Source organism: Citrobacter sp. EC_71 (assembly GCF_019584005.1).
In the GTDB taxonomy this organism is placed as follows: domain Bacteria; phylum Pseudomonadota; class Gammaproteobacteria; order Enterobacterales; family Enterobacteriaceae; genus Citrobacter; species Citrobacter werkmanii.
Map to the genome: position 1 here is coordinate 229,666 of NZ_VDAY01000004.1, position 57,671 is coordinate 287,336.

At 47.9% G+C, this 57,671-nt stretch carries 57 protein-coding genes, 1 pseudogene and 1 other annotated feature (2 of these 59 only partly in view); of the genes and pseudogenes, 31 read left to right on the forward strand and 27 right to left on the reverse strand.

The genetic code is table 11. The features are described 5' to 3' along the window. Both FHD02_RS06190 and FHD02_RS06195 read left to right on the forward strand, forming a co-directional pair. On the forward strand, positions 1-630 hold the 3' portion of the coding sequence (locus tag FHD02_RS06190) for a hypothetical protein (RefSeq protein ID WP_220393695.1). 48 nt of this gene lie to the left of the window's left edge; only the last 630 of its 678 coding nucleotides appear in the window; its start codon lies beyond the left edge, outside the window; its stop codon occupies positions 628-630. Between the two features lie 328 nt (positions 631-958). Further along, complete coding sequence (locus FHD02_RS06195; RefSeq protein WP_220393696.1) at positions 959-1,663, forward strand: DUF724 domain-containing protein; 705 nt, start codon at positions 959-961, stop codon at positions 1,661-1,663. On the opposite strand, the gene FHD02_RS06200 is transcribed toward FHD02_RS06195, so the two are convergent. Further along, the gene (locus tag FHD02_RS06200; RefSeq protein WP_220393697.1) at positions 1,664-2,209 is read right to left on the reverse strand and encodes a recombinase family protein; all 546 of its coding nucleotides are present in this window, start codon (positions 2,207-2,209) and stop codon (positions 1,664-1,666) included. Positions 2,210-3,659: 1,450 nt separating this feature from the next. On the opposite strand from FHD02_RS06200, the gene FHD02_RS06205 reads away from it, so the two are divergent. From FHD02_RS06205 to FHD02_RS06240, 8 genes are all read left to right on the forward strand, one after another. Next, positions 3,660-4,217, forward strand: coding sequence for a hypothetical protein (locus FHD02_RS06205; protein ID WP_220393698.1), 558 nt, complete (start codon positions 3,660-3,662; stop codon positions 4,215-4,217). 1 nt (position 4,218) lies between these two features. Continuing rightward, positions 4,219-4,497 (forward strand): hypothetical protein, encoded by a 279-nt coding sequence (locus FHD02_RS06210; protein WP_220393699.1) that lies wholly within the window; start codon positions 4,219-4,221, stop codon positions 4,495-4,497. Further along, the gene (locus FHD02_RS06215; protein ID WP_220393700.1) at positions 4,497-4,712 is read left to right on the forward strand and encodes a hypothetical protein; all 216 of its coding nucleotides are present in this window, start codon (positions 4,497-4,499) and stop codon (positions 4,710-4,712) included. Before FHD02_RS06210 ends, FHD02_RS06215 begins: the two co-directional genes overlap by 1 nt. 177 nt (positions 4,713-4,889) lie before the next feature. Further along, the gene (locus tag FHD02_RS06220; RefSeq protein WP_220393701.1) at positions 4,890-5,198 is read left to right on the forward strand and encodes a hypothetical protein; all 309 of its coding nucleotides are present in this window, start codon (positions 4,890-4,892) and stop codon (positions 5,196-5,198) included. Positions 5,199-5,743: 545 nt separating this feature from the next. Further along, positions 5,744-6,466 carry a transposase gene (locus FHD02_RS06225; RefSeq protein WP_220393702.1) on the forward strand — a complete coding sequence of 241 codons (723 nt, stop codon included), beginning with the start codon at positions 5,744-5,746 and terminating at the stop codon, positions 6,464-6,466. A 27-nt stretch (positions 6,467-6,493) separates the two neighbouring features. Further along, positions 6,494-6,712 carry a hypothetical protein gene (locus tag FHD02_RS06230; protein WP_220393703.1) on the forward strand — a complete coding sequence of 73 codons (219 nt, stop codon included), beginning with the start codon at positions 6,494-6,496 and terminating at the stop codon, positions 6,710-6,712. Positions 6,713-6,817: 105 nt separating this feature from the next. Further along, a complete protein-coding gene (locus tag FHD02_RS06235; RefSeq protein ID WP_220393704.1) occupies positions 6,818-8,911 on the forward strand; it encodes a tape measure protein in 2,094 nt (697 codons plus the stop codon). Between the two features lie 141 nt (positions 8,912-9,052). After that, positions 9,053-9,820 (forward strand): phage baseplate protein, encoded by a 768-nt coding sequence (locus FHD02_RS06240; protein WP_220393705.1) that lies wholly within the window; start codon positions 9,053-9,055, stop codon positions 9,818-9,820. Between the two features lie 33 nt (positions 9,821-9,853). Here FHD02_RS06240 and FHD02_RS06245 read toward each other — a convergent pair whose 3' ends face one another. Then, entirely contained in the window at positions 9,854-11,371 is a 1,518-nt protein-coding gene (locus FHD02_RS06245) for a recombinase family protein (protein WP_220393706.1), read from the reverse strand. 90 nt (positions 11,372-11,461) lie between these two features. Between FHD02_RS06245 and tonB the strand changes: the two genes are divergently transcribed. Next, positions 11,462-12,178, forward strand: a complete 717-nt coding sequence (gene tonB, locus FHD02_RS06250; RefSeq protein WP_204562032.1) for a TonB system transport protein TonB — start codon at positions 11,462-11,464, stop codon at positions 12,176-12,178. An 87-nt stretch (positions 12,179-12,265) separates the two neighbouring features. Here the strand turns inward: tonB and yciA are convergent, their stop codons facing one another. From yciA to FHD02_RS24350, 4 genes and pseudogenes are all read right to left on the reverse strand, one after another. Next, entirely contained in the window at positions 12,266-12,667 is a 402-nt protein-coding gene (gene yciA / locus FHD02_RS06255; RefSeq protein WP_038640996.1) for an acyl-CoA thioester hydrolase YciA, read from the reverse strand. Between the two features lie 164 nt (positions 12,668-12,831). Continuing rightward, positions 12,832-13,371, reverse strand: coding sequence for a septation protein A (locus tag FHD02_RS06260; RefSeq protein WP_200006285.1), 540 nt, complete (start codon positions 13,369-13,371; stop codon positions 12,832-12,834). A gap of 54 nt (positions 13,372-13,425) precedes the next feature. Then, on the reverse strand, positions 13,426-14,169 hold the full coding sequence (locus FHD02_RS06265; RefSeq protein ID WP_220393707.1) for a YciC family protein: 744 nt from the start codon (positions 14,167-14,169) through the stop codon (positions 13,426-13,428). A gap of 28 nt (positions 14,170-14,197) precedes the next feature. Next, a pseudogene (locus FHD02_RS24350) lies at positions 14,198-14,284 on the reverse strand (YkgJ family cysteine cluster protein); the annotation flags it as partial. Positions 14,285-14,567: 283 nt separating this feature from the next. On the opposite strand from FHD02_RS24350, the gene ompW reads away from it, so the two are divergent. Beyond that, positions 14,568-15,206 (forward strand): outer membrane protein OmpW, encoded by a 639-nt coding sequence (ompW, locus tag FHD02_RS06270; RefSeq protein ID WP_220393708.1) that lies wholly within the window; start codon positions 14,568-14,570, stop codon positions 15,204-15,206. Positions 15,207-15,258: 52 nt separating this feature from the next. Here the strand turns inward: ompW and FHD02_RS06275 are convergent, their stop codons facing one another. Further along, positions 15,259-16,893: a phosphoethanolamine transferase gene (locus FHD02_RS06275; RefSeq protein ID WP_309241688.1), complete on the reverse strand. Its 1,635-nt coding sequence runs from the start codon at positions 16,891-16,893 to the stop codon at positions 15,259-15,261. A gap of 648 nt (positions 16,894-17,541) precedes the next feature. Here FHD02_RS06275 and FHD02_RS06280 point away from each other — a divergent pair. Next, a complete protein-coding gene (locus FHD02_RS06280; RefSeq protein WP_042308060.1) occupies positions 17,542-17,814 on the forward strand; it encodes a hypothetical protein in 273 nt (90 codons plus the stop codon). A gap of 194 nt (positions 17,815-18,008) precedes the next feature. Beyond that, positions 18,009-19,397 (forward strand): GGDEF domain-containing protein, encoded by a 1,389-nt coding sequence (locus tag FHD02_RS06285; protein WP_220393709.1) that lies wholly within the window; start codon positions 18,009-18,011, stop codon positions 19,395-19,397. Positions 19,398-19,429: 32 nt separating this feature from the next. On the opposite strand, the gene trpA is transcribed toward FHD02_RS06285, so the two are convergent. From trpA to trpL, 6 genes are all read right to left on the reverse strand, one after another. Beyond that, on the reverse strand, positions 19,430-20,236 hold the full coding sequence (trpA, locus tag FHD02_RS06290) for a tryptophan synthase subunit alpha (RefSeq protein WP_042308062.1): 807 nt from the start codon (positions 20,234-20,236) through the stop codon (positions 19,430-19,432). Next, positions 20,236-21,429: a tryptophan synthase subunit beta gene (gene trpB, locus FHD02_RS06295; RefSeq protein WP_042308063.1), complete on the reverse strand. Its 1,194-nt coding sequence runs from the start codon at positions 21,427-21,429 to the stop codon at positions 20,236-20,238. The genes trpA and trpB overlap by 1 nt, the downstream gene beginning before the upstream one ends. Before the next feature lie 10 nt (positions 21,430-21,439). Beyond that, complete coding sequence (gene trpCF, locus FHD02_RS06300; RefSeq protein ID WP_220393720.1) at positions 21,440-22,798, reverse strand: bifunctional indole-3-glycerol-phosphate synthase TrpC/phosphoribosylanthranilate isomerase TrpF; 1,359 nt, start codon at positions 22,796-22,798, stop codon at positions 21,440-21,442. 3 nt (positions 22,799-22,801) lie between these two features. After that, positions 22,802-24,397, reverse strand: a complete 1,596-nt coding sequence (trpD, locus tag FHD02_RS06305; RefSeq protein ID WP_137370627.1) for a bifunctional anthranilate synthase glutamate amidotransferase component TrpG/anthranilate phosphoribosyltransferase TrpD — start codon at positions 24,395-24,397, stop codon at positions 22,802-22,804. Further along, a complete protein-coding gene (locus FHD02_RS06310) occupies positions 24,397-25,959 on the reverse strand; it encodes an anthranilate synthase component 1 (protein ID WP_042308066.1) in 1,563 nt (520 codons plus the stop codon). The genes trpD and FHD02_RS06310 overlap by 1 nt, the downstream gene beginning before the upstream one ends. A 23-nt stretch (positions 25,960-25,982) precedes the next feature. After that, positions 25,983-26,077 (reverse strand) — a sequence feature (Trp leader region). Next, entirely contained in the window at positions 26,054-26,098 is a 45-nt protein-coding gene (trpL, locus tag FHD02_RS06315) for a trp operon leader peptide (protein WP_012905981.1), read from the reverse strand. Its footprint overlaps the feature before it by 24 nt. A gap of 123 nt (positions 26,099-26,221) precedes the next feature. Here trpL and rnm point away from each other — a divergent pair, with 123 nt between their 5' ends. The 5 genes from rnm to FHD02_RS06340 all read left to right on the forward strand — a co-directional run bounded on the left by rnm (position 26,222) and on the right by FHD02_RS06340 (position 30,377). Continuing rightward, positions 26,222-27,112 carry an RNase AM gene (gene rnm / locus FHD02_RS06320; RefSeq protein ID WP_087856124.1) on the forward strand — a complete coding sequence of 297 codons (891 nt, stop codon included), beginning with the start codon at positions 26,222-26,224 and terminating at the stop codon, positions 27,110-27,112. Next, positions 27,109-27,729 carry an L-threonylcarbamoyladenylate synthase gene (locus FHD02_RS06325; RefSeq protein WP_042308069.1) on the forward strand — a complete coding sequence of 207 codons (621 nt, stop codon included), beginning with the start codon at positions 27,109-27,111 and terminating at the stop codon, positions 27,727-27,729. Before rnm ends, FHD02_RS06325 begins: the two co-directional genes overlap by 4 nt. Positions 27,730-28,059: 330 nt before the next feature. Beyond that, a complete protein-coding gene (locus FHD02_RS06330) occupies positions 28,060-28,626 on the forward strand; it encodes a hypothetical protein (RefSeq protein ID WP_220393723.1) in 567 nt (188 codons plus the stop codon). Positions 28,627-28,649: 23 nt separating this feature from the next. Further along, the gene (locus FHD02_RS06335) at positions 28,650-29,147 is read left to right on the forward strand and encodes a hypothetical protein (RefSeq protein ID WP_057067333.1); all 498 of its coding nucleotides are present in this window, start codon (positions 28,650-28,652) and stop codon (positions 29,145-29,147) included. A gap of 651 nt (positions 29,148-29,798) precedes the next feature. Further along, positions 29,799-30,377 carry a recombinase family protein gene (locus FHD02_RS06340; protein WP_220393710.1) on the forward strand — a complete coding sequence of 193 codons (579 nt, stop codon included), beginning with the start codon at positions 29,799-29,801 and terminating at the stop codon, positions 30,375-30,377. A gap of 283 nt (positions 30,378-30,660) precedes the next feature. On the opposite strand, the gene FHD02_RS06345 is transcribed toward FHD02_RS06340, so the two are convergent. The 3 genes from FHD02_RS06345 to FHD02_RS06355 form a co-directional block, all read right to left on the reverse strand. After that, a complete protein-coding gene (locus tag FHD02_RS06345) occupies positions 30,661-31,383 on the reverse strand; it encodes an inovirus-type Gp2 protein (protein WP_220393721.1) in 723 nt (240 codons plus the stop codon). Positions 31,384-31,638: 255 nt separating this feature from the next. Continuing rightward, positions 31,639-31,872: a hypothetical protein gene (locus FHD02_RS06350; RefSeq protein ID WP_164562737.1), complete on the reverse strand. Its 234-nt coding sequence runs from the start codon at positions 31,870-31,872 to the stop codon at positions 31,639-31,641. Further along, positions 31,848-33,554, reverse strand: coding sequence for a tyrosine-type recombinase/integrase (locus tag FHD02_RS06355; RefSeq protein ID WP_063940817.1), 1,707 nt, complete (start codon positions 33,552-33,554; stop codon positions 31,848-31,850). Before FHD02_RS06355 ends, FHD02_RS06350 begins: the two co-directional genes overlap by 25 nt. A 113-nt stretch (positions 33,555-33,667) precedes the next feature. Here FHD02_RS06355 and rluB point away from each other — a divergent pair, with 113 nt between their 5' ends. Continuing rightward, positions 33,668-34,543, forward strand: a complete 876-nt coding sequence (gene rluB, locus FHD02_RS06360) for a 23S rRNA pseudouridine(2605) synthase RluB (protein WP_038640972.1) — start codon at positions 33,668-33,670, stop codon at positions 34,541-34,543. Positions 34,544-34,626: 83 nt separating this feature from the next. Here the strand turns inward: rluB and cobO are convergent, their stop codons facing one another. Both cobO and FHD02_RS06370 read right to left on the reverse strand, forming a co-directional pair. Then, positions 34,627-35,217 (reverse strand): cob(I)yrinic acid a,c-diamide adenosyltransferase, encoded by a 591-nt coding sequence (gene cobO, locus FHD02_RS06365; protein WP_061381239.1) that lies wholly within the window; start codon positions 35,215-35,217, stop codon positions 34,627-34,629. Further along, positions 35,214-35,975 carry a YciK family oxidoreductase gene (locus FHD02_RS06370; RefSeq protein ID WP_079223959.1) on the reverse strand — a complete coding sequence of 254 codons (762 nt, stop codon included), beginning with the start codon at positions 35,973-35,975 and terminating at the stop codon, positions 35,214-35,216. The genes cobO and FHD02_RS06370 overlap by 4 nt, the downstream gene beginning before the upstream one ends. 222 nt (positions 35,976-36,197) lie before the next feature. On the opposite strand from FHD02_RS06370, the gene sohB reads away from it, so the two are divergent. Then, entirely contained in the window at positions 36,198-37,244 is a 1,047-nt protein-coding gene (sohB, locus tag FHD02_RS06375; RefSeq protein WP_220393711.1) for a protease SohB, read from the forward strand. A gap of 108 nt (positions 37,245-37,352) precedes the next feature. Here sohB and FHD02_RS06380 read toward each other — a convergent pair whose 3' ends face one another. After that, a complete protein-coding gene (locus FHD02_RS06380) occupies positions 37,353-37,604 on the reverse strand; it encodes a YciN family protein (RefSeq protein WP_003020616.1) in 252 nt (83 codons plus the stop codon). Positions 37,605-38,002: 398 nt separating this feature from the next. Between FHD02_RS06380 and topA the strand changes: the two genes are divergently transcribed. From topA to acnA, 5 genes are all read left to right on the forward strand, one after another. After that, positions 38,003-40,600 (forward strand): type I DNA topoisomerase, encoded by a 2,598-nt coding sequence (gene topA / locus FHD02_RS06385; RefSeq protein WP_220393712.1) that lies wholly within the window; start codon positions 38,003-38,005, stop codon positions 40,598-40,600. A gap of 208 nt (positions 40,601-40,808) precedes the next feature. Continuing rightward, the gene (gene cysB, locus FHD02_RS06390) at positions 40,809-41,783 is read left to right on the forward strand and encodes an HTH-type transcriptional regulator CysB (protein ID WP_042308079.1); all 975 of its coding nucleotides are present in this window, start codon (positions 40,809-40,811) and stop codon (positions 41,781-41,783) included. Between the two features lie 312 nt (positions 41,784-42,095). Next, a complete protein-coding gene (locus tag FHD02_RS06395; RefSeq protein WP_213083790.1) occupies positions 42,096-42,236 on the forward strand; it encodes a YmiA family putative membrane protein in 141 nt (46 codons plus the stop codon). Positions 42,237-42,239: 3 nt separating this feature from the next. Next, positions 42,240-42,407 carry a hypothetical protein gene (locus tag FHD02_RS06400; RefSeq protein WP_170975145.1) on the forward strand — a complete coding sequence of 56 codons (168 nt, stop codon included), beginning with the start codon at positions 42,240-42,242 and terminating at the stop codon, positions 42,405-42,407. A 309-nt stretch (positions 42,408-42,716) separates the two neighbouring features. Continuing rightward, entirely contained in the window at positions 42,717-45,392 is a 2,676-nt protein-coding gene (acnA, locus tag FHD02_RS06405) for an aconitate hydratase AcnA (RefSeq protein ID WP_220393713.1), read from the forward strand. A gap of 53 nt (positions 45,393-45,445) precedes the next feature. Here the strand turns inward: acnA and ribA are convergent, their stop codons facing one another. Further along, positions 45,446-46,036, reverse strand: coding sequence for a GTP cyclohydrolase II (gene ribA, locus FHD02_RS06410; RefSeq protein ID WP_038640958.1), 591 nt, complete (start codon positions 46,034-46,036; stop codon positions 45,446-45,448). A 201-nt stretch (positions 46,037-46,237) separates the two neighbouring features. Between ribA and pgpB the strand changes: the two genes are divergently transcribed. The 5 genes from pgpB (at position 46,238) to yciH (ending at position 49,890) form a co-directional block, all read left to right on the forward strand. Beyond that, on the forward strand, positions 46,238-47,002 hold the full coding sequence (gene pgpB, locus FHD02_RS06415; protein WP_042308084.1) for a phosphatidylglycerophosphatase B: 765 nt from the start codon (positions 46,238-46,240) through the stop codon (positions 47,000-47,002). Between the two features lie 149 nt (positions 47,003-47,151). Then, on the forward strand, positions 47,152-47,460 hold the full coding sequence (locus FHD02_RS06420; RefSeq protein ID WP_006684318.1) for a LapA family protein: 309 nt from the start codon (positions 47,152-47,154) through the stop codon (positions 47,458-47,460). A 6-nt stretch (positions 47,461-47,466) separates the two neighbouring features. Further along, the gene (gene lapB, locus FHD02_RS06425; RefSeq protein ID WP_038640951.1) at positions 47,467-48,636 is read left to right on the forward strand and encodes a lipopolysaccharide assembly protein LapB; all 1,170 of its coding nucleotides are present in this window, start codon (positions 47,467-47,469) and stop codon (positions 48,634-48,636) included. 189 nt (positions 48,637-48,825) lie between these two features. After that, positions 48,826-49,563 (forward strand): orotidine-5'-phosphate decarboxylase, encoded by a 738-nt coding sequence (pyrF, locus tag FHD02_RS06430; RefSeq protein ID WP_137350304.1) that lies wholly within the window; start codon positions 48,826-48,828, stop codon positions 49,561-49,563. Then, entirely contained in the window at positions 49,564-49,890 is a 327-nt protein-coding gene (yciH, locus tag FHD02_RS06435; protein ID WP_137370632.1) for a stress response translation initiation inhibitor YciH, read from the forward strand. It begins immediately after the preceding gene. Between the two features lie 88 nt (positions 49,891-49,978). Here yciH and osmB read toward each other — a convergent pair whose 3' ends face one another. The 7 genes from osmB to fabI form a co-directional block, all read right to left on the reverse strand. Beyond that, positions 49,979-50,197, reverse strand: a complete 219-nt coding sequence (gene osmB / locus FHD02_RS06440) for an osmotically-inducible lipoprotein OsmB (protein WP_038640946.1) — start codon at positions 50,195-50,197, stop codon at positions 49,979-49,981. Between the two features lie 268 nt (positions 50,198-50,465). Next, complete coding sequence (locus tag FHD02_RS06445; protein ID WP_042308090.1) at positions 50,466-51,218, reverse strand: DNA-binding transcriptional regulator YciT; 753 nt, start codon at positions 51,216-51,218, stop codon at positions 50,466-50,468. An 81-nt stretch (positions 51,219-51,299) separates the two neighbouring features. After that, on the reverse strand, positions 51,300-51,482 hold the full coding sequence (locus FHD02_RS06450) for a hypothetical protein (RefSeq protein ID WP_042308514.1): 183 nt from the start codon (positions 51,480-51,482) through the stop codon (positions 51,300-51,302). Positions 51,483-51,665: 183 nt separating this feature from the next. Next, positions 51,666-53,657 carry a cyclic di-GMP phosphodiesterase gene (gene pdeR / locus FHD02_RS06455; protein WP_220393714.1) on the reverse strand — a complete coding sequence of 664 codons (1,992 nt, stop codon included), beginning with the start codon at positions 53,655-53,657 and terminating at the stop codon, positions 51,666-51,668. A gap of 264 nt (positions 53,658-53,921) precedes the next feature. Beyond that, entirely contained in the window at positions 53,922-55,856 is a 1,935-nt protein-coding gene (locus tag FHD02_RS06460; protein ID WP_137370635.1) for an exoribonuclease II, read from the reverse strand. A gap of 89 nt (positions 55,857-55,945) precedes the next feature. Then, positions 55,946-57,088 carry a carboxymuconolactone decarboxylase family protein gene (locus FHD02_RS06465; RefSeq protein ID WP_220393715.1) on the reverse strand — a complete coding sequence of 381 codons (1,143 nt, stop codon included), beginning with the start codon at positions 57,086-57,088 and terminating at the stop codon, positions 55,946-55,948. 210 nt (positions 57,089-57,298) lie between these two features. Beyond that, on the reverse strand, positions 57,299-57,671 hold the 3' end of the coding sequence (gene fabI / locus FHD02_RS06470; protein ID WP_042308097.1) for an enoyl-ACP reductase FabI. The gene runs 416 nt beyond the window's last position; the window shows 373 of its 789 coding nt (coding positions 417-789); its start codon lies beyond the right edge, outside the window; its stop codon occupies positions 57,299-57,301.

Genomic DNA, 57,671 nt, shown 5'->3' on the forward strand with positions numbered 1-57,671 from the left:
GCTGGTACTGCTGTATGGGCTGCATTAAAAGCTAATGATTGGTTAAAAAATAAAGGATTGGATAATGCTGAATCTTTCTTTAGAGAGGTTCATGACCTGCATAAAAGATACTCAAAAATCCTGCGTTATGCTGAAGAGTCGAATCGAGTATTCCAGAATCAGGAAGGTCTGATGTCACCCAATCCTGAAATCATAAGTAATGAGCAATTCTGGGAAGTGAAAGCAAATCTCTACAAGACCAAAGAAGAGTTTGACCATTTTGTATCCTCATATCTGCTAATGGATGCAATGGATATTAAGTTAAGTCCAGCCTCTGCTGAACTGGTTGAGAAGCAGATGAATGCACACAGTGAGTTTTGGAAAAACGCAAGAGATTTTAACAACGCAATATCTGAGATTGTTAGGCGTGGTGTGTTGTCTGAAGACATGCAGCGTGTAAGGGATGAAGTGACAGTTAGATATAATATGGTGTACCTAACTCTCGATACTTCTATGGATATCAATGCTGAGTTGAAGAAGATTAAATTTAAAGACTTCTACACACTTTCAAAGCCTAGACCTTTTATGAGGATTTATGACTCTATGAGTGGTCTGATGGTCAGGTTGAAGGAGCGATTGCGTCAACTTTAAGTTACCTGTTATTTACAGGTCTTATCAGGTGAATGTTTATGCAATTTAACGGTATATTTCCAAGTATCTAAGCAGTTTTCTACAGTATCTATGCAGTATTTTCCAAGCCCCTACACCAACGCTAAGTAACCTAAGTTATTGATATCTTTAAAGAATCCGTACAGCCTCTGTTTAGGGAACTGTAGCGGGTGTTAGTCGTCCCTCTCTCGACTCTTAAAAAGTGTCATATACAGGTCTATATAACGATTGCTGCAATAAAATTCACTCCCTAAATTAAGCTGTTCACTATAACATTACCCTCGATTTCAAAACTTTAAGTGGTGATAAGATGAGTGAAGATAGTGTTGTGGGTTCAACTATGCAGGGACTAAAAGAGAGACTGTCAAGCCCATTATGGGGATATATCATTCTTTCGTGGATAGGATTTAACTGGAAACACATTGCAGTGATGTGCCTTAGCAAGGCTCCGGTGGAAGTCCGTATTCACCAGATTACCGCATCTGATTTTTTCTACATTAGGTACTTAATTCTCCCATGCTTGGTTGGATTCGTGTTGTCGTCTATCTTCCCGTACATAAATCAAGCCTCTATGTGGCTTCAGTCAAAAGCGCTTGAAATAAAGATAAAGAGAAAAGTTAAGGCTGATAAGCTGGAAGAGATGGAGTTAGCAAAGCAGAATCTGGAAATCGAGAAAGTCGTGCAGGAGAAGGAGAGGGAAAAAATAAATACTAAAGAGATGGAAGAAAGAGTGGAATCTTTACGGGAGGACATGATGAGCATTGAAGTGGAAGTTGCTCAATTGAAATCAGAACGTTCACAGATTCAAAGTCAGATAGAAGCATCTCTTCAGTTGATTGTCCAAATAGAGGACATTGTTAAAGGTGTGGATTCCGGCAAGTATACAGACGAAGATTTTAGGTCATTGGTCAAAGAATCAGTGAACAAAAGTCTTCTTGATGAAGCCAGAAGCACTTATCAAACACAAAAGTCTCTTGATGAAATGGGTAAAGCATCAAGCCTTGAAAACGAATAGTTATGCTTCAGACTTAATACGCTGCACAGTTGACTTAGCAACGTTGAATTGTGCAGCTACTTTAGCAATTGACTGACCAGCAGCCAGAGCGGCCTTAATACCTTCTCTGTCAACCGCTTTACCGTTACCCCTTCCAACTACACGACCAGCAGCTTTAGCAGCTTCATAGCCCTCTCGTTGACGCTCAAGCATCATCTTACGTTCAGCTTCAGCTACCGCTGAAAAGATTGTGAGAATCATCTTAGACGTGGGGTTATCGTCACCAGTTATCAGACCTTCCTTGTGGAAGTGAACCTTGATACCTTTCTGTGAGAGTTTATCCACCAGCGTTAGTACATCCACGGTAGAACGCCCTAAACGTGACAGGTCATGTACATGGATAACATCACCTTCACGAACATAGTCGAGCATAGCTTTTAGTTGTGGTCGGTCTGTATTCTTTCCAGATGCCTTGTCAATGAATACCTTATCCAGTGTGACCCCTTCAAGTTGACGGTCTGTAATTTGCTGTACTGATGAAACTCGAATATAGCCAATGTTGCCCATAATATACTCATATGCCTTACTCATTTGATGGATTGAGTATATCGTACCGATAAGGTGTTTTACAAGGCTAATCGGTACGGTTTTTACAGGGGCTTAGCTATACCTTTTTAGTATGCTATATCGGTACGCTTAAGAGATGGAGACGCCTTTATAGCAATTCACATAGAAGGTCAATGATATTTTGAGATTTTGCAAGGGGGACGGCTTAGACGTAGTGACGGGTACTTAGCAGACATACAGATATTTTCGAAGATTCGGGAAAGATGAGATTCAAAGGGGGCTACTACGATTTTATAAAAATTTTCAGAATCTGGATATTTCCTGTATAGATTTTAACCAGCATAGAAGCCTGTATAACGTGAGGGATCCCTATGGTTACCATATCCCTCTCTTCCCACTAAATGAGATACACAGAACCTAGAGAGCATGTCTGTAATGTTTCTGTATCAGGTCAACTACAAGAGGTCTGGATAGTATCTTGTAAGATTCTTGGTAGTGATTATGCAAAGGGCTTGATAAGAGTGTTTAACGGGAGGAAGAGAACCATGAAACCGAAGGTAGGTTCTGCCTTAACAGTGACTGTAAGAGATACTGAAAAGAACTTAACAGATAACTACCTAGAAAGAAGAGAACCATGAAACCGAAGGTAGTGACCTGTTAAACAGACCTTTCAAAGCTTCTTAAGAGTCTGTTAAGAGGGGTATATCAAAAATCTTAACATTTGTCAAGAGGTCTGTCTTTAGCAAAAAGTGCTAAACCTAATAAATAGCACTAAATGCTAAACCAGTATTTAAGGTATGTGCTAAGAGGTCGGTTAGGAAGGGAGCTTCCCTTTCTGGGGTGTCGCTCTATGGGTGAAGTTAACCTTTGAAATTCTCTGTGAAGAAGCTGAACAGCTATTATATTGGCTAATTACAGCTCATTGATTAATAAGGGTTTTTTCTAGAAACTGTCAACTTGATAGCTTGATGTGACTAACTGAAATATACAGCTTTCCGGCTTTGTCAAGAGGTTTCACTACCCACCAGCTAAAAATATTTCAGAGGCGGGAGTGATTGGGTTAAGACGGGTCTTGGTGGTTGTCTTCACGACTTCTGTCTTTCAAGTCAAACGACCATTCACGACCGAATAACCGAAACACGATGAACACCCTGACAATGACATAGCGAAGCAGTAAGCCTGCGAACAGACCCATACCCCCACCAGCCCATAAATCAGATGACCCCAATTCTTGAGGGAGGTTAAACATTCAATGTACCTTCTGTGTGCAATGCAAAACATGTGACCATTCCCGATAGCCACGCTTCATATTTTTCCTCTCTCATAAACCCATTATACCACAAATGTTAAGAAATTGTTACGAAAATACTTGACATTAGCCCTTGAAAATGCTAGTATTATATGTATTGAGTTAACAGAATAATAACATCTTATGAGGGTCAGAATATGAATGAACGATGCAGGATTTAGAGCGATGCTTCAGGCATCAAAAGAACGCAACAAACACAACTCCTACGCTTACACAGACACCCCCACCAGCCACGAAGTACCCAAGTTCACCAGAGCAGAACGCAAAGGCATTGACGAAGTAATTCGGGCAATTACACCGAGGAACCGTTATATGCCAACCAGAAAGAGCACGAAGAATACTGTTAAAAATTATCTGGCTAACTTTGACAGCTACGAGCAATTACCAAGCAAGCTTGATGATATTTTTATTGGATTCTGTAGAAGTGAAGGTCACCCGAAATATAACAAAAAACTATTTTATCTTCTAAAGAATCTTGATGAAATTAACTCATCCACTGTGACAAATCATCTTCAGCGTCAAGCAACCAGACTTAGCCATGAACTACCAACTGATGCCTATTGTGCGTTGCTTGCTGTGATGTGCGCGAAATTAATTAGCATTGTTGAACATCACATTACCGTTGGAAATATCGAACCAATGGAAAACGAACAAACAGACTTTGAATTTGACCCTTATCTAATTTTAGGAGGATTTTAAAATGAACAGACACACACTTACAAGGATTTCAGAAGAAGCCTTTAACGAACTTAACAGAATTAAACAAGCAACCAACCTACCTCATCAAACTGTTATGCAACTTGCAATTACTAAAGAGGTCACTGAATCGGATTTGTTAAAGCATCCAGTTTCTAAAGGTCGTAAACATATCCGAATTACTCAGGATGCTTTAGATATTCTGAAGGGACTAAACAGCTTTAAGATTGATATTGCCCGATTGATGAGTATCAAGATTCACAAGTTATCTATGGAGGTTTAATGCTATGCATCACGTTTAATTACCACACGGATAAAATGATTGAGTACGTTTCAGACCTTCTTATTAAAGAAAATGGATTCGGTGACATTCACAATCCCAAAGATATTTTCATTAAAGCCACCAGCCCAAACGAAACACTAAGAACAGCAGTTACACCGGGATGGTTTGAGAAACACAAGGTTGAATTAGGTTATTGGGGTGAAGGTGCTTCCTGATACCTAATACAAGTCCGAGACATTTGAACAAAAACGATTTTAGCTCTCTCAGGCGCTCTCAGCGCCATTCTAAGCGATTTTTACCCCTCAATTTAGGGTGGGTGGTATATAGACATTACCTGCCCCTGAAAAGGGGGTTAAAACGTCTCAGAATGCGATACAGAAAGGATTTTAAAAATGAATTATCCAATGACAGTATTAATTGACCAGGAAACTATGAATTGGTTGATTGACCTGAACAGGTCAGGGTTTAACGTGCATTTCATGAATTGCTTTGAAGCTTCAAGTTGTATCGACAAACACACCATCAACACAATTAAGATTGGTGACTATGTTCACAGGCTGGTAGTAACAGACCCACACAATAAGAGCTTTATCACGGATGAATGCAATCGACTTGATTTAAGCCCTGAGCAATTACTGAAGCTGAATGTATTCCTGACCTATCAGAATGAATTAAACCCTTACAGCAAGGTGATGCAATGACGCTTGTTATTCTCTGGACAATGCTTGGTTTACTGGTTGGCTGCCTGATTGGTAACGCAGCTAATACAAATTGATGTTACCAGATTGTTAAAGGCATGTTGACAAATAACCTCAAATATGCCATAATTTTAAGTGTGGGAGAGCAATTCTCTCTATTTTCTTTTAACAAAACATCTAGTGGATTGGATATTCTGGTAAGTGCAATGCTTGCTTTCATAGCCTTTTAAGTCCCACGCTTGAGAGGCTATTCTAAGAACTATTGCTTACGCTCCTTATATATCCTACAGGTATATTTAATTTGCCCTAAGATTGATTAGGGCTTTTCTTCAAGGGTTTTTATTAGAGAGCCTTTGAAGAAAGTATTTGCCTGCTTTCGAAACGTTTATAAGAAAATTCATCAAGCCCTTTACAGAAAACTGTTTAGGGCTTTTCAGTTTGATAAAAGCACCTTTGATAGCGACTCACTCGCTTCAGATTCACCTCCACGAATGCTATTGAGGGTGCTTCTATGAAACATGAAATAAATAGACAACGAGGTGAATTAAATGATTAGGAATGAACATGAAAGAGAAGCTGATAGCAGACAACCAGCTTATGAACGAGTTAATTTAAACGGTGATTCACATCCACTTTTAAGAATGCAAGAAGATTTAGCAGATAAGCTTATTCAGGAAAAGCAAGAGAAAGAATCAAGACTTCCGAATGAGATTATCAATGTCTACCCTGAAGTGGTAGATATGCCGGATGTATGTAAGGGTGATGCACTGTTAAATCTTGAGCGTGAATATTACCCACTGCTGAAATCACAGCGTATTAAGCTTGATGCTACTTATGACAAGGTTACTCAGCTTCAGGCAGCTATTGAATCTACTGATTTTGAAATTCAAGATGAAATTGAACAAAAGCCATATATTTATTTCCAGTATGAAGATAATGATGGTTACGGCGTTTTCCCTGAGCAAATTGCAGACGTGATTAATAATATTCCTGAAGGTTTTAGGGTCGCTAAGATTGTTAAAGCTTCTCGTGGTAGTGGTTCCTTCATTTATATGACTGACAAAACTCAGGAAGAACTAAATGAGATGGCTAAACAGAATATCTTAAAAGCCCGTAACAAGGGGATTGATTCTGCCAAGAAAGAACTTGCTAACCACCTTAAAGCTATGAAAGAGCTTGTTAGTGAATACGAGAATGCTAAGAAGATTGCTCTAAAGGCTGATATTGAGCAGTTAACGAAGATTTCTCAGAAATACGCAAAGGCTATTTGAGGTGGAAAATTGAATTATGAGGTGATAATGATTGATTTTCAGCAACGCTATGAAGTTATTAAGTCTGTTTGTGAAAGTTTAAAACAACAACCAAACAAGCCAAAACTACGAATTAAAAGCAGGCGTCAAGTTATCACCTTGCATAAAGCAAAGGTACGTAAGATTCCTTCGTGGTGCTTGGATAAATTACCATGTGACGCACAGATTTTAGGTGAAGATGGGATTTATACTTACGTTTACCATTAAGCTTCTAATAAGAATTGGTTGGGTCAAACTAATACGGGAGAGATTATCGATGTTATTCGGTGGTTTCTCCCTTTTTTGTATATAAGATTTGAGGTGAAAATATGAATGAGCAAGTTTACAGTTGATTCGTTTATCGTTGAGCTAGGCTTTAACGAAAACGTTATTAAAGGATTGCAAAGAGTTGAAAAACTCGCTATGCAGTCAGCACAAAAAATTGAACGCAATTTAAATAAAGCGTTTAAAGTTAATCCAAAGAGCATGGGTAAGGATTTAACAGCTTCTTTAGGGAATATGGAAAAGAAGATTAACCAGACTTTTAACCGCTTAGAGGCAAGAGCTAAATCTTCCAAGGCATTTCGTTTTAAAACTCAGGTTGAAGAAACGGTTAAAGCAGCAAGGCAACCAAGAATTAGCGGAAGTCGAGCAATCACAGCGGCGCATAGTGCGAATATGAGTAAGCTTAAAGGCTTTGACCCCGTTATGCAGAAATATATCCGTTCACAATATTATGCATTGAGTGGTAAAGCTAGTAACCTTGGAAGTGAAAAGTTTAATACTGAACTTGCAAAACTAAATCAGTCTCTTCGTGAAACGCTTTCTAAGTTTAACAAGGCCACCAGCAAAAATAATCACAGTGAACATGCTTCGAATGGTTTAGATGTATTAGCTTCAAGTGCAATTAAAGCAGGTACAGCTATTTATACTTTTCAAAGTGCTTTGGCTGCTTATCAAAAGATTATGACAGTTGGCTTAAAGAAAGAAGCGTCACAACGAGCAGCACAATTTGTTTTAGGCGATGAAGGTGCTAAGCGAGCTACAGACTTCGTTAAGAATCTTGCTAATAATACAGGTGTAGACCAGATTGAAACATTAAGTAGCTTTGCTAAGTTTTCCGCTGGTGCTGGTGATATGAACACAGACCAGAAAGAATCCTTATTTAGTAATGTGATTGGTACATCCCGACTAATGGGTTTAAGCACTGATGAGATTAACGGGATTCTAAAAGCTTTCGAGCAGATGGCTTCTAAAGGAAAGATTCAGGCTGAAGAATTACGAGGTCAGCTAGGTGACAGAATGGCGGGTGCTTTTCAGTTATTCGCCAGAAGCCTTGGAATGACTACCGAGCAACTAGATGCAGCTATGAAGAACGGTAAAGTTCTTTCTAAAGATGTTCTTCCTAAAGTATCCGCTGAAATGGGTAATATGATTGCTAAGGCAGGTGGATGGGAAAAGATTATTAACTCCACTCAGACACAGTTGGGACGTCTTTCTAATTCATGGAATAACAATCTAGCTCTTATGTTCGACGGTTCACAGGAAGGTTTAACAGACTTTACAAGGTCACTAACTAATTTACTTGGTTCATTAGGTGGTTCATCTAAAACTCTTGGTCAAACTTTTGGTGACCTGATGAAAAGCATGTCAAACGGTGTAGATGACCTAACAACGATTAGCTACAAGGTACAGGGATACTTTGACAGGGTGACATTACTCTACCGAGAATTAAACGATACACAAAAAACTTTAGCTGATGGTCTTGCTAATGGTCTGTTAAACTCCTTAAAGGGGCTTGCTGGAATTGTCGCTGTAAGGTCTGGGATTGGTGCTGTAGGTGGTATCTGGAATTTAACCAGAGCTATTACAAACCTTGGAAATGTAGCAAATACAGTAGCGGGAAGAATTAATTCACGCTCTGGTACTGGTACTGGTACTGGTGTTGGTGTTGAAGGTGGTAAAGGGAAGCTATCTGTAGCTGATGCAATTACACGAGTGATGATTGTCGGTATGACCACAGATGTTATTAACTCCATTGTTAAACCACTCTATGAAAGACAGATGAATAAGTCTGATAACCCGATGGATAAAGTAAGGGCTAAAGTTGAACCTACAGACCAAGCCTTAACGGGTGATATGAACTCTTTAGCCGCTGTATTGTGGGCTATGTTTCAGGGTAAATCAAAAGCACCTGAACAGGTTATTTCACCAGAGGCTTTAGATAATCTAAAAGGTCGAGTGGATACATTTACTCAGGATTTAAAAACAATCATTAAGCCTATAGTGAATATTCAGCCTCAAACAATCAATATCACTACTCAGACGGTACTTGATGGAAAGGTGATTGATGAAAGAACAACATCACACGTAAACCGTATGCAGGAAGATACCTTACTTAACTCATCATATCCAGAGAGTGAATAATGTTAGAGCTACTAATCTTTATCGCCACACACGGCAATCTATTAATCTTTATTTAACGATGTGCTACGTGAAAAATAAAATCTGATGCCTATAACTACTCAGGTGTATTCACGTAGCGCATCACTAAGAAGGAATACTCAAATGGCACAATTTAAATACTCTGGCAAAGATGGTATCTATTTTCACCTTAGAGGTGATGTAGAATCTTTTCTTGCTCTTACAGCCACTGAACAGATGGACTATGACAGCCCTATGATGGTGACGACTCAAGCTATGCAATCAGGGCAAACTATCACAGATAACGTTCAGAGAGCACCTAAGACCATCACTATTAGCGGTGTTGTAGTGGTTGATTCGACAGGTTCAATTCTATTAACTCGACGAGGGCAATTAGTTGAAGAGTTTATTTCAACCGTTGAACAGTGGAGAGACCAGAAACAAATCATCACTATTGTTTGTAAGGATGGTATCAAGATTGATGACTCAGTAATTACACAATTTAAGGCGAGTAAAGAACACACTATTACCAACGGTCTTCGTATTCAAATGACCTTCCAAGGTGTTGAATTTAAAGCTGTAGTTGGTCAGACAGACGTTTCAGCAGCTACTGGTAAAACAGCCACTACAAATGATGGTGGTACAACATCTAAAAAGAACACTGGTAACACAACAACGAGCCTTGGAAGCGCTATGTTAGCTTGCAAAGAGCTTTACAGTTATTCATCAAGTGAACTTACTAACGAACAGCTACAAGCCCGTGTAACGTGTTCTAAGAACGTTACCGTCAAAGGTGGTACAAGCACCTTCTCAGATTCTGCTAACGAGCAAGCTTCAAGGGCGCTGAATAGCGGGACGGGTAGAGCGTTGAAGAAATACTCTGTGAATCCTAACAAGCGCGGTACTTACTAGAAATGAAAAAGGGGCTATGAAGCCCCTTGTAAGTCACAACTGAAAACCGTCTATCTCTAATAAATCTTTCTCAGCAATTTCAAAGATTGGTGAACCATCATTTAGCGGTAGCGGGTCTGTAGGAACGGTTATTTCAGTGTCATTCTGTAGCGTTACAGTTACCGAATCCTTACCCAATGTAAGCCCTTTTAGATGCTTGGACAGAATCAACTGACACTCAACACGACCCGCTTTAGTTGTCAGGTCAACATCTTTGAGTTGGGGTAATCCCTTGTCACTGAGTGAAGTTTTACGCTTCATGCTATCAATCGCGGTCTGTAGCTCTGTGCGCCTCTGGTTCAGTTCCCTCGCCTGTGCTTTCAACTCTGTAATGTCATCCATTTCAAGAAGTAGGGCGGTAGCTTTCTTGATTCGAGATGTGACAATTTCAACCTCATGCTGTAACGCTGCAATCTTCCGCTCTGATTCTCCATCATTCCCCACGTCAATCATCCCTAGAAAATTATCAAGCATCCACTTATCAAACGGTTTACGCTTCAGCGGTGGAACATGACAGCGACCGTCAGGATGGTTATTGCACCGATAGACCCCCTGATAAGTACGTTTGGTTCCGGTAGGGTGAACACTAGCCCCACACTGACACCTAAACAGACCTTTGAAGATGTTAATCGTTAGCGGGTTGTCACTTGCAGGTGTACGGCCTTTACGGTTTTTATCGAGAATCTCTTGAGCTTTATTGAACGTTGATATACTTACAGCGGCTTCGTAGTAATTCGGTATAGCGGGGCGGTCATTACGTTGTGATGCTGGTAGTGTGCCTATCACTGACTCAGAGCGTAAAACAGTACGAACACTGTGAACACTGAACCCATTAGCTCTATGGCGGCTAAATGACGGTATGCCGTTGCTTTGTAGGTGACGTGCAATGTTATGAAGGCTTTCACCATCTAACAGCAGCTTGAAAATCAGTCTTACAGTCTCAGCGTGTTCATTGCACTTGAAAGTGTCGGGGTCAATCCATCCAGGAACATTTCTTGTAAGACGTTGTTCACCAGCAAGGGCAAGCTTTGCACGTTGTGCCCACTTCTGACTAACACGGAAAGACTTCTGTTTACTCTCCTGATGCGCTATGTAGGCTTTGACACGCTGGATAATGCTTATACCAAGGTCATCGGCTAAAGCATCCTTTGTGTAGATAAGACCATCTTGTAGCGTGTGAATCTCTAACCCGTTGCCTAAGATGCGATTCATCAAGGCTTCTGTTTCAAGATGCTCTAAGCGGCCTATACGGTCGATACTCTCAACAAGCAAAATCGTACCTTCTGGAAACTCCCCAGACTCAATACGGGCTAACATGTCACCAAACTGACCAGTAAGATGCTTACCTTTGTAACCGGATAGACCTTCATCACTGAAAGATGCTACTACTTGAGCATCGCTATTCTTCTTCAGCCACTGCTTGAACAGGTCGTTTTGTCGTCTGGTTGAATCAGCACCTTCAACACCTTGTATGGCTGATGAGAATCTCAAGTATGTTATTGCGTGTCTCAAGGTGATAAACTCCCATGCAATTGATTATCATTTAAAGATGAACTTATAAACGTTATGGCTAATGCTACAATGCCGAATAGCTACAATACAATGACCCTTGATTTACCTCGTCGCTTTCCCTGGCCAACGTTACTCTCCGTCGGCATCCATGGTGCTGTAGTGGCGGGTCTATTGTATACCTCGGTACATCAGGTTATTGAACTGCCTGCGCCAGCGCAGCCGATCTCCGTTACGATGGTCGCGCCTGCCGATCTCGAACCACCTCAGGCCGTTCAGCCGCCGCCGGAACCCGTCGTCGAGCCTGAACCGGAACCAGAGCCGATCCCGGAGCCGCCAAAAGAGGCGCCGGTAGTGATTGAAAAACCGAAGCCCAAGCCTAAACCGAAGCCAAAACCGGTGAAAAAAGTGGTAGAGCAGCCCAAACGTGATGCTAAACCAGCAGAGCCGCGTCCGGCGTCCCCGTTTGAAAACACGGCGCCAGCGCGTCCAACGACCAGTACCGCGCCGGCAACCAGTAAACCCGCGGTGAGTGCGCCATCTGGCCCACGGGCTTTAAGCCGAAATCAGCCACAGTATCCGGCGCGAGCACAGGCTCTGCGCATAGAAGGGCGCGTTAAGGTCAAATTTGACGTGACGCCAGACGGGCGCGTCGAAAATGTGGAAGTTCTGTCCGCGCAGCCGGCGAATATGTTTGAGCGTGAAGTAAAAAATGCGATGCGCAGATGGCGCTATGAGGCCGGTAAACCAGGTTCCGGACTGGTAGTGAATATCGTGTTCCGTCTGAACGGCGCAACGCAGATCGAATAAGGCGCAAGCCGGATTTGGCGGTTCGCCGCCATCCGGCAATAAGCAATGAATTGTGTGATTGCCGGATGGCGATGCTATCGTGACTTATCAGCCCAGGGTAGGGATTGGGCGAGGCTTACCGTCTTTATCAACGGCAACATAGATAAATAGGGCTTCGGTGGCTTTATAGCGCTGGCCGATAGGTTCTGAAGCAACTTTCTTCACCCAGACTTCAATATTAATGCTGATCGAAGTCGTCCCGCGCTTCACGCAGCGCGCATAGCAACAAACCACATCACCTACGGCAACCGGGCGTAAAAAGCTCATTCCTTCAACGCGCACCGTTACCACACGACCATGTGCGATCTCTTTGGCCTGAATAGCGCCACCTATATCCATTTGTGACATCAGCCAGCCGCCAAAAATATCACCGTTCGCGTTGGTATCGGCAGGCATAGCCAGAGTGCGTAAAACCAACTCACCTTGGGGAGTATTATTCGTTGTTGTCATTGTTGAACCGACTATAGAGAAAGATTACAGGCGCGATGCTACTAGAATTTACGCGCTGAGAACAGAGGGATGCGGCGTGTGGAGCGCAAGTAAGCCGGGTTAACGGCAATGAGGAACGTGTGGGGATAAAAATTCGCCAGATCGGTTGATCTGGCGAACATGTATTACGATTTATCTTCCTGCGGCAGATGGCGGTAAATATAGACACCGCTCAGCAGCGTGAAGAATAAGGTCAGGGCTGTCAGGCCGAATACTTTAAAGTTGACCCAAATATTCTGCGGCAGCCAAAAAGCGATATAGATATTCGCCAGACCACACAGAATGAAAAAGATGGCCCAGGCGACATTAAGCTTCGACCACACCGGCTGCGGCAGAGTTAGCTCTTTGCCTAACATGCGCTGAATCAGCGGCTTTTTCATCACCCACTGGCTAACCAGCAGTGCACCGGCAAACAGTCCGTAAATCACCGTGACTTTCCACTTAATGAATTCATCGTTGTGGAAGAAGATAGTCAGGCCACCGAATACGGCAACCAGAACAAAGGTGATTAACGCCATCTTCTCGACCTTGCGATAGCGAACCCAGCTGTAAATCAAAACCACAGCCGTCGCGACAATCAGTGCCGAGGTCGCCGCGTAGATGTCGTAAAGCTTATAAAAAGCAAAAAAGACAACCAGCGGTAAAAAATCAAGAAACTGCTTCATTCATCGATTCCGTCATCAAAAGCACCAGGCATGCGCCCGGTATGCGTTCAGGGTTTATTGGCGAATCAGCATGTACAGGCGGAACAAATAGATCAGCAACACGGCGGAGATCATATTGCTCAGCGTATTCGCCAATACCGCGCCTACATTCGGCGTAAGTACCGCAAAACTTGGCGCAAAAAGCAACAGCAGCGTTTTTGCCAGCAACCAACCGATCACTGCCGGCGCTACCAGTCGCATATTAGACCATGCCAGACGCATACTGTTGCGCATAGCGGCAAAGACACCCATTTTATCCTGTACCAACATCACCGGTGCGAGTGCTAACAGGATGGCCAGCAGAATACCGGGTACGACCACCAGCATAATACCGATTTGCACCAGCAGAGTAGTCAGAAAAATCAGAATAAACAGCTTGGGCAGCACTGGTGCACTGGCGCCGATGGCGCGTAACGCGCTGACCCGATGACCTGCTGAAATCAACTGAATCATCAGGATGACACCTCCCGCGAGGATGGCATTACCAATCAGGCCTGAAAATGTCGACGCCGCGGAAGCGCGTAGCAGAATTTGCTGCTGCTCCGGGGTCATATTTTGTACCAGATCGAACAGACCCACGCTACTGGTTAACTGATCCCCTTCACTGAGCTGCTCAATTTGTGCGTCGGTGGGAGAAAAGGCATGCCCTAACACCACTGTGATAAACGCGCACAACAACGATACCAGCAAGATGGTAATGAATTGATTACGGAAAAAGTTTCCCGTGTCACGGTAAACGGATTTCGCCGTGATAGACATGCACTCTCCTTGAGTTTTGCAGGTGTTCATTTGCGGGCAATTGTACCCTGGATAACTCTACAGTGGCAGCATCGCACGATGTATGGAAAGGCATATCTTTGTAAAGCTCCGGTAATTTTTGGCTATGACTTCAGCGTTATGCAAGAACCCTGGTTGTTCTCTGCGCATCATGGGCAAATAAGCAACGCTTATCATCAGCGGGTGTCGAACACTTGCATGGCGAAAATATATCAAAATTGATCTGAATTAACTTAACCAGGATTTTGTATGCAAGTTCTAACTTAATCTGGATCAATAAATGTTAAATTATCAAAGTCAATGTGATCCAGGTAAGATCACTTATTACTCCAATGTGGGTATATTTGTTCCGCTTTTATAACCATAACGATGGAGCGGACATGAAAAAATTAACAGTTGCAGCATTGGCTTTAACAACTCTTCTCTCTGGTAACGCATTTGCGCATGAGGCTGGAGAATTCTTTATTCGTGCGGGTTCTGCCACCGTCAGGCCGACGGAAGGTGCGGGGGGGACGCTGGGAAGCCTGGGCGGCTTTGATGTCAGCAATAACACCCAATTGGGGCTGACATTCACCTACATGGCAACCGACAATATCGGTGTTGAATTACTGGCAGCCACGCCGTTCCGTCATAAAATTGGGACTGCCGCGACGGGCGATATTGCCACTGTCCACCACTTACCGCCGACGCTAATGGCACAGTGGTACTTCGGTGACTCCAGCAGCAAACTGCGTCCTTACGTTGGTGTTGGTGTGAACTACACGACCTTCTTCGACGAAAGCTTTAACGATAACGGCAAAAAAACCGGATTATCGGATCTGAGCCTGAAAGATTCCTGGGGTGCGGCAGGGCAAGTCGGTATGGACTATCTGATTAACCGCGACTGGCTGATTAACATGTCGGTCTGGTACATGGATATCGACACCACCGCAAGCTATAAAATGGGTGGCGTCCAGCAGCGAGATAGTGTACGCCTCGATCCGTGGGTGTTTATGTTCTCTGCGGGTTATCGTTTTTAAGTTCTTCTGCAAAACTGGTCATTTGATGACCAGTTTTGCTAACGCTTCAGCATTAACGAACATCATTCCAATTGTATTTTTTACCTGTGGTATCCATGACGAAAATCTCTTTTTGGTAGTTTATTAACCAGGATTTCATAGACTTTTTCGCACTACCCTGACGATGAATGCCAAGCCATAATTCGGCAAGAGTATTAAGATCATCGGAAGACCACGGAGTATTATAATCTCCAGTGAACTTTATTTTTTCATCGACTAAATGGCTGTACCAAATATATATGGGGATTTGCAATGCCTCTTTAGGCGGTCTGACACCACCATGAGAATAAACTACAGAGCGTGCAGGATCGCGGATCAGCGCATGGTCGGAAAAATACATGACTGATGAGCGAGTGTTTTCCAGTTCATTGAATATATTACCCATCAGTTTATCAGTATAGCGAATTGAATTATCATAACAATCGTCAGCTTTATTCTGACCAAATAAGACTGTATCACTTTCTGGAAAACGTTCACAGGAAGGTTCATGACTGCCATATAAATGCAGGACAATAAGTTTCTTACCTGGTTTCTGTAATGCCTTATGCAATAACGGTAGCAACGCCTCATCATAGCCATCCTCTACCCATTCATGCTGATGTGCATTCATGGCAATCCCGGTAATTATATTGTTATGCGCACCGCCATTTCCCTGGCGACTGTACCAGTATGTGTCATAGCCAGCCTGGTTTGTAATATTAATAATATTATCGCTGTAGTTACGAGGGTTACGGGCTTGCACTGAGTCAACTGTAAGTGCCAGGGGGACTGCCATGATTGTTACCGGTGCAGGCGCAATCGCGTTATGAAACAGTAAAAGTTGCTTCTTTTGTTTAATGAGTTCAGGTGTGGTATCCCTTGCGTATCCATAAATCCCCATGTTTAACGCACGCGCAGATTCCCCGACGATCAGTATATAATTTTCAATTCCTGTATCAGCTACTGTTATCTTATAATTAGGAATGTTTGTCCCGATATCAGAAATTATGGCGTTATCTTGTATAGCCTGCATAAACTCTTTTCCGGTACTTACTGGAGTGGAGCTGATGACTCGTTGTACCAGACTTTCAACATTACTTTTTCTTATCTGGTGGAGATATGCTTGTGAAAACAAAAAGAAAATTATTAATCCCAAAATAACTATTGGGTAGTGACGAAATCGATAGGGTACAGGCCTCGCGCCAGTGTTTATAGAGTAAATAAAAAACATTACTAGTGTAAAGAACGTCACACAGTCGCGCCAATACAATCTCAGCATCGCTACCGCTTCACTGGGCGTGGTATTCAAAATACTTAACGCAAATCCATAACTAAATTCTGAGCTGTAATTATTCCAGACATGTAATTGAAGAGTGATATCAGCTGCAACAGGTATCAAAATTAAAGCGGCCAGAATATTTCTGAAAAAAACATGCTGTATGCATCGTAATGAAAGCATGATCATGAAAAATACAAATGTCCGATTGATTACAGCGTTATATTTTGCATTCAAAATATTAACACATGCAATGATTAGCACGGAAATAATTATCGGGGTTATTTTTAGTGGACGTAAACCACTTCTGACCATTTGAAGGTTAAGTTGGATAGACATAATTTTTAATTTACGGACCCAAATATCCTGGCAAAGAGAATATGTTTTAAGCATAAGAAATTCTTTCTTATGCGCTTTTATTGTTTATTCATGCAATTATTGAGGGTAAATAAGTTACATGTGGCAACCTCACAGACCTGTCTCAGGTGTGATCGCCTTTATGTCGCGTTATTCAATGCTATGTCGTCGTTATCCTGTGATTTGGTTCCTTTGGATTTTTGAATAGTGTAACGAGTGAATTTGAGTTAAGTAAAAATAGTGGCTGGAACGCCCTATATTTACAAAACAAATAATTTACGATCTGATAACATCACCTAACTGAAATTATGATGGCCTTGTAAAAAATAACGCCATGACTCTGACACTATAATGATTTTAGTCTTGATGAGCCAATATAATATTCACTCGTAATATGATTTCCATGTAAATCATCACTAAAACTTTATGGTGTTGAGGCATTCAGCGTTTCTATGCTCATCTCTTACACATTAAAAACAACGACCACATCTGAGAGCAAATGTGGGTTGGGCCAGAGTCATTCGCTACCTGCGGATATGGACCTTAAAAGCACGAGGAAACCGCGCTCGGTCACAGCCATAACTGTGGCTGTGGTCAAGATTTGCCGCCAGAATCGTCAGTGCATACTTCTCCTTTTCGATGTAATGCTATTCTTTAAGCAAACTGGCTTTAAGAGTATTGACGATGTTAACCCGCCATCAGCTCCAGCAAAAAATCACACTTCTGGAATCATTCACCGGCGATGATACGGCTGAGTTTGCCCTGACTGTGGCGCGTGAGTTGCTGAATTGCATGAATAAAATTGAGATTATAGAGAAACGTATTGCCACTCCGGTTAAACTGCCCTATTGCAGCGCCAGTCCAGTTTGTGAGATCGAAGCAGGGTATGCCGCCGGTGTGAACGACTGTAGAGAGGCTATTCGTCGGGCAGGGTATCCCATTGAAGGGGAGGATTAGTTTGCATTTATGTTAACAAAAATGTGCTTTTATTGTATAAGGTTGTAACTTTAATTCACGCCCAAGAGCGACGCTATTTCAAATCATCATTAGTCTCAGGAAGGTTAACATTCTCTATCAACATACAGCATCGTTATGCAGCAACATAATCGGATAACCGGTTTGGCAATACTGTTAACTATCAGGGTGGGCTCGTGAAGATTGTGCAGGATAAGCTCAGAAACAGGCAGGCACTGCTGGTATCGGGGCTGATTACTCTGGTATTTACCTCGTTGTTTCTGTTTATCATCTACGAACAGCGTATAGCCACCACCAGTGAAGGCATTAACCGCCTGCAAGCTCGGATGCTGGATATTTTCAATGACAATGAACTGATCGCCGATGCGATTGGCGAACGTTATCATCACATCAAAAACGACGATCAATGTGGCGATATATCGCAATTCACCCCCAGGAATAAAGATGAATGGGGAATTAACGCCGACCCAAAGCGGGTGCATTCGGCAACTGGGACAATCATTACCCAGCAAACCAGCCGTGGCGCTTTGTGTATGTATGCGGCGGCGGAGTTTATTCGTGGCATGGTGAATGAGTTAAACCCGGGCAGTTTTGATGCGCATCGTTACATCATTGCTAAAAACTCGGATTATTTTTACTGGTTCATGGCGTCTGACTCGCGCCATTTCAGCTTCTCCAGTTCTGACATGGCGCGGGATATCACCAACTTTTTCTATCCGCCCGTCGATTTCTATACCCGACTGTTGCAAAAAAACGTCAAAAACAAAGCCCTTAGCTCCACGAACTTCTATACCGATAAAATTACCGGCGAAAAAGCTTACAGCGTGGTGAGCTATATCTACGATCTGTCTGGCAAAGAAATATCAGATCAAATCGTGGCCTATCTGGTATATGACCATTCAAAGCCTGAGTTGCAGGAGGCGCTGGCTAATGCATTTGACTATCAAATGCCACAGAGTCTGAATGTGGCGCTGGTGAATTTAACCAACAATGAAAGCCTCTGTTTATCCGGTAAATGCGTGGATAAAACGCGCCTGATGGTGCGTAAGCTATCAGATAAATATGCATTGCACTATTCGCTGTCATTAGGCCGCTTTATGGCACGTGACACACAGGCTGGGATCGTGATTCTGCTGGCACCGTTCTTTTTCATCATGATCAGTTTCTCACTAAAATCCTGGCTGAATGAAAGCGACCTCAAGGTTTATATAGACACGCTGACCGGCTGCTTTAACCGCCGAATTCTCGATATCATCAAACGTCGTGATTTATCGCACTGCTCGGTGGTGCTACTGGATTGCAATAAGTTCAAGACTGTAAATGATACCTGGGGTCATGCGGCAGGCGATCGGGCGCTGCAAATTATCGCTAACAGAATGCTGTCTAACACTCGAACCAGTCACGATATTGTGATTCGTACCGGCGGGGATGAGTTTATGATCCTGTTGTTTCGCTCGCAGGCAAGTGACGCTACGGCAATTGCGCAAGTGAACGGCGAGCTGGATGTGGCAATTCAGAATGCGGATAACGCCATGTATAAAATGAAGCACAAGAAAGAAGGGTAAAACCGCCAGGAGTCTCTGGCGGTTGATTTAGCTTAGTAAGGCGTGGCCGCTTTCATCGCGCTGACAAAGGCTTTCAGCTCCGCCAGCATTTGCTCAGGCGCGGCAACATTCTTCTCAATGATTTTCACAATCGCTGAACCGGAAATTGCCCCGGCAGCACCGGCTTCAATCGCGCCGGTCACCTGGTCAGGTGCAGAGATACCAAAGCCCTGTAATGACGGAGGAGCACCATATTCTTTCAGCTTTTGGACCAGATGATGCAGTGGTAACGCCGCACGATTTTCAGCGCCAGTCACGCCGGCACGCGAAAGCAGATAGGTATAGCCGCGACCGTAAGAGGCAATCTGGCGCAGCAGTTCTTCATCAGCGTTCGGCGGGCAGATAAAAATAGGCGCAATGTTGTGGCGGAGCGCCGCAGCTCTGAATGGCGCAGACTCCTCAACAGGCACATCTGCCACCAAAACAGAATCCACGCCGACTTTCTCGCACTGAGCGTAGAATTCGTCAATACCCTTGCTGAACACCAGGTTGGCATACATCAGCAGACCAATTGGAATAGTGGGGTGTTTCTGACGAATCAATGCCAGCATCTCAAAGCATTGTGACGGTGTCACGCCCGCGGCAAATGCCCGCAGTGTAGCTTCCTGTATGGTCGGACCGTCCGCCAGCGGATCGGAGAACGGAATGCCGAGTTCAAGCGCATCAGCGCCGGCTTCAATCAGCGTATCAATGATTTTCAGTGACTGTTCGACCGACGGATCGCCCAGGGTTACGAAGGGGACAAAAGCACCTTCTTTGCGGTCCTTCAGCTGTGCAAAAAGATTTTCGTAACGTTCCATCAGATTTCCCCTCGCGCTTTCAGAATATCGTGTACGGTGAAAATGTCTTTGTCGCCGCGACCGGAGAGATTAACCACCAGTAACTGCTCTTTTTCCGGATTTTCACGCATCATTTTCAGGGCGTGTGCCAGGGCATGGGAGGACTCCAGCGCCGGGATGATCCCCTCGTGCAGACACAGCGTTTTAAAGGCTTCCAGCGCTTCATCGTCAGTGATTGAAACATAATCGGCACGTCCGATGCTGTTCAGGTAGGCATGCTGCGGCCCGACAGACGGGAAATCCAGACCTGCGGAAACAGAGTAAGACTCTTCAATTTGTCCTTCTTCAGTCTGCATCATCGGGGATTTCATGCCAAAGTAAATCCCGACACGACCGTGTTTCAGCGGTGCGCCGTGTTCACCGGATTCGATCCCGTGACCGCCAGGCTCTACGCCAATCAGACCGACGCTGGTTTCATTAATAAAATCGGCAAACATGCCGATGGCGTTAGAACCACCGCCCACGCAGGCGATAACAGCGTCCGGCAAACGACCTTCTTTTTCCAGAATCTGCGCTTTCGTTTCTTCGCCGATCATGCGCTGGAATTCACGTACAATGGTCGGGAAGGGATGCGGTCCCGCCGCTGTCCCGAGCATATAGTGCGCGGTATCGTAGCTGCCAGACCAGTCGCGCAGCGCTTCGTTACAGGCGTCTTTCAGCGTTGCAGAACCGCTATGAACAGGAATGACTTCTGCTCCCATCAGACGCATACGGAAAACGTTAGGCGACTGACGCTCAACGTCTTTCGCACCCATATAAATACGGCATTTCAGACCCAGCAATGCACTGGCCAGCGCCGATGCAACACCGTGCTGACCCGCGCCGGTTTCGGCGATGATTTCCGTTTTCCCCATACGCTTCGCCAGTAACGCCTGACCCAACACCTGGTTAGTTTTGTGCGCACCGCCGTGCAATAAATCTTCACGCTTAAGATACAGCGTGGTGTTGGTCCCGTTAGTAATGTTCTGGCATTTGGTCAGCGCGGTTGGACGACCAGCATAGTTTTTCAGCAGATCGGTAAACTGCGCCTGAAACTCAGGATCTTTTTGCGCGCTGACGAAAGCTTCTTCCAGTTGACGCAGGGCAGGCATCAGAATTTGTGGCACATACATACCGCCAAATTCACCAAAGTACGGATTGAGTAATGTTGTCATGTCCTTTTCCTTAATATGCGCGCAGCGTCTGAAAGACCGAAGCCAGGAGTCGTGCATCTTTGATGCCCGGCTGTGACTCTACGCCAGAATTAAAATCGAGCCCGGCACAGCCGGTTTTTGCCGCGTTGACACAGTTATCAGCGCCAAGTCCGCCAGCCAGTAAAACGTTATCCAGCGATTGTCCGCCTAAAAGCGACCAGTCGAAGCGTTGACCGCTACCGCCCTGGCCGTTGTCGAACACGTACTTATCGACATGCTGATAATCCCTGGCTGGCAACGTTTCGCTCACGCTCAGCGCTTTCCAGATTTGCACCTGTTTGGGCAGCGCATCGCGCAGGGCGTCAACATAGGTCTGATCTTCGCTGCCATGCAGTTGCACTGCACTCAGTCCCAGGGCCAACGCTTTGTCGCACACCTCGGTAATCTCGGTGTTACGGAACACGCCGACATACTGCAATGGCGCACCGCTTATCACTTCTCGCGCCTGCTCAACGCTAACCGCGCGCGGAGATGAGGGCACGAAAATCAACCCGCCATATATGGCGCCCGCTTCATATGCCGCGTTTGCATCCTGAGTCCGGGTCAAACCGCAGACTTTGTTCTCGCCAAGCAGAACCCGACGCACGGCGGCGTGCAGGTCATCATGCGACATCAGCGCAGAGCCAATCAGAAAACCGTTGGCGAAGTGGCTGAGTTCGCGTACCTGGCCGTAGGTATTAATACCGGACTCGCTGATGACGGTTACGCCATGACCCAGTCGCGGCGCCAGTTGGCGGGTGCGGTTCAGGTCAATCGACAGATCGCGTAAATCACGGTTATTGATACCAACGACTTTGGCGCCGAGAGCGATAGCACGCTCCAGCTCTTCTTCGTTACTGACTTCGGTCAGAACACCCATCTTCAGACTATGGGCCACGGCGGCGAGTTGACGATATTGCTCATCGTCCAGCACTGACAGCATCAGCAGGCAGGCGTCCGCCTGGTAGAAACGCGCCAGGTAAATCTGGTAAGGATCGATAATAAAGTCCTTACACAGGATGGGCTGCGAAGCGATACGGCTGACGATGGGCAGGAAATCAAAGCTGCCCTGGAAATATTTTTCATCGGTCAGTACGGAAATCGCAGATGCATAATGTTTATACACGTCCGCAATCAGTGCCGGGTCGAAGTCATCACGAATCACGCCTTTCGATGGCGAGGCTTTTTTGCACTCCAGAATAAAGGCGGTACGCGCGCCTTGCAGCGCATCGTAGAAATCACGAGCGCTGGGTTGTACGTCATTTTGAAAGCTGGCCAGCGGTTGTTGTTGTTTCCGGGCTTCTACCCAAATCGCCTTGTCAGCGACAATTTTCGCTAAAACGGTTTGCATCATTTACCCTCTTGCTGCCAGCGCAGTGACACGGTCATAGGCCACGCCGCTACGCAGCACATTAATCACGGTTTGCGCATTGGTTTTTAAATCTTCTTCACCGTGCAGGCGCATTAACATGGCGACATTCGCGGCAACGGCTGCTTCATGAGCGGCTTCACCTTTACCTTGTAACAAGCGACTAAGAATGTCACGGTTTTCTTCCGGCGTGCCGCCCGCCAGCTGTTCCTGATGGTAAGGCGTCAGGCCAAAGTCTTCCGCCGTCAGTTGATAGCTCTTGATTTCGCCATCATGCAGCTCCGCCACAATAGTCGGCGCATGCAGCGAAACTTCATCCATGCCGCCACTGTGTACGACCGCGGCACGCTGATATCCCAATACGCGCAGCGTTTCGGCAATCGGCAGTACCAGTTCCGGGCTGTAAACGCCGATCAGCGCCAGCGGTGGATGCGCCGGATTAATCAACGGACCGAGTACGTTAAACAGCGTGCGGGTTTTCAACTGTTGGCGTACCGGCATGGCGTGGCGAAAACCGGTGTGGTATTTCGGTGCAAACAAGAAGCACACACCAAGATCGTCAAGCGCCTGACGGGATTTATCGGCGTTCATGTCCAGATTAATGCCAAACGCCGCCAACAGATCCGAAGATCCAGATTTACTGGAGACGCTGCGATTGCCGTGTTTGGCCACTTTCAGTCCACAGGCCGCCGCAACGAAAGCGCTGGCCGTAGAGATATTGATACTGTTGCTACCGTCGCCGCCGGTACCGACAATATCGGCAAACAGATAATCAGGGCGCGGGAACGGGGCGGCGTTTTCCAGCAGCGCGGTCGCCGCACCGGCAATTTCATGCGGGTGTTCGCCACGAATTTTCATGCTCACCAGCGCCGCAGCGAGTTGTTCCGGCTTCAGTTCCCCGCGTACAACGGCAGAGAACAGCTGGTGGCTTTCCTGCTGGGATAGCGTCTGAGCCTGATACAGTTTCTCCAGAATAGGTTGCAGCGTATTGGTCTGCTCGAGTTTCTGTTGCGCCCAGGCCAGCGTTTGCTCCAGCAGAAGCGCGCCCTGGGTGGTGAGGATCGATTCCGGATGGAACTGGAAGCCACACACGCGATCGGTATCGTGACGGACCGCCATCACCATGCCGTTAAAGTGGGCGTTGATGGTCAATCCGGCCGGAACGTTGCTACCTACAAGCGAGTGGTAACGCGCTACCGGCAATGGATTCGCCAGACCGCTGAACATTGCCTGACCGTCGTGTTCAATGCTGGACGCTTTACCGTGCAGGATCTCGCCTGCCTGACCGACATAGCCGCCGTAGGCTTCAACAATCGCCTGATGCCCCAGACAAATACCGATAATCGGCAGCTTGCCGCGCAGGCGGGTTAACAGCTCCGGCATGCAGCCCGCTTCGCTTGGCGCACCTGGCCCCGGCGAGAGCATCAGCACCGGGTTTTTCATGGTTGCTAAGCGGTCAATTAACGTCTGGGCCGGAATATGGTTGCGGTAAATCACCACGTTATGACCGTTAGTACGCAGCTGATCCGCCAGGTTATAGGTAAATGAGTCGATGTTATCGAGCAGCAGAATGTCAGCCATTAGAAAGTCTCCTGTGCGTGGTGCGCAGTGGCGATAGCACGCAAAACCGCACGCGCTTTATTACGGGTTTCATCGGCTTCAGACTGCGGAACAGAATCCAGAACAATCCCGGCACCGGCTTGTACGGTGGCAATACCGTCTTCCACGAGGGCGGAACGAATCACAATACAGGTATCCAGATCGCCATGGGCGGTAAAGTAGCCTACCGCGCCGCCATAGCTGCCACGGCGACGACCTTCGGCCTCGGCGATAAGCTGCATGGCGCGAACTTTCGGCGCACCGCTTAGCGTGCCCATATTCATACAGGCGCGGTACGCATGCAGCACATCCAGATCGCTACGCAGTTCGCCGACTACGCGGGAAACCAGGTGCATCACGAAGGAGTACCGATCCACTTTGGTCAGATCAGCAACGTAGCGACTACCCGGCGTGCAGATGCGCGCCAGGTCGTTACGTGCAAGGTCAACCAGCATCAGGTGCTCGGAAAGCTCTTTATGATCGGTACGCATCTCCAGCTCGATACGGCTGTCGAGATCGCGGTCCAGCGAGCCATCCGCCCGGCGACCGCGCGGACGCGTTCCGGCAATCGGGTAGATCTCAATCTGCCGGCTGGTGGCATCATATTTCAGCGAGCTTTCCGGAGAGGCGCCGAACAGCGTGAAATCGTTGTCCTGCATGAAAAACATATACGGGCTGGGATTACTTTTCTTTAGCACATAGTAGGCCGCCAGCGGTGACGGGCAGGGCAATGAGAAACGGCGGGACGGAACCACCTGGAAAATCTCGCCTGCGCGAATGGCTTTTTGCATCCCGCGCACCACAGCGCCAAATTCTTCATCGCTCTGGTTACATTCGCAGCGCATCTGCGGAATTTCTGTCACGGGCAGCGGTGGAGCGGGCTCGGTAAGCTGCTGGCTCAGTTGCGCCAGACGAGCGTTCAGACGCTGTTTTTCGCCATCGCTAGGGGTAAACACGCTGGCCTGAATGCGGGTGCTTTTTTTCTGGTGGTCAATGACCATCAGCGTCTCTGCCAGATAAAAGCAGTAGTCCGGGCAACGGTTACCTGCTTCAAGCTGCGGTAAATCTTCAAAACCGGCGACCAGGTCATAGGAAAACAGACCGCCGAAGAACATCGCTTCACGTTCTTGCGCAGGGACATTGACCAGTTCCTGCAATAAACGGAAAGCATCAAATACGGAAAGGGAACATAAGCGGGCATCTTCATCCAGCAACGGGCTTACATTGGGAAATTTCAAATGACGTATGTTCGGCTGTTGTTCGTTTTCAACGCCAGCAGGCAGCGCTGCATCCAGCAGGGGTAGCAGCGATGCGCCGTTCGCGGAGAGGGCCTTGATAGTGACAGTGTCACCCAGAGCGGTGATGCGTAACGCGCTGTCGACCAGCAGCAGGCTCTTCAGATCATCTTTGCTATTGATATCTGCGGATTCAAGCAGCAGCGTCGCCGGACGCGCGCCACACACCTGATGAAATAGCGCTGTCGGATTCTCACGGTAGGCGGCATCGCAGGTAAGCAATTCGAGTGTCGGTTTTTGTGTTTGCATCGTTATTCTCATTAATTTTGTTCAAAAAAAAGCCCGCTCAGTTGGCGGGCCGGGTATCTGGTTGCATATTGCAGACGTAAGACACTGCCCGAAATCAGGAAGTGCGCCACCAACCGTGCAGGACAAATGTTGCTTTCATCTCAGATACCTTCTTCATGTGAACTTGCGTACTAGTTAACTAGTTCGATGGAGTAAAGTCAACACCTGATTTCAGTAAATTTGTCGAAACCGCTATGATGGGCGTGTTACGACATTTATTGAAATGGGAGCCGCCTTGAGCGACACGAATTACGCAGTGATTTATGACCTGCACAGTCATACTACAGCCTCCGATGGGCGATTAACCCCTGAAGCCTTAGTACACCGTGCGGTAGAGATGCGAGTCGGCACACTGGCGATCACCGATCATGACACCACGGGCGGTATTGCGGCGGCAAGAGAAGAAATTTCACGTTCGGGTTTAGCGTTAAATCTGATCTCGGGCGTCGAGATTTCAACGGTGTGGGAAAATCATGAGATCCATATTGTAGGTCTGAATATAGATATTTCTCATCCATTGATGTGCGAGTTTTTGGCGCAACAAACGGAGCGCCGTCAGCAGCGCGCGCGCCTGATTGCTGAACGACTCGACAAAGCGCATATTCCCGGCGCATGGGAAGGCGCGTTGCGTCTGGCAGATGGCGGGGCGGTCACGCGGGGACATTTTGCGCGTTTTCTGGTGGAATGCGGAAAAGCCACGACTATTGCAGATGTTTTTAAAAAATACCTTGCCCGTGGGAAAACCGGTTACGTTCCGCCGCAGTGGTGTACAATAGAACAAGCTATTGATGTCATTCATCATTCTGGCGGTAAGGCAGTTCTGGCTCATCCGGGGCGGTACGATCTTAGCGCTAAGTGGCTGAAAAGACTGGTTGCATACTTCGCTGAACACCGCGGTGACGCGATGGAAGTGGCGCAGTGCCAACAGTCTCCCAATGAACGCACCCATCTGGCGACGCTTGCGCGCCAGCATCAATTGTGGGCATCGCAAGGATCTGATTTTCATCAGCCCTGCCCGTGGATTGAACTGGGTCGTAAACTCTGGTTGCCCGCAGGCGTAGAAGGCGTCTGGCAACTTTGGGAACAGCCTGAGATTACAGAGAGGAAAGTATGAGCCAGTTTTTTTATATTCATCCCGAAAACCCGCAGCAGCGGCTGATCAATCAGGCCGTTGAAATCGTGCGTAAGGGCGGGGTGATTGTCTATCCAACCGATTCCGGCTATGCGTTGGGCTGCAAAATTGAAGATAAAGGCGCAATGGAGCGCATTTGTCGCATTCGCCACCTGCCGGACGGACACAACTTTACGCTGATGTGCCGTGACCTGTCCGAACTGTCGACCTATTCGTTTGTCGATAACGTGGCTTTTCGTTTGATTAAAAATAATACGCCAGGCAACTACACCTTCATCCTGAAAGGGACGAAAGAAGTGCCGCGCCGTTTGTTGCAGGAAAAACGTAAGACCATCGGCCTGCGTGTGCCGTCGAATCCGATTGCGCTGGCGCTGCTGGAAGCACTGGGCGAGCCGATGCTCTCTACATCGCTGATGCTGCCGGGCAGTGAATTTACCGAGTCTGACCCGGAAGAGATTAAGGATCGTCTGGAGAAGCAGGTGGAGCTGATTATCCACGGCGGCTATCTCGGCCAGCAGCCGACCACAGTCATCGATTTAACTGACGATTCCCCGGTGGTCTTGCGTGAAGGCGTCGGCGACGTTAAACCTTTCTTATAAGGGCGCGAACCGCTATACTACGCGGCCTTAAAATGGCGCTGACTGGCGCCGTTGATTCTCCTGTTCGACGCCTGTGAAGGCGCACAAGATAAATATTAAATCATTTATAATCAATGGTTTACTGTTTTTCGGTTAATGGTTGTTACTAACTTGTGTGACAGCCATTAGCCACATCGCGACTCTCATCATGTATGTACACCTTTCCCGGCTGTTAATGTCTTCCTTGGTATAGTCCCGTATTCGGTATTACCACCAACGGGCTTATTGGCTACTATTCCCTTAATTTAGGTATGGTATCATGTAGAGAAAATCTTAAAAGAAGGGTGGTTTATGGGCTGGTCTTCGTTGGTTAGGATAACCATTGGTACATTTCTATTGGCTGGGTTGTCATTCTCTGCACACGCTAAGAACTGCAAGAAAAGTATTCCATGCGGTAATTCGTGCATTGCGGTTGGAAAAACGTGCCGGATTGGGTCAGGCACATCAACTACGTATAAAAATTATTCATACTCTTACCCGTCAACTTCTCTTCATAGTTCAATCCCTAAATCCTCTCCCCCTTCCTCATCAGCTAAGGTTGACGGAAAAAATACGTCTTCAACTGCTAAAACGTATCTCTGTCAGTATGCTATTGCAGCGATACAGAATGGAAGAATCGATGCTTTACGTGTGTTGGGTAGTGCCGAGGTAACATTGTATGTCGATAGCTTCAAAGCTAACCGTTTAAACGGTACATACTTGCTCTCGCCAAAGCTGAAAACTAACGGTAAGTTGATGATGGCAGATGATAAAAGCAAAGTGTACGCCTATGATCCGTCGCTGGGAAACTTTGCAATTAGTGACCGCATCGCAAGAAGCACTGAGCAATGGGATCATTGTAAACTGGTTCACAATTAATAAACTCAATTCGTGGGGATGTAATGAAAAAACTACTAATGGCTTTCGTGATTCTAACTTTACCTCTACTCTCATTCGCCAAGGGCATAGGGTATGGAAATACTACATGGGACATGAATCCGTCAGAAGTTGTTGCTGCTCAGGGCAATGGTGCACATCTCATCTCACCAGAAAAGTATAAGGATAACTTTGGAAAAGTGCGGATTGATAATGTATCGATTGATAGCGGTCTGTATACAGTGACATTTTTGTTCGACGGAGCTGATCGGCTTGTTCAAACGAACGTAGCCAGCAATGAAAAGAAAAATGAAGGCATCGCTGCACATCAATTTGGCACATTAAATCAATTACTAACTCAGAAGTATGGAAAGCCTGAGTTTTCTGATCCAAGTAAAGTAACCTGGAAACTTCCTGACACAACGGTTGAGTTAAGTCAGATGGTCATTTCTGGGATTATGGCACAGACAATCGTTCGGTACATTCCAAACAGTAGGGTGGCAAGCGATACATCAAACCTTTAGCCTAAGATTCTTTTTTAGCGGATGTGAGATTGTTTCCATATAACCAGCTGAATCGCCACGGATAATCTAGACACTTCCGAGCCGTTGATAATACTGGTATTATAAAGGTATATCCTTCTGTTTTTTTTACACTTTTATCGTCTGATATTTTATTTTAGTAGTGGTCAAATCAGATTTTTTATCCTAATGTGGATTAAGAACAATCTGATGAGTGGTATGGCAATGGACGATGAAGAGAAGAGATTGTGGCAAAACTTTCGGGATGCGTTACGACGTTTACTGGAACACCCAGATCTAACCCCCTCCCAACGGAATTATATTCTTAAAAGCCTGAAAGGATTCACATCAGAAGACAGTGTGATTGATCTACATAGCCGACGCATCCAGAAAAAAGAGTAGTGAGTGTAAACATCACCACATCCATAGACTGATCTGCCAGGCAGGTTTCCTCCTCCCGTAAAAGTCGCCCCCGATCCCTGGCAAATATCAGCGGGTTGTTTCATGGCCCGGCCCTTCTGGTATCAACAATCGAACGTTTTATGATACCGATAAACTGTACCCATAACTGGTATCATAAACTTAGCATATTGACATAACGATACCAGCGATTAATAATGATACCGTTTATTGATACCTCTCTCGGAGATTTTTATGAGTCGCACTTTTGCATATTGCCGTGTTTCTACCAACGAGCAGTCAACAGAAAACCAGATTTTTGCAATTCGTCAGGCTGGCTATAAGGTGAATGATAACAGGGTGGTATCAGAAACTGTGTCAGGTGGAGTGCAGGCAATGCAACGTAAAGCTTTTGCCGATATGGTTACTCATAAACTGGAGGCAGGGGATCAACTGGTAGTGCTGAAACTGGATCGCTTAGGAAGAGACAACATTGACGTTCAGCAAACTATTTCAATGCTGGTTGAAAAAGGGATTGAGGTTGTTTCATTGGATCTGCCCGTGCGTAATCTTTCTAGCGCGGAAGGGAAACTGATGCTGCAAATGTTTTCGGCGTTTGCGGAGTTCGAGAAGTCTCGCATCATTGAGCGCACTAAAGAGGGATTAGCACGAGCGAAGAAGGAAGGGAAAAAGTTAGGCCGTCCGGTTGCGGTAGATACCCTTCAGCGTGTACAGGAAGCCAGAGCAAAGGGGCTGAGTCAGTCCAAAGCGGCCTTAGCACTGAATTTAAGTCTCCCTACTATCAAACGAAACTGGAACATCAAAGAGGCGTAAGATTTAACCTGCCTGCACTCAGATTCAGATGCTGCCCCGCCAACGTGTGAGGCTTAATTATGGCTATTTTCGGGTCAATTAATCCGAAATATTCCGGCGACAGTAAATCCAGCGGAGCCGCACACCAGCTTAAATCCACCTGGAAAAGATAGTGATGGAGTGCTATATTTAAAAGTTAAGCCGTTGTATATGATAGAAGGCATTGTTAAACGCAACGAGCGCTATCGTGAGCGCTTTTTGTAGTGTGGGTAATGCGAAGGTACTGCCATGCTCTTTAAATGGCTCAGGAAGCGTTACACGAAGGATTTAGCGATTTCATTTTTTCACCCCTCAATTTTGATGTTGAGTGGACCCGATCCCCATCTCCGGTCTGATACTTTCCACGCTCTTTCGCCAGATACGATACCCACTGGAAGGGACCTTTTAGCGTTTCCGGCCTATTTCTTTCGATAACGTAATGATTCGAATATCTTTCCGTTGCTTTTGGCAGCTCCACCAGCGCTGCTTTACCACCCGTCAGGCCCATCCAGATTTCAACAATACTTCCGGCAATGCCGCTTGTGGGTGTCCCAAGGCGTCTGACCTGTCGATGCGGAAGGGCAATCCAGCAATGATAATGCACCTGTTTTGCTTTCTCTTTCTCCCGTACCCAGCCATAAGCAAAGTTGAGGATCGGTTCTGCTAATCCCTCAGGTCTGTTTAATTTAGACTTCAGGCGTTCACGTAGTTTTTTAAACAGATCGCTTACCCACTTGTTGCCTGTGTCTATTGGGGTACTCTCAGGTAAGCGTAAATCGAAGCGAGAGAAGTAAACCCGGCTGTAGATGGACAGTATTGCATCAAGCTGTTCTGCTATAGGGGTAAGGATATCAAGGCGAACACCAGATTGGTCGGTGGTGTTGATCGGGTAGGAGTAACCATGACGAATGAAAACATCACCTGTGATGACCCTGTAACGCCCGTGTTTATGAATTTTGGTTGTGTAAGGCGTAGCATGTGTGAGCATTGACTGAGCACATCCTTCTTCTGACACAATACCCCCACAAGTTAGTTATATAAACAACCCTCGCGTACACGCACACACGTATAAGTTATTACCATCTGACCACCGTAAAACGGAGCGGTTACGGATAACACAAACCCCATCAGATAAAGGCTGACGGTAAAAAGATGTATGAAATTTTTTCGAAGAAGGTTTACATGATGTATATAATCCCAAGATAACAATAGCGCACAAGTCGTGGCAGTGCAAAGATTATTTTTAATCTGCGGTATTTTTCGGGTTTGCTTCTGCCATTTTGCCGTTTTTGCGATAACCCAACAAGGTACTTCCCAGTTGATAAGTGCTTTGCTTTGGATCAGTGGGCAGCGCTGACATTCTGGTTACATACAGGCATAAATTGATGCGTTCTGGCGCAGTCTGAAACCAGCGACAGATATCAATTTTACTGTCGTACAAACAGACAGCTACTATTGCTGAAAATCGACGATACATAATAAATCCTTCAGCGGCGGGCGATGGGTATACAACGCTGTTACCCCTAGGCTTTTGTTTCTGGAATGTCCGACAACGAATTGCATAAGTGGTATTGGTTGTTTTGCAGCAATGCAATTCGTCATAAAAGTATGCCGTAAACTGTGAATACGGCGTTTTAACCCATAGTCATCGTAATCCGGAATGCTGAGTTCCTTCATCAGATTGGCCCACACTTCAGTTGTTGTTGTGTAATTTGGTAGTCCATTGAAAACAAAATCGTTATCATTCAAACCGTTGATCAAAGTAAGTAATCCGTTTTCTAGCTTTTTGTGTAATGGAATTTGACGTTGGGCGTGATCCGTTTTTCCTTCTTCAATGAAAATATACCAACGCCCTGTTTCATCATCTTTGCGAATGTCTTGTTTCTTTATTGATGCAAGTTCGCCACGACGTGCACCTGTGTACATTAGTGCGAGAAAATACCACTTACGCCAATCAGTATCAGAAAGTGAAAACAGCTTTGTCTTTAGTTTTACAAGTTCGGCTGCATTATAATGACCCCTTCGATTTGGGCTTACCTGGTAAGAAATCCCGTCTGTAGGGGATTTCTCTAGGAAATCTTTAGTTTCCACTAGATATTTTCTGAATAATGAGCGCCAGATTTTTAGGTGTTTTTCGACATGTTGGCTACTAAGTAGCTCTTCTTCAGGAACGTCGTACGCAATACATTCTTTGAGGGTCAACCGTTTGTAGGGTAATTTGGTGCGGTTGGGGAGATTTTCTGTAATTTTAAGTGCCTCACGTATATCCTGCTTTGTCACTGAATCAATAGATTTATTTCCGACGACATAGTACAGAACATCGTAGAAACGCTGGTTTTCATTAGCGACACTTATGCGCCACTTTTGTCCTTTTTCTTTCACGTAGAGCATCCAAGCTTGAGAAAGGGAAATAGTTTCTTTTTTTTGTTCATTTTTTGCAGTTGCTGCAATAGGTTGAATGGAAGTTGTGGTTGATTTCGCTGTGTGTTCACGCGTTTTTAACTGCGATTGCAGGGTTTCTAATATCTGACGATATTGAGTAAGATCTCCAGAGTAGAATGCACTGTATGCTTGATAAACAATAGCACGGTTCATGTCTATTTCCCCTGCTACTTCTTTAGCCCAAGGTATGGCATCTCTGGAAAATTCTAGTTTACTGGTGCTGAGACCACCTTTTTTTTGTTCCAACATATCAAGGGATTGCAATCCCATGAGTACTTCTTTAGCCCCTATGTCATCGCCACTATATAAACGCTCCAAACACAAATCGGCATACTTTTGTGCTGATTCGACAGTAGCTGAAGGGGATAAAGGTGAATCTGGGAAGATTCTTTTATGATAGTGCCCTAGCTGTGGTAATCGTTTGACTTCTGTAATATCCATTTGAAGGGTGTGCAGCAGATAGTTATCAAAATCCAGCTTTGTAGCAGTACGGTAACCCTGCATTCTTCGTCTGAATTCATCAAGACTCATCGTCCCGTTTTGTACTAGAGGGATAAAAGGTCGTATCTGGTTCATGATCACTTCAGCCTGTTTACGGCTATCAGTGCCTAGACTAAGACGAACAAAACTAGTTGAATCATTTAATCTAAAATTCGTGTAGTATGTCCGGCCTCGAAGCATTGTGTGTGACAGCTTGTGTGACATATTGTTTGCCATGTTGTGTTCCATAAAATAGTTACATATCAATAAGTTGATGTAAAATCATTGTTAACTTGTTGTTTTTGAAAGTATATCAGACGCCTGTGAAGGCGACATCTAAAGGAAGCTCTATGAGCGAAAAGTTACAAAAAGTGCTGGCGCGCGCCGGCCACGGTTCTCGCCGTGAAATTGAAACCATTATTGCCGCGGGCCGTGTGAGCGTTGATGGCAAAATTGCCACGCTCGGCGATCGCGTTGAAGTGACACCGGGTCTGAAAATCCGTATCGACGGTCATCTGATTTCAGTTAAAGAGTCTGCGGAACAAATCTGTCGCGTTCTGGCCTATTACAAACCAGAAGGTGAACTGTGTACCCGTAACGACCCGGAAGGTCGTCCGACCGTATTTGATCGTCTGCCAAAACTGCGCGATGCGCGCTGGATTGCCGTGGGGCGTCTGGATGTGAATACCTGCGGTTTATTGCTGTTCACTACCGACGGTGAACTGGCAAACCGTCTGATGCATCCAAGCCGTGAAGTTGAGCGTGAATATGCGGTGCGTGTGTTTGGTCAGGTTGATGACGCGAAACTGCGCGATCTGAGTCGTGGCGTACAGTTGGAAGATGGTCCGGCGGCGTTTAAAACAATCAAGTTCAGCGGTGGTGAAGGGATCAACCAGTGGTACAACGTCACGCTGACCGAAGGGCGTAACCGTGAAGTACGTCGACTGTGGGAAGCTGTAGGCGTGCAGGTAAGTCGTCTTATCCGTGTCCGTTACGGCGATATCCCGCTGCCGAAAGGCCTGCCGCGTGGCGGCTGGACGGAGCTTGATCTTGCGCAGACCAACTATTTACGTGAACTGGTGGAGCTGAAGCCGGAAACGACCTCTAAAGTTGCCGTCGAGAAAGATCGTCGTCGTATGAAGGCGAACCAGATCCGTCGTGCGGTGAAGCGCCACTCACAGGTCGGCAGCAGCCGTCGTCCGGGTGGTCGCAGCAACAACGGTTAATCATGACCAGGCCTGATAAGCAAAGCGCCATCAGGCGTTAGCGTGGAGCCGGATGCGGCAAAAGCGCCTTATCCGGCCTGGTGTCAGTAATCAATTCCCATCTGAGCCTTCACGCCTGCTTCAAACGCGTGCTTAACCGGGCGCAGTTCGCTCACCGTATCTGCTAACTCCAGAATATCGCGATGACATCCCCGACCGGTGATAATCACCGTCTGATGGGCAGGACGCGCATTTAAGGCATTGATAACCTCTTCAAGCGGCAGATAGTCGTACGCCACCATATAGGTCAGTTCGTCCAGGATAACCATATCAAGTTCAGCATCAGCCAGCATTCGCTTTCCATGTTCCCATACGGCCATACAGGCTGCGGTATCCGACTCGCGGTTTTGCGTGTCCCAGGTAAATCCTGTCGCCATAACCTGAAACTCTACGCCATGGGGTTCGAGTAAGTTTCGTTCACCGTTTGGCCAGGTACCTTTAATAAACTGCACCACGCCGACTTTTTTACCATGGCCCACCGCGCGCGTGGCGGTCCCGAACGCAGCGGTGGTTTTACCCTTACCGTTTCCGGTGAATACGATAATGATCCCGCGTTCATCCTTTGCAGCGGCAACGCGGGCATCAACCCGCTCTTTAACGCGCTGCTGGCGCTGCTGGTAGCGTTCTTCACTCATTGAGCTATTCCTGGTTTACGGCCCGGCTGGGCATCGAAAGTCATACCGGTTTTACGGCGGCTGTCATCGCCCATCAGCCACAGGTAGAGCGGCATAATATCGGCGGGGGTTTTCAATTTTTGCGGATCTTCAGTTGGAAATGCACTGGCTCGCATTCCGGTACGCGTACCGCCTGGATTGATACAGTTTACGCGCAGGTGACGGTTCTGATATTCATCTGCCAGAACCTGCATCATGCCTTCGGTAGCGAATTTGGAGGTAGCATATGCGCCCCAATTGGCGCGTCCCTGGCGACCGACGCTGGAAGAGGTAAAGACCAGCGATCCGGCATCGGATTTCAGCAATAGCGGCAGCAATGCCTGGGTCAGCATAAAGGTGGCATTCACATTTACCTGCATGACATCTTGCCAGATCTGCGGATTTTGTTCACTCATTGGACAAATATCACCCAGTAATCCGGCATTATGTAGTACGCCATCCAGACGTGGAAAATGTGCGGCAATGCGCTGTGCGAGCTGGTGGCATTCTTCAGAAGTACAAGTGAGCAGATCCAGCGTGAACCAGTGTGGCTGCGTACCGTTTTCATCGGCAATAGTACGGGCAACCTGGCGCAGTTTTTCTTCGTTACGCCCAAGCAGAATAACGGTCGCGCCGTAACGCACATAGGTCTGTGCAGCTTCACGTCCGATACCATCACTGGCACCGGTAACCAGAATAATGCGGTCCTGTAAAAGGTCTTGTTTAGGTTGGTAATGCACGGCTACTCCTCGGCAACGCTCTGGCCATCTCGTTCGCGATAACGTTTCGGCTTTATGCCTTAAACCCTGTTCTTTTTCAATCAGCCAAAGGCAATAACACCGCAAAATGAACGCTTTGTCATGCTTTTTGCTGATTCAGCACCAGGATGGATGAAGCAAGACGGGTTAAGCAGCCTGTTGTACACTGAGCGGGAATAGCGTTGTTTAACCAAGGTGGGTCTCGTGGAATTGTTGTCTGAATATGGGCTGTTTTTGGCAAAAATTGTCACTGTCGTGGTGGCTATTGCGGTAGTTGTGATGCTGATTGTGAACGCGACACAACGCAAGCGTCAGCGCGGGGAGCTGCGGGTAGTTAACCTCAGCGAGCAATATAAAGAGATGAAGGATGATCTGTCGCTGGCATTACTGGACGGGCATCAGCAAAAATTCTGGCATAAGGCGCAGAAAAAGAAACAGAAACTGGAAGCGAAGGCAGCCAAGGCAAAAGCGAAACAGGGAGACAGTACGTCATCTGATAAACCACGTGTATGGGTGCTGGATTTTAAAGGCAGCATGGACGCCCATGAGGTCAGCGCGTTACGTGAGGAAGTGACGGCGGTGCTGGCAGTGGTTAAACCGCAGGATCAAGTGGTGGTTCGCCTGGAAAGCCCGGGCGGTGTGGTTCATGGTTATGGCCTGGCTGCATCGCAGTTACAGCGTCTGCGCGATAAGCAGATTCCGTTGACCGTAACGGTGGATAAAGTCGCCGCGAGCGGTGGGTATATGATGGCCTGCGTAGCCGATAAAATTGTCTCGGCACCGTTTGCTATCGTCGGGTCGATTGGCGTCGTGGCGCAGATCCCGAACTTTAACCGCTTTCTGAAAGGGAAGGATATTGATATCGAACTGCACACCGCCGGACAGTACAAGCGTACGCTGACGCTGCTGGGTGAAAACACGGAAGAAGGGCGGCAGAAATTCCGCGAAGATCTGAATGAAACCCATCACCTGTTTAAGGATTTTGTGCAGCGCATGCGTCCGACTCTGGACATTGAGCAGGTTGCCACCGGCGAACACTGGTTTGGGCAACAGGCGCTGGCGAACGGGCTGGTGGATGAAATCAATACCAGTGATGAAGTGATCCTCGGGCTAATGGAAGGGCGCGAAGTGTTGAGCGTTCGCTATATGCAGCGCAAAAAACTGATGGATCGCTTTACCGGGAGTGCGGCCGAGAGCGCCGATCGTTTGCTGCTGCGCTGGTGGCAGCGGGGACAGAAACCGCTGATGTAAAATTGTCATTGCCGGATGGTGATGCTAAAGCATCTTACCCGGCCCACAGGATGACAACATCCTGGGCCGGATATGGCAGAGCCGCCATCCGGCAAATCATTTCTTGTATTAATCGATCAAGTGATACTTTTCAGAAAGTACGTGTGCCAGGTGCTTAAACATATTAAACACTGCCGTACTTTTGGGCGTCGGAAGCCCTTGTTCGTCTAAAAAGTAATCGCCGCTGAAAACCAGCACGCCATTTCGCTGCGTAACGCCGGTGGCGACAATCCCCGCCAGCGTGTCCTCATGCTCACGAATGATTTTGTTGGCTTCAATCAGCAGCGTTTCGCGATCGATAGGTTGCGTGTCTTTATGCATTATTTACTCCTTAAACAAGGACATTAGTCTACGCCGAGCCCGGCTTATGGGCAAATATTCCCTGACATAAATGAAGGTCTTACGTCAGGGTTGCAACTGGCGAGATTTGTTTTTGCATGCTAATAAAGTTGCGTAACGCATTTTATCAGGTACAGTGTGACGCTTTCGTCAATCTGGCAACAGATTTGCTTGACATTCGACCAATACTTCGTCGTGCTATAGCGTTTGTGAGCAAAAAAGCCTGTTAACTCAGTTACATGAGAGTTACATTACAAGCGCGAATCAGTTTAAGGGGTTGATATCCGCCGACGCAGAGACCATATCGATGTCTCGTCGCCAGTGGAAGGTGAATCAACGTGCGACGCATTCTGGAAGAATCAAATTAGGTAAAGGTGAATATGGGTAAAGCTCTTGTCATCGTTGAGTCCCCGGCAAAAGCCAAAACGATCAACAAGTATCTGGGTAATGACTACGTGGTGAAATCCAGCGTCGGTCATATCCGTGATTTGCCGACCAGTGGCTCAGCAACTAAAAAGAGCGCCGACTCAACCTCCACCAAAACGGCTAAAAAGCCCAAAAAGGATGAACGTGGCGCTCTCGTCAACCGCATGGGTGTTGACCCGTGGCACAACTGGGATGCGCGCTATGAAGTGCTGCCTGGTAAAGAGAAAGTTGTTTCTGAACTGAAGCAACTGGCTGAAAAAGCCGACCACATCTATCTCGCAACCGACCTTGACCGCGAAGGGGAAGCCATTGCATGGCACCTGCGGGAAGTGATCGGCGGCGATGACACCCGCTACAGCCGCGTGGTGTTTAACGAAATTACCAAGAACGCTATTCGTCAGGCGTTTGAAAAACCGGGCGAACTGAACATCGACCGGGTTAACGCGCAACAGGCGCGCCGCTTTATGGACCGCGTGGTGGGCTATATGGTGTCGCCGCTGCTGTGGAAAAAAATTGCGCGTGGTTTGTCTGCAGGCCGCGTACAGTCGGTTGCTGTACGTCTGGTGGTTGAGCGTGAACGTGAAATCAAAGCATTTGTCCCAGAAGAGTTCTGGGAAATTGGTGCTGACACGACCACGCCTGGTGGCGATGCTTTGCCGCTTGAGGTGACGCATCAGAATGATAAACCGTTCCGCCCGGTCAACCGGGAACAAACGCTTGCCGCTGTTAGCCTATTGGAAAAAGCGCGCTATAGCGTTCTGGAACGTGAAGATAAACCGACCAGCAGCAAGCCGGGCGCGCCGTTTATTACCTCCACGCTACAGCAGGCTGCGAGCACGCGTCTGGGCTTTGGCGTGAAGAAAACCATGATGATGGCACAGCGCTTGTACGAAGCGGGTTACATCACCTATATGCGTACGGACTCAACAAACCTGAGTCAGGACGCCGTCACCATGGTTCGCGATTACATCAGCGATAATTTTGGTAAAAAATATCTGCCGGAGAGTGCGAACCAGTACGCCAGCAAAGAGAACTCTCAGGAAGCGCACGAAGCTATCCGTCCCTCCGATGTCGCCGTACAGGCGGAATCACTGAAAGACATGGAAGCTGATGCGCAGAAACTGTACCAGTTGATCTGGCGTCAGTTTGTTGCCTGCCAGATGACGCCGGCGAAATATGATTCCACCACCTTAACCGTGGGCGCGGGTGATTTCCGCCTGAAAGCGCGTGGTCGTATTCTGCGTTTCGATGGCTGGACCAAAGTGATGCCTGCGCTGCGTAAGGGCGATGAAGACCGTATCTTACCGGCGGTGGATAAAGGCGATACGTTGACGCTTGTCGAACTGACGCCAGCGCAACACTTTACCAAACCGCCTGCTCGTTTCAGTGAAGCCTCGCTGGTTAAAGAGCTTGAAAAGCGTGGTATTGGTCGTCCATCAACGTATGCGTCGATTATTTCCACGATTCAGGATCGCGGCTATGTTCGCGTTGAGAACCGTCGCTTCTATGCTGAAAAAATGGGTGAAATTGTCACCGATCGTCTGGAAGAAAACTTCCGCGAACTGATGAACTACGATTTTACCGCGCAGATGGAAGACAGCCTCGACCAGGTGGCGAATCACGAAGCCGAATGGAAAGGCGTACTCGACACCTTCTTCACCGATTTTACTCAGCAACTGGATAAAGCCGAGAAAGATCCTGAGGAGGGCGGTATGCGTCCGAATCAGATGGTGCTGACCAGCATTGATTGCCCGACCTGCGGACGCAAGATGGGTATTCGTACCGCCAGCACCGGCGTTTTCCTCGGCTGTTCCGGCTATGCGCTGTCGCCGAAAGAGCGTTGCAAAACCACCATTAACCTGGTGCCGGAAAACGAAGTGCTGAACGTGCTGGAAGGCGACGACGCGGAAACGAACGCTCTGCGCGCCAAACGTCGCTGCCAGAAGTGCGGTACGGCGATGGACAGCTACCTTATCGATCCTAAGCGTAAGCTGCATGTATGTGGTAATAACCCGACCTGCGACGGCTACGAGATCGAAGAGGGTGAATTCCGCATCAAGGGTTATGACGGTCCTATCGTTGAGTGCGAAAAATGTGGCTCTGAAATGCACCTGAAAATGGGGCGTTTCGGTAAGTACATGGCGTGTACCAACGACGAGTGCAAAAACACTCGTAAGATCCTGCGTAACGGTGAAGTCGCTCCGCCGAAAGAAGATCCGGTTCCGCTGCCGGAACTGCCGTGTGAAAAATCTGACGCGTATTTTGTGTTACGTGATGGCGCTGCAGGTATCTTCCTGGCGGCAAATACGTTCCCGAAATCACGTGAGACCCGCGCGCCGTTAGTGGAAGAGCTGTACCGCTTCCGCGATCGTCTGCCGGAAAAACTGCGTTATCTGGCAGACGCGCCGCAGACGGACCCGGACGGCAACAAGTCCATGGTCCGTTTCAGCCGTAAAACCAAGCAGCAATACGTTGCCGCTGAGAAAGACGGTAAGGCGACCGGCTGGTCCGCGTTCTTTGTTGACGGTAAATGGGTTGAAGGGAAGAAATAACGGCATTCCGCCTGAATTTCTCCTTAAAGGGTCGCGTAAGCGACCCTTTTTGTTTCTGGCGTATTATTTTTTGTCATGCCTATACAGCTTACATAGAAATGATATAGTGGTTATAGTTAACACGTTTTTTATTATTAAATCGTATTAGCAGCGCTAACGAGTCTGCTTTGAAACGATGATCTGATGGCATAAATCGGGATGGCTTAACATGAAATTACAGCAGCTTCGCTACATTGTTGAGGTGGTGAACCACAACCTTAATGTCTCCTCAACGGCGGAAGGGCTTTATACCTCCCAGCCAGGCATCAGTAAGCAAGTTCGTATGCTTGAAGATGAACTTGGTATCCAGATTTTTGCCCGTAGCGGTAAGCACCTGACGCAGGTTACGCCAGCGGGGCAGGAAGTCATCCGTATTGCGCGTGAGGTACTGTCGAAGGTGGATGCCATTAAGTCCGTTGCCGGTGAACATACCTGGCCGGACAAAGGCTCGTTATACATCGCGACGACCCACACACAAGCACGTTACGCACTGCCAAACGTGATTAAAGGTTTTATTGAGCGATACCCTCGCGTCTCTTTGCACATGCACCAGGGATCGCCGACGCAAATCGCCGAAGCCGTTTCGAAAGGGAATGCAGACTTTGCCATTGCGACGGAAGCCCTGCACCTGTATGACGATTTGGTGATGTTACCTTGTTATCACTGGAACCGCTCGATCGTCGTGACGCCGGATCATCCGCTGGCGGGAAAAGCATCCGTTTCTATTGAGGAGTTGGCGCAGTATCCGCTGGTCACCTACACCTTCGGTTTTACCGGGCGTTCGGAACTGGATACCGCTTTTAATCGTGCGGGTCTGGAGCCGCGGATAGTTTTTACCGCGACCGATGCCGATGTCATTAAAACCTATGTGCGTCTGGGCCTCGGCGTGGGGGTAATTGCCAGCATGGCGGTTGATCCCGTCTCCGACCCGGATCTTGTCCGTGTTGACGCGCACGATATCTTTAGTCATAGCACCACCAAAATTGGTTTTCGTCGCAGTACGTTTTTACGCAGTTACATGTATGATTTCATTCAACGTTTCGCGCCACATCTGACGCGAGATGTGGTGGATACTGCGGTGGCGCTGCGTTCGAATGATGATATTGAAGCCATGTTTAAAGATATTAAATTGCCTGAGAAATAATACCTGCTGTTATCTCGTCGGTATCCTTCTGCATAATGCGATACCGACGGGAGACGCTGAATATTGATAATTTGTCGTGAATAAATTAACCATATATAGTTTATGGAAAAGGTTCTCTAAAGTAGTTTCAAATTAGTTAGCTTGCCAAAAATTCCTTTCAAATATTTATAACCGATCAAACAATCGATTTATTTATCAGGATGAGTCCGAAAATTAACTGGCTTTTTTTTGCCTTTTTTATTAGGATTCCTCCTATCTGATGATTAATTGTACCGATTGTTTGGTGCCTAAATGATAAGTGATTTCGATAGTATGAGGTTAGCAATGCCTTCAGGAAACCAGCCTGCACGCAGGGATCCCGCGATGAAACGTAAAGCCTGGTTTGCTGTTTTTCTCGGCTCCGCTGTGTTCTGGATTGTCGTCGCGCTCGTGGTCTGGCAAGTGTGGGGGTAGGTCATGTCCGCACCGGAACAACACGCCACCGTAACGCCATCTCCTCATGAAAATGAACAAGAGAGCAATAGCGGCGCAGAGAATGGGCCGGAAATCCCCACCTCCTGGACGCTTTCCCCTGAACAACGCGCGTTTATTGATCTGTTTACTGATGATGAACAGAAACAGTAATTAATACCAATTTTATTGTCATTATTATTTGCCCTCTGTCTGATACTTCGTATGACTTATTACATGCAATCGCGATGTCCCCCGCTAATCAGCATATTATCGATTGCATACATACCTGTTACACATTAACGCGACCCACTTTCGCTCTCGTACCTTCTCCTCGCAATTTATACCACACGCCGCTTTTCTGATGTTCTCCACTTTTATCAATTTGAGTTGTTATCAAAGCGTTACATTTTGTTTGTGTTATCTTTAATACTAACCCTGAAGAAAATCAGGGGATCCAACCCTGTCATTTAAGGAGGAGCTATGTCGTCGACCCTACGCGAAGCCAGTAAGGACACATTGCAGGTTAATGATAAAACCTACCGTTACTACAGCTTGCCTCTGGCCGCACAAACACTGGGTGATATCACCCGCCTGCCTAAATCGTTAAAAGTTTTGCTGGAGAACCTGCTTCGCTGGCAGGACGAAAATACCGTTACCGAAGACGATATTCATGCCCTGGCGCGTTGGTTGGAAACCGCGCATGCCGATCGTGAGATTGCCTATCGACCCGCTCGCGTTTTGATGCAGGACTTTACCGGCGTACCCGCAGTGGTCGATCTGGCCGCTATGCGCGAAGCGGTAAAACGTTTGGGCGGGGATACGGCAAAAGTGAATCCGCTTTCGCCAGTTGATCTTGTCATAGACCACTCCGTAACGGTGGATCGTTTCGGTGATGATGACGCTTTCGAAGAGAACGTCCGTCTGGAAATGGAACGTAACCATGAGCGCTATGTGTTTCTGAAATGGGGACAGCAAGCATTCAGTCGCTTCAGCGTTGTGCCGCCGGGAACGGGGATTTGTCACCAGGTTAACCTTGAATATTTGGGTAAAGCCGTCTGGAGCGAATTACAAAACGGTGAATGGGTGGCTTATCCGGATACGCTGGTCGGTACCGATTCCCATACTACGATGATAAATGGTCTCGGTGTGCTGGGCTGGGGCGTCGGGGGCATTGAAGCCGAAGCCGCGATGCTGGGCCAGCCGGTCTCAATGCTTATCCCTGACGTGGTGGGCTTCAAGCTGGTAGGTAAACTGCGGGAAGGTATCACCGCAACCGATCTGGTGCTGACCGTCACCCAAATGCTGCGTAAGCACGGTGTGGTTGGGAAATTTGTTGAATTCTATGGCGATGGTCTGGACACCTTACCGCTGGCCGATCGGGCAACCATTGCGAACATGTCGCCGGAATATGGCGCAACCTGTGGTTTCTTCCCGATTGATGACATCACTCTTGAATATATGCGCCTGAGCGGACGCAGTGAGGAGCAGGTCGAACTGGTCGGCGCTTATGCTAAAGCGCAGGGGATGTGGCGTAACCCAGGCGATGAACCCGTATTTACCAGCTCGCTGGAGCTGGATATGGGGAGTGTGGAGGCGAGCCTTGCCGGGCCGAAACGTCCGCAGGATCGGGTTGCGCTCGCTGATGTCCCGAAAGCGTTCTCGGCGAGTAACGAGCTTGAAGTGAATAGCTCGCTAAAAGATCGTCAGCCAGTGGACTATACAATGAACGGGCATCAATACCAGTTGCCGGATGGCGCGGTGGTGATTGCGGCGATCACCTCCTGTACCAACACCTCTAACCCAAGCGTATTGATGGCGGCGGGACTGCTGGCGAAGAAAGCGGTTACGCTCGGTCTGAAACGTCAACCCTGGGTTAAAGCTTCACTGGCGCCTGGCTCTAAAGTCGTTTCTGACTATCTGGCACAGGCCGGGTTCACACCGTATCTCGATGAGTTGGGCTTTAACCTCGTGGGTTATGGCTGTACTACCTGTATAGGTAATTCCGGACCGTTGCCCGATCCTATTGAGACGGCGATCAAAAAAGGCGATCTCACGGTTGGCGCAGTGCTTTCCGGCAACCGTAACTTTGAAGGACGCATCCATCCGCTCGTCAAGACGAACTGGTTGGCGTCTCCGCCGCTGGTAGTAGCTTACGCACTGGCGGGGAATATGAATATCAACCTGACGAAAGACCCGTTAGGTCATGATAGAAAAGGCGATCCCGTTTACTTGAAAGATATCTGGCCAACTGCGCAGGAAATCGCCCGAGCCGTTGAGCAGGTGTCTACCGCTATGTTCCATAAAGAGTATGCCGAAGTGTTTGAAGGCACGCCGGAATGGAAAGCGATTCAAGTTGATCGGGCTGACACCTATGGCTGGCAGTCGGACTCGACCTATATCCGTTTGTCGCCGTTCTTTGATGGTATGCAGGCTACGCCGGATCCGGTGCGGGACATTCATGGCGCCCGCATTCTGGCGATGTTAGGCGACTCGGTGACCACCGACCATATTTCTCCGGCAGGTAGCATTAAAGCGGATAGCCCGGCCGGTCGGTATTTGCAAAGCCACGGCGTTGAGCGCAAAGACTTTAACTCCTACGGGTCCCGACGCGGAAACCATGAAGTGATGATGCGCGGTACTTTTGCCAATATTCGTATTCGTAATGAGATGGTGCCAGGCGTGGAAGGCGGGATGACGCGGCATTTGCCGGGGACGGAAGTGGTGGCTATCTATGATGCCGCCATGCAATACCAACAGGAGAATGTTCCGTTGGCAGTCATTGCCGGTAAGGAATATGGTTCTGGCTCCAGTCGTGACTGGGCTGCGAAAGGTCCACGCTTGCTGGGTGTACGCGTGGTTATTGCTGAGTCCTTTGAGCGAATTCACCGTTCTAACCTGATCGGCATGGGGATTCTACCGCTTGAGTTCCCACAGGGGGTTACGCGTAAAACGCTGGGATTAACCGGTGAGGAAGCGATTGATATTACGGACCTGCAAAACATTAAACCGGGGGCGACAGTTCCGGTAAGTTTGTCTCGGACGGATGGGCGTAAAGAGGTGATTTTGTGCCGTTGCCGCATCGATACCGCGACGGAGTTAACGTATTACCAGAACGACGGTATTCTCCACTATGTCATTCGTAATATGTTGAAATAACATGTAAAAAAGCCTGCGTGAGCAGGCTTTTCTCTGTACCGGGTAAACGGAAATTATTTATTTAACAAATGGCCCATCTTCGCGGCTTTGGTATCCAGATAATGTTCATTATTCGGATTACGACCCACAATCAGCGGCACGCGTTCAACGATATTGATACCCGCTTCGGTCAGAATTTCCACTTTCTTCGGGTTATTGGTCAACAAACGTACCTCGTCAACGCCCAGCAGCTTGAACATGTCCGCACACAGCGTGAAATCACGCTCGTCTGCCGCAAATCCTAACTGATGATTGGCTTCAACCGTATCATAACCCTGGTCCTGCAACGCATAGGCGCGGATTTTATTTAGCAGGCCAATGTTGCGTCCTTCCTGACGATGATAGAGCAGAATGCCACGCCCTTCTTCAGCAATGTGGGACAGGGCCGCTTCGAGCTGGAAACCGCAATCGCAACGTAGGCTAAACAGCGCATCGCCAGTCAGACACTCAGAGTGGACACGCGCCAGGACAGGTGTTTGGCCTGTAATATCGCCAAAAATCAGCGCGACATGATCGTGTCCGGTTGCCAGTTCTTCAAATCCCACCATCAGGAAATCGCCCCAGGGGGTTGGCAGTTTGGCTTCTGCCACACGTTTAAGCTGCATGTAATTCTCCAGATTATGCTGGCACTGTCGTGCCGTCGCCTGTTGGCTTCTGTTCTGTATTGCACTATTTTGCCATAAGCCAGCGATGTTCACCTAATTGCGACAACGGATTCGCTTTTGGAATGGCACAAAATTGTCAATTTTTCCGGCGTGCGCATTTTTCAGTTATGATTGTGAGACTTATCGACGAAAGGAGAGGCAATGCTTTCAATTGCAAAGCGCACCGCAGTCGGCGCCGGACTGCTGCTTATCATGCCGGTTGCTGTATGGGTATCAGGTTGGAGTTGGCAACCAGGGCATAATGTCTGGTGGTTAAAATCCCTGTACTGGGTAACGGAAACGGTGACACAGCCATGGGGAATTATCACTCACGTAGCGCTCTGTGCATGGTTTTTGTGGTGTTTGCGTTTTCGTCTGAAAGCAGCGGTAATGCTGTTTGCGATCCTGGCGGCGGCGATTTTAGTTGGGCAGGGCGTGAAGTCCTGGGTTAAAGACAGGGTGCAGGAACCGCGGCCATTTGTCGTATGGCTGGAAAAAACGCACCATATTCCGGTTGATGAGTTCTACACTTTAAAACGTAAAGATCGTGGGAACTTAGTCAAAGAACAATTAGCCGAACAGCGGGACGTGCCAACGTTTCTACGTAAGCACTGGCAAAAAGAAACAGGGTTTGCTTTTCCATCCGGACATACGATGTTTGCTGCCAGCTGGGCTTTGTTGGCGGTAGGATTGCTGTGGCCACGCAGACGCACGCTGACTATTGCATTCTTGCTCATCTGGGCGACGGGTGTGATGGGGAGCCGTTTGCTGCTCGGAATGCACTGGCCCCGTGATTTGGTGGTCGCAACGCTGATTTCCTGGCTGTTGGTGACCCTGGCAACCTGGCTTGCGCAGCGGATATGCGGGCCTTTAACACCGCCAGTACAGGAGACAAAAGAAATTGCGCAGCGTGAACAAGAAAGTTAGCTATGATTGATTTTTCGAATTTTGCCCTTAAATCAGAAGGCATAAAGCGCTTTTCCATTTCGCACTCGGTGTGAAAATGGTAATTTAAAGGGCTCAACGCGGTAAGTTGGACACGATTTATTCGCTCAAACCACATAACGGGAAGTAATGTGAAATATTTACTCATTTTCTTACTGGTGTTGGCGATTTTTGTTATTTCGGTGACATTAGGTGCGCAAAACGATCAACAGGTTACGTTTAATTACCTGCTGGCTCAGGGTGAGTATCGTATCTCTACGCTGCTTGCTGTATTGTTTGCCGCAGGTTTTGCGATTGGTTGGCTAATTTGCGGCCTTTTCTGGCTGAAGGTTCGAGTGTCTCTTGCGCGCGCCGAACGTAAAATCAAACGACTGGAAAACCAGCTTGCGCCTGCGACCGACGTTGCGGTATCCGCCGATTCGTCGGTTGTAAAGGAATAATTATTTATGTTGGAGTTGTTGTTTCTGCTTTTACCTGTAGCCGCTGCCTATGGGTGGTATATGGGTCGCAGAAGTGCGCAACAAACAAAGCAGGATGAAGCTAACCGACTTTCCCGTGACTATGTCGCCGGGGTTAACTTCCTCCTGAGCAACCAACAAGATAAAGCGGTGGATCTGTTCCTCGATATGCTGAAAGAGGATACGGGCACCGTTGAGGCTCATCTCACCCTCGGAAACCTGTTCCGTTCGCGCGGTGAAGTCGATCGTGCAATCCGCATCCACCAAACCCTTATGGAAAGCGCCTCGCTGACCTACGAACAGCGTTTGCTGGCAGTGCAACAACTGGGCCGCGATTACATGGCCGCCGGCCTGTATGACCGTGCGGAAGATATGTTCAATCAGCTGACCGATGAAACCGATTTTCGCGTTGGCGCATTACAGCAGTTGCTGCAAATTTATCAGGCAACCAGCGAATGGCAAAAAGCCATTGACGTTGCAGAGCGTCTGGTAAAGCTTGGCAAAGACAAACAACGCATTGAGATAGCGCATTTTTACTGCGAACTGGCGTTACAGCAAATGGGCAACGACGATATGGATCGTGCCATGACGCTGTTGAAAAAAGGGGCGGCAGCAGACAAAAACAGCGCCCGCGTTTCCATCATGATGGGGCGCGTATATATGCTGAACGGCGATTACTCCAGGGCGGTTGAAAGTCTGCAACGGGTGATTTCTCAGGATAAAGAGCTGGTCAGTGAAACGCTGGAAATGCTGCAAAGCTGCTACCAGCATTTGGGCAAAAACGATGAGTGGGCAGAGTTTTTACGCCGTGCGGTTGAGGAAAACACAGGTGCCGCCGCTGAACTGATGCTTGCAGATATCCTTGAGGCGCGTGAGGGGACTGATACCGCTCAGGTTTATATCACTCGTCAGCTGCAACGCCATCCTACGATGCGTGTATTCCACAAGCTGATGGATTATCATCTTAACGAAGCAGAAGAAGGGCGCGCCAAAGAGAGCCTGATGGTGCTGCGCGATATGGTCGGGGAGCAGGTACGTAGTAAGCCGCGCTATCGCTGTCAGAAATGCGGGTTTACCGCTTATACGCTGTACTGGCATTGTCCATCCTGCCGTTCATGGTCAACCATTAAACCTATTCGTGGGCTTGATGGGCTGTAATTTTTAAAAAAACTTCAACTTAGTTACAACATCCTGGTAGGGTGTAATCGTCCCATCATCAACCCCCGCGGCCGGTTCGCCTGGCAGAAATGTAATCGCGCCTGTTAATTTTCTATTGCCGCAGGTAGAATGCACGCCGTTTACCCATTTTGCGCCACCGGTGGCGCCCATCCTCAGGAAGGTCTGGTCATGACGTTTACTGCTTCATCTTCTTCTCGTGCTGTTACTGATTCTCCTGTCGTTGTCGCTCTTGATTACGCAAATCGTGATAAAGCATTAGCTTTTGTCGACAGAATTGATCCTCGTGATTGCCGTTTGAAAGTGGGCAAAGAGATGTTCACGCTTTTTGGACCTCAGTTGGTTCGTGAACTACAACAACGTGGTTTTGATGTCTTTCTTGATTTGAAATTTCATGACATTCCCAATACAACTGCACATGCCGTAGCTGCAGCTGCCGATCTCGGCGTGTGGATGGTTAACGTACACGCCTCTGGCGGGGCGCGCATGATGACGGCTGCCCGTGAGGCCCTGGTGCCTTTTGGTAAGGATGCGCCATTGCTAATTGCTGTGACGGTTCTGACCAGCATGGAAGCCAGCGATCTCGCCGATCTCGGTGTGACGTTGTCACCAGCAGAGCATGCTGAAAGACTGGCGCGTTTAACTCAACATTGCGGGCTGGACGGTGTCGTATGCTCAGCGCAGGAAGCGGTACGATTCAAACAGGCGTTTGGACAGGCATTTAAGTTAGTGACGCCGGGTATTCGCCCTGAAGGCAGTGAAGCGGGCGATCAGCGTCGTATTATGACGCCAGAGCAGGCGCAGTTAGCCGGTGTGGATTACATGGTGATTGGTCGTCCGGTCACGCAGTCTGCTGACCCGGCGCAGACGCTGAAGATGATCAATGCCTCTCTGAAACGAGGTGTGTAAATGAGCGATTCAAACTCTCGCCTGGTCTATTCAACCGACTCCGGGCGAATTGAAGAACCGAAGGCCGCCCCTGAGCGTCCAAAGGGTGATGGTATTATCCGCATTCAACGCCAGACCAGTGGCCGCAAAGGGAAGGGCGTGTGCCTGATTACCGGTATTGATCAGGATGATGCTGAACTGGCTAAATTAGCCGCGGAACTGAAGAAAAAATGTGGTTGCGGTGGGGCGGTAAAAGATGGTGTGATTGAAATTCAGGGCGATAAACGTGACCTGATAAAATCATTGCTGGAAGCCAAAGGCATGAAAGTAAAACTGGCTGGCGGTTAATAAAAAGCCACGGAGATAATCCGTGGCTTTTTAAAATACAGAGCTGAAAAAGTAAACGTTTAATTATATCGAGCTGGTCAACCGTAAATTATTTACCTACCTGATGGCCAATAATACCACCGACAGCAGCACCACCCAGCGTACCCAGCGCGCTGCCATCCGTCAGGACTGCACCACCTACTGCACCCGCACCAGCCCCGATAGCGGTGTTACGGTCGCGTTTGGACCAGTTAGAGCAGGCGCTCAGAGACATTGCCAGAGTAAGCGCCAGAATGGCTGCGGTCATTTTTTTGCTCGTTACTAACATAATACTTTCTCCTGAATTATTGATTCACGGAATCCAGTGTTCTTTAAGGATAGCGCTAAATCGTGACTATCAAAGATATTTCCGTGTAACCGTTTAGCGAAAGCATGACAACCAATATCCTGCAGTTGGATGTTCGCTCCTGTTATATCGCTAACATTAATTTTACGAGTTTATCCTGTTAACAACAGGTAAAAAGTCTTAATTGGGTTGTCAGATAACTCTCAGAGAAGAGATGATTTGCCTGCCGACAAATCATCTTGCGCAGGCATTATGCGTTGGTATCAATGATATTGACGGTTAATCCTGAATGCTCAAGCTGCATTTGTACGCTGGCGCTGAGCTTAGAGTCCGTCACGACGCGGCTGAACCGCTCTAAAGGCCCCAGGGTGTAAGGGTGAATAGCGTCGAATTTTGAGCTGTCGGTAAGCACAATAACCTCTGCGCCTTTTTCCAGTACCGCATTAACCACATCAGAACGCATCATATCGCGTCCGGTGAAGCCGGTGTCTGCCTGCCAGCCATCAATGCCGATAAAGGCCTTACTGAAGTGTACCTGCTGGATAAACTGACGCGTTAAGGGGCCGACCATGCTCTCACTTTTTTTCTGATAAATCCCACCAAGGAGAATCACTTCACAGGGCGTTTCTTTGAGCAGGTGAGCGATGTAGCTGCTCACCGTAATGATAGTGACATCTTTTTGCTCCGCCAGGGTTCTTGCCAGTAGCGCGTTGCTGCTGCCGTTCTCAATGAATACAGACTCGCCGGGGCTGACCAGCGATGCAGCGAATTCAGCCAGCTCACGTTTTAGCGTAAAATTGGTCATCATGCGCGTTTCCACATCATCGCTGTTTAACGAAACAGCAAATCCGTGCGCACGGCGTAAATAACTCTGTTTTTCCAGCGTATTCAGATCCTGTCGAATCGTCACTTCTGAAACGCCGGTGATTTTTGCCAGATCGGCGACGCTCATCTGACCTTTATCGGTCACCATCTGCAAAATAGATTGTTGTCGGGAATTCATAGTATTAATTTTTATAGCAATGTCGTATCGGAAAATAAACGGAAGTCTGCTGATAGCAGTAACATCAAGAGAGCGATGTCATCAGATCTCCCACGGAGCTTTCTGTTTTGTTGACAAAGATTGAGTATCTTCTTTGACCGTGTTTAACAGTTCAGCCTTCAGAATTTCGAGATTGTGGATGGCTGAGTGGTAATCACCTGCAACGAGGATATCCAGCACGGTATCAATGCGTTCGGCCAGACGCTGAGCGTCGATATCAGACATGATCATCATCCAAAGGGCAAATAGAGTTTGAATTTCATGATGCAGAATTTCATGGCAAAAGAGAAGGGAAAAATAGTATTAACCTGAATGATTGAAGAATATTATATATTCTGTGATTACATACAGATAGGATCATCACGTATTGTCCATTTATGGCTATTTTCTCCGATCAATCTTTCTGCATTATCGCGTATTTTTGTTCAGGTGTCGTCGATACCATCGTTCAAACGCCGCCGCAGGCATGGGCTTGGCGAATAAGAATCCCTGACGCTCATTGACGCCGTTCTTGGTCAGAAATGCATCCTCTTTTGCACTTTCAACGCCTTCGGCGATGACCTGCAGGTTGAGCGCCTGCGCAACCGCGACAATGGCCCGCACCAGCGACTGCGAAATAGGTTGCTTGTGCACATCTCTGACAAAGGTTTGATCCAGTTTTATGGCATCAAGCGGGAAGCGGGCCAGTTGAGACAGCGAGGAATAGCCGGTGCCAAAATCATCCAAATGGATTTGTGCCCCCAACTGGCTAAATTGCTGAATGACGGATAGCGCCAACTGTTCATTTTCAATCAAACTGCTTTCCGTTAATTCAACATCGATGGGGCAGTATTCAAAGTTGAGATCGTGAAGCACCTGCTTGAGAGCGGTAAAAAGCGTCTGGTCGGCGAGCTGGCGCGCAGACACGTTTACCGCCACGCGTAGATTTATCCCCTTGGCACGCCATTTTGCCACCTGGCGCACAACGTCCAGAATAACCCATCTACCGAGCGGAACAATGAGCCCTGATTCTTCGGCGTAAGAGATAAACTCTAACGGCGGTATGAGGCCACGTTCCGGGGACTGCCAACGAACCAAAGCCTCAAGACTCCGTACTTCACCGCGCCAGGTTATTTTTGGCTGATAGTGGATAACCAGTTGATCGTTTTCCAGCGCCTTACGCAGATTGGTGTCTAACCACAAATATTCAAAAACCCGCTGATTCATTTCCGGAGAGAAGACGCAAAACTGACCACGACCGCCTTCTTTTGCCGTGTACATGGCCGTATCCGCGTTACGGATGACGCTCTCGCCGTCCTGTCCATGCTGTGGTGCGAGAGAAATACCGATTGAACATCCGGTATAGACCTCTATTAGTCCAATGCGAAAAGGTTGACGCAGGCGCGTCAGAATACGTGATGCCGTAGCCTCCAGCGCGCCCTGGGACGTTTCGGTGGCAAGGACAATAAATTCATCACCGCCAAATCTTGCCAGTAGTTGGTTGTCGTCGAGGCAACTGAGGATTGCCAGCGATACACTCTGTAACAGCTGATCGCCAAACATATGCCCGTAGGCATCATTAACTTTTTTAAAGTTATCCAAATCGAGATATACAATCCCAACTTGCGTATCACCCGCGTTTTCGATGGCGTTGCTGATCAGCTCGTGAATTGCGTTGCGATTCGGTAAACCGGTGATGGAGTCGGTATTTGCCAGCACCCGTAGACGCTCCTGAGCGCGGCGCTCTTCAGTGATATCGGTACCGGAACAGATCAGAAATATTTCGTTCTTACCGCTACCGTTATGCACAAACTTATTGCGGAACAGAAACAGGCGCTGGCCTTTGCAGGTTTTAACCCAACGTTCGACCTCATAAGAATTACCATCGCGAAAAAACACCACAATGTTGCGTCTTGAGGCTGCGGCTTCGCGCCGGCTCATAAATAGCGTGAAAACGCTTTGGCCAATCACTTCACGCTCTTTGAGACCGGTGTACTCTTCGCACAGGCGATTAAAGCGCTGGATGTTGCCCATACGGTCAAGAATGACAATGACGGTGTTAGCTTCAGAAACAACCTGCTCAGCGAAGGAGAGGCCGTGAGCCAGGTCGCGCGCGACGGAAGGGGTGTCATCCCAGGCGGATGCGCTACCGGCCCATTCGCGCTTATTGATTTTCCTGCCGACCAGATGGACGGGAATGTCGTCATCTTCAATGGGGAGTGTCATCAACAGGCTCGACGTAATCACAGTCATTTCACGAATGCGGTCGGCTTGCTCAACTGACAATTCGACGGTCTGATCGGCTGCTGACGCTTCGTCGATAGAGAAATGCAGGATGTTGCAATCCTCTGACAGGCGCCAGTAGGGGTTATGAGTGCCCACATAGCTATACAACGTAACCCGCTCCCGGACGTCTTTCATGATGTGTACTATCCCGCTTAAAGCGCATAGAGCCTCAAAAGTATAGGTAGCCATGATTCATACAGGGTGATTATGGCTGAACGTATTGTTTTATTTATATATTGATATGTAATCCAGAATCTAAAAAAAGCAAAGCTAGCGGAACTGAAAATAGTAAAAAAATAAATTAGACCGGATGAAAGAAGTGTAGTGCGTGGTGGAGATTTGGGAGAGAAAAGAAAACGACCTTTCACAAGAAGAGAAAGGCCGTTAGCTTCATCGATGTTACGCGGCTGGACGAGCGATAACGCTGCGGGTTTCCATCCGCACTTCAGCAATGGTGACATCAATCACATCTGTGACTTTGTAAACCACTTCACCTTTGATTTGTACGGTACCGCTTTCCTGGCTGCATACCAGTTCGTCACGAACAGCATGCAGGAACGGGGCTGGAATAAATGCGATTGCACCATTATCCACTAAACGCACTCGCATACCGCCGCGGCTGACGTCAATGATCTCGGCAGCGAAGCGGGCGTCGGTGCCGGCTTTGTCGCTCAGGAAGCGGGCGTATAACCAGTCACCCACATCGCGTTCGGCCATGCGGTTCAGGCGACGACGTTCGGCCATTTGCAGGGTCGTATCATCCTGCGGACGGGCAATCGTTTCGCCTTTGATGACCGCCTTAAGCAGACGGTGGTTGATCATGTCGCCATACTTACGAATAGGAGAGGTCCAGGTGGCATAGGCTTCCAGACCCAGCCCAAAGTGCGGGCCTGGCTCGGTGCTGATTTCAGCATACGACTGGAACCGGCGAATACGGCTATCGAGGAAACCGGAAGGCTGCGCATCCAGTTCGCGGCGCAGTTTGCAGAAGCCTTCCAGCGTCAGAACCTCTTCGGCATCTACGTGCATACCATGGGTTTTCAGCAGCGCAGCCAGCGCGTCGGCGTTTGCCGGATCAAATCCCATATGGACGTTATAAATACCGAAGCCCAGCGTGTCGCGAAGTACGCGTGCAGCACAAATATTTGCCGCAATCATTGACTCTTCCACGATACGGTTAGCGATGCGACGCGGTTCCGCCACAATATCCAGCACTTCGCCTTTCTCTCCGAGGACAAAACGGTAATCCGGACGATCTTTAAATACCAGCGCGTGGTTGTGCCGCCATTCACCACGGCTCAGACAAATACGATGCAGTAGACGGATTTGTTCAGCAATCGCGTCGTTTTCAGGCTGCCAGTCGCCGGTGCCTTCCAGCCAGTCTGAAACGTTATCATAGGCCAGCTTCGCTTTGGACTCGATAGTCGCTGCAAAGAAGGTGATGTTATCCTCAATCGTACCGTCGGCGGTAATGTTCATACGGCAAGCCAGAACCGGACGCACTTCGTTCGCGCGCAGAGAGCACAGATCGTCAGACAGCTCACGTGGCAGCATCGGGATATTGAACCCCGGAAGATAGTTGGTAAACGCACGAATTCTCGCCGTTTTATCCAGTTTGCTGCCTTCTGCAATCCAGGCGGTAGGATCGGCAATAGCGACGGTTAACTGTAGCTTGCCATCGGCCAGTTCTTCGGCATACAGTGCATCGTCCATATCTTCGGTGCTGGCGCTGTCGATGGTGACGAAATTGAGGGCAGTTAAGTCCTGACGCACCAGACCTTCGTCCAGCATTTCAGTCGCTATGCCGTCCGGGGCTTCTTTTTCGAGATTATGGCGCGCCAGCGTGACCCACCACGGAACAAAGTGATCGTCCGCAAAGGTGATAAATTGGGTTAATTCAGCGTAGAAGGTGCGATCGCCTTTCAGCGGATGGCGGCGCATTTCGGCCACGGCCCAGTCACCTTCTTTAAATTCATGTTCAACGCCACGGGCGGCGCGACAAGGGATCGCATCTTTCAGTAACGGATGGTCCGGCACAATGGACAGACGGTCATTTTTGCCCTGAATTTTACCCACGAAGCGCGTCAGGAAGGGTTCGATAAGTTCTTCCGGCTCAGCAGACTCGCGATCTTTTTCCGTATGGATCACCGCAACAATACGGTCGCCATGCATCACTTTTTTCATCTGCGGCGGTGGAATGAAATAGCTTTTTTGTGCATCGACTTCCAGGAAGCCAAAGCCTTTTTCCGTGGCTTTTACCACCCCTTCAGCACGCGGCGTCTGGGAATGTAGTTGCTGTTTAAGCTGCGCTAGCAGCGGGTTGTCCTGAAGCATAATTGTCTATTTTCGTGGCTAAAAGAGCGGCTGACAGTTTTACGCGATTCTGCCAGTTGCAGCAAGCGCTCTTTAAGTAAGTGGATCGGTTAATACGTCTCGCCCAGCGCGATTTTCAAGCGATTTAACCATCCGCATAATCCACTCCAGGCCAGCAGGTTAATCGCCTGTTCTGAAGAGATACCCTGATCGAACAACGGTGTTAACAGTGCGGCGCTAAAGCGGTCGGGCGCTCGGGTAAGCCATTGTACCGCCTGCAGGGTGACGCGCTCAACCGGATGTCGTTGTTCCCAGCGCTGCAATTCACGTTCGTCCTGACGAAGGACAGTGATGATGTCAGTTAATTCATGTGCGGTATGCGCGTGTTCATTAAAGCAGGCCACGCTGCCGTTGATGCGTGATGTCATCAGGGTCGTCAGAGAAAATGCCCGCGTCGGCATATCGCTGCGTTGTGTACTGGAAATCAGAGATCTGAGTAAATCTAATACGTCAGGTGAATGCGTTAGCAAGGGGATCAGCGCGTGCAGTTCGTTGGGATAACCTGCTATCGATTCAACGTAGGCATGCTGTTTTTCGCGCGCCAATGGCGCAGCGTGCCAGATTGAGTTTGTGGCGCTAAATGGCGAAGCGTGAGCGAATTGCTGTATATCCAGACCCGGTATTCGACGTACCGGGTGGGCGCACCAGGCCTGAAGTAATGCGACTACCCGCGCCTGAAAACCAACAAAGCCGATGATTTGATTCATCAGTATGTTATCGCAGGTGGTCAGCCCGACCGCATCAAGGTGCTGACGATCACGCTCGCCGATCACGGCAGGTGAACTGGCGAGCTGGCGCGCATATTGGGTGATTTGCGCCAGTCGGTGATTACTTTCACGAGACGAATCAGGACCCGGCAGCGGCGTTAAACGTGCGGCATAGTGATTACACAATCGCTGCACGCCATATACCTGAGCGACGGTCAGGGCGGTACTCATCCGTTCATAGGCGCTGAATGTATGCATCTGATCCCTGTCTACGTGAGCAGGGAAAAGAAGTTGGGCAAGTTTACGGGCAGGGGTTAACCAGGATTGAAAGGGTAAAAGTACGTCATGAGATATCGCCAGGTCCAGTAAAAAGCTGTCGTCAACATGAGCGGCCTCCGGCACCAGCGGCAGAACATCTTGCGGATACGTGCTGGATTGCGTCTCATGATACCAGTGGCTTTTGCCTACAATTCGGCGTTGTTCCATGGGCGTTCCTTGGTCTAAAAGTGGCGACCCGGACACGTCGTCATACACCTGCGCCGGATCGTTTGCGCTGCAATATCCTGACGTAAGCCGATGGGGGATGAAAGATTGTTACGTGATAATAAATATCGGAAAAGTATATATGGCGCAGGGCAGTGGCGGAGGCGGTGAAAATCATGGGCGACGGTAGGCCGCCCATAGAGGACTAAACGATTATTTCAGATCCAGCTCGTTCATCGCTGCAATGCTGAAGCCACCATCAACGTGAACGACTTCACCAGAGATACCGGCAGACAGATCGGAGCACAGGAATGCTGCGGAATTGCCCACATCTTCAATCGTCACGGTGCGGCGAATCGGCGTCACCGCTTCACAATGCGCCAGCATTTTACGGAAATCTTTAATGCCGGAAGCGGCAAGAGTACGGATTGGACCTGCGGAGATGGCGTTCACTCGTACACCTTCAGGACCCATTGCGTTAGCCATGTAACGGACGTTTGCCTCCAGAGAGGCTTTCGCCAGACCCATCACGTTGTAGTTAGGGATCGCGCGTTCTGCGCCCAGGTAGGATAGCGTCAGGAGCGCA

What these genes read in the sequence shown, in the direction of transcription:
- FHD02_RS06195 (WP_220393696.1), top strand. Translation starts at nt 959, where the DNA reads ATGAGTGAAGATAGTGTTGTGGGTTCAACTATGCAGGGACTAAAAGAG.
- FHD02_RS06200 (WP_220393697.1), bottom strand. Translation starts at nt 2,209, where the DNA reads ATGGGCAACATTGGCTATATTCGAGTTTCATCAGTACAGCAAATTACA.
- FHD02_RS06205 (WP_220393698.1), top strand. Translation starts at nt 3,660, where the DNA reads ATGAACGATGCAGGATTTAGAGCGATGCTTCAGGCATCAAAAGAACGC.
- FHD02_RS06210 (WP_220393699.1), top strand. Translation starts at nt 4,219, where the DNA reads ATGAACAGACACACACTTACAAGGATTTCAGAAGAAGCCTTTAACGAA.
- FHD02_RS06215 (WP_220393700.1), top strand. Translation starts at nt 4,497, where the DNA reads ATGCTATGCATCACGTTTAATTACCACACGGATAAAATGATTGAGTAC.
- FHD02_RS06220 (WP_220393701.1), top strand. Translation starts at nt 4,890, where the DNA reads ATGAATTATCCAATGACAGTATTAATTGACCAGGAAACTATGAATTGG.
- FHD02_RS06225 (WP_220393702.1), top strand. Translation starts at nt 5,744, where the DNA reads ATGATTAGGAATGAACATGAAAGAGAAGCTGATAGCAGACAACCAGCT.
- FHD02_RS06230 (WP_220393703.1), top strand. Translation starts at nt 6,494, where the DNA reads ATGATTGATTTTCAGCAACGCTATGAAGTTATTAAGTCTGTTTGTGAA.
- FHD02_RS06235 (WP_220393704.1), top strand. Translation starts at nt 6,818, where the DNA reads ATGAGCAAGTTTACAGTTGATTCGTTTATCGTTGAGCTAGGCTTTAAC.
- FHD02_RS06240 (WP_220393705.1), top strand. Translation starts at nt 9,053, where the DNA reads ATGGCACAATTTAAATACTCTGGCAAAGATGGTATCTATTTTCACCTT.
- tonB (WP_204562032.1), top strand. Translation starts at nt 11,462, where the DNA reads ATGACCCTTGATTTACCTCGTCGCTTTCCCTGGCCAACGTTACTCTCC.
- yciA (WP_038640996.1), bottom strand. Translation starts at nt 12,667, where the DNA reads ATGACAACAACGAATAATACTCCCCAAGGTGAGTTGGTTTTACGCACT.
- FHD02_RS06260 (WP_200006285.1), bottom strand. Translation starts at nt 13,371, where the DNA reads ATGAAGCAGTTTCTTGATTTTTTACCGCTGGTTGTCTTTTTTGCTTTT.
- FHD02_RS06265 (WP_220393707.1), bottom strand. Translation starts at nt 14,169, where the DNA reads ATGTCTATCACGGCGAAATCCGTTTACCGTGACACGGGAAACTTTTTC.
- ompW (WP_220393708.1), top strand. Translation starts at nt 14,568, where the DNA reads ATGAAAAAATTAACAGTTGCAGCATTGGCTTTAACAACTCTTCTCTCT.
- FHD02_RS06275 (WP_309241688.1), bottom strand. Translation starts at nt 16,893, where the DNA reads ATGCTTAAAACATATTCTCTTTGCCAGGATATTTGGGTCCGTAAATTA.
- FHD02_RS06280 (WP_042308060.1), top strand. Translation starts at nt 17,542, where the DNA reads ATGTTAACCCGCCATCAGCTCCAGCAAAAAATCACACTTCTGGAATCA.
- trpA (WP_042308062.1), bottom strand. Translation starts at nt 20,236, where the DNA reads ATGGAACGTTACGAAAATCTTTTTGCACAGCTGAAGGACCGCAAAGAA.
- trpB (WP_042308063.1), bottom strand. Translation starts at nt 21,429, where the DNA reads ATGACAACATTACTCAATCCGTACTTTGGTGAATTTGGCGGTATGTAT.
- trpCF (WP_220393720.1), bottom strand. Translation starts at nt 22,798, where the DNA reads ATGCAAACCGTTTTAGCGAAAATTGTCGCTGACAAGGCGATTTGGGTA.
- trpD (WP_137370627.1), bottom strand. Translation starts at nt 24,397, where the DNA reads ATGGCTGACATTCTGCTGCTCGATAACATCGACTCATTTACCTATAAC.
- FHD02_RS06310 (WP_042308066.1), bottom strand. Translation starts at nt 25,959, where the DNA reads ATGCAAACACAAAAACCGACACTCGAATTGCTTACCTGCGATGCCGCC.
- rnm (WP_087856124.1), top strand. Translation starts at nt 26,222, where the DNA reads ATGGGAGCCGCCTTGAGCGACACGAATTACGCAGTGATTTATGACCTG.
- FHD02_RS06325 (WP_042308069.1), top strand. Translation starts at nt 27,109, where the DNA reads ATGAGCCAGTTTTTTTATATTCATCCCGAAAACCCGCAGCAGCGGCTG.
- FHD02_RS06330 (WP_220393723.1), top strand. Translation starts at nt 28,060, where the DNA reads ATGGGCTGGTCTTCGTTGGTTAGGATAACCATTGGTACATTTCTATTG.
- FHD02_RS06335 (WP_057067333.1), top strand. Translation starts at nt 28,650, where the DNA reads ATGAAAAAACTACTAATGGCTTTCGTGATTCTAACTTTACCTCTACTC.
- FHD02_RS06340 (WP_220393710.1), top strand. Translation starts at nt 29,799, where the DNA reads ATGAGTCGCACTTTTGCATATTGCCGTGTTTCTACCAACGAGCAGTCA.
- FHD02_RS06345 (WP_220393721.1), bottom strand. Translation starts at nt 31,383, where the DNA reads ATGCTCACACATGCTACGCCTTACACAACCAAAATTCATAAACACGGG.
- FHD02_RS06350 (WP_164562737.1), bottom strand. Translation starts at nt 31,872, where the DNA reads ATGTATCGTCGATTTTCAGCAATAGTAGCTGTCTGTTTGTACGACAGT.
- FHD02_RS06355 (WP_063940817.1), bottom strand. Translation starts at nt 33,554, where the DNA reads ATGGCAAACAATATGTCACACAAGCTGTCACACACAATGCTTCGAGGC.
- rluB (WP_038640972.1), top strand. Translation starts at nt 33,668, where the DNA reads ATGAGCGAAAAGTTACAAAAAGTGCTGGCGCGCGCCGGCCACGGTTCT.
- cobO (WP_061381239.1), bottom strand. Translation starts at nt 35,217, where the DNA reads ATGAGTGAAGAACGCTACCAGCAGCGCCAGCAGCGCGTTAAAGAGCGG.
- FHD02_RS06380 (WP_003020616.1), bottom strand. Translation starts at nt 37,604, where the DNA reads ATGCATAAAGACACGCAACCTATCGATCGCGAAACGCTGCTGATTGAA.
- topA (WP_220393712.1), top strand. Translation starts at nt 38,003, where the DNA reads ATGGGTAAAGCTCTTGTCATCGTTGAGTCCCCGGCAAAAGCCAAAACG.
- cysB (WP_042308079.1), top strand. Translation starts at nt 40,809, where the DNA reads ATGAAATTACAGCAGCTTCGCTACATTGTTGAGGTGGTGAACCACAAC.
- FHD02_RS06395 (WP_213083790.1), top strand. Translation starts at nt 42,096, where the DNA reads ATGAGGTTAGCAATGCCTTCAGGAAACCAGCCTGCACGCAGGGATCCC.
- FHD02_RS06400 (WP_170975145.1), top strand. Translation starts at nt 42,240, where the DNA reads ATGTCCGCACCGGAACAACACGCCACCGTAACGCCATCTCCTCATGAA.
- acnA (WP_220393713.1), top strand. Translation starts at nt 42,717, where the DNA reads ATGTCGTCGACCCTACGCGAAGCCAGTAAGGACACATTGCAGGTTAAT.
- ribA (WP_038640958.1), bottom strand. Translation starts at nt 46,036, where the DNA reads ATGCAGCTTAAACGTGTGGCAGAAGCCAAACTGCCAACCCCCTGGGGC.
- pgpB (WP_042308084.1), top strand. Translation starts at nt 46,238, where the DNA reads ATGCTTTCAATTGCAAAGCGCACCGCAGTCGGCGCCGGACTGCTGCTT.
- lapB (WP_038640951.1), top strand. Translation starts at nt 47,467, where the DNA reads ATGTTGGAGTTGTTGTTTCTGCTTTTACCTGTAGCCGCTGCCTATGGG.
- pyrF (WP_137350304.1), top strand. Translation starts at nt 48,826, where the DNA reads ATGACGTTTACTGCTTCATCTTCTTCTCGTGCTGTTACTGATTCTCCT.
- yciH (WP_137370632.1), top strand. Translation starts at nt 49,564, where the DNA reads ATGAGCGATTCAAACTCTCGCCTGGTCTATTCAACCGACTCCGGGCGA.
- osmB (WP_038640946.1), bottom strand. Translation starts at nt 50,197, where the DNA reads ATGTTAGTAACGAGCAAAAAAATGACCGCAGCCATTCTGGCGCTTACT.
- FHD02_RS06445 (WP_042308090.1), bottom strand. Translation starts at nt 51,218, where the DNA reads ATGAATTCCCGACAACAATCTATTTTGCAGATGGTGACCGATAAAGGT.
- FHD02_RS06450 (WP_042308514.1), bottom strand. Translation starts at nt 51,482, where the DNA reads ATGTCTGATATCGACGCTCAGCGTCTGGCCGAACGCATTGATACCGTG.
- pdeR (WP_220393714.1), bottom strand. Translation starts at nt 53,657, where the DNA reads ATGAAAGACGTCCGGGAGCGGGTTACGTTGTATAGCTATGTGGGCACT.
- FHD02_RS06460 (WP_137370635.1), bottom strand. Translation starts at nt 55,856, where the DNA reads ATGCTTCAGGACAACCCGCTGCTAGCGCAGCTTAAACAGCAACTACAT.
- FHD02_RS06465 (WP_220393715.1), bottom strand. Translation starts at nt 57,088, where the DNA reads ATGGAACAACGCCGAATTGTAGGCAAAAGCCACTGGTATCATGAGACG.